The following is a 55,100-nucleotide window of genomic DNA, read 5'->3' as shown; positions in this document are numbered from 1 at the left end:
CACAAGGAGAGGCTATGTCGGAACCAAAGGAAGGGCTACTGACTTTTCGCGCGGAAGGCAATAATTTCAGAGGAAGTCGTTATTATTCCAGAGTTATTCACTGGCCTGGCCATGCCTCAGCTTGTCAGGGGGATGCGTCGGGCGTGACGATTGGACGCGGATTCGATATGGGCAGCAGAACCACGGCGGAATCCCGTAGTTATTTGATAAAAGCCGGGATAGCGGCGGAAAAAGCAGAAAAGATTTCAACAGGCAGCCGGCTTAAATTTTGTGAGGCTGAAAAATTCGTCAGACAGCATAAAAATGAAATTGGTGAGATAACGGAATTACAGCAGCTGATGCTGTTTGAAGCTGTTTACCCTGAATATGTCAATAAAGCTAAGCGTTTTTATAATAAATATAAGGGCGCTAATGCGGTAGCCTGGCGGGAGCTACATCCGGTTTTAAAAGAGGTATTTATTGATATGCGCTATCAGGGGGCGATGACAATTGGTTATGTATCCTCTTTTAAGCGTAACGAGATTGGCAGTGCTTTAAAATTAATTGAATCGATTGGAAGTTTATATGGTAAGGACAGATATATAAGAAGAAGGGAGGCGTTAAAAAATGCTTTATAAAAAAATAAGGTTGATGATTATTATCATGGTGAGTATTGTGCCGCTGCCACTATTTTCTCAGGCGTCTACAGTAGAAGAGAGTACCCTGGCATTCTGCCTTAATGAAGGCCCTGTTAGCGCTATAGCGGGCTGTTTTACGGCGCTGGAGTTAAAACGTAATGCGGATTACAATCGCACTTACCAAACGTTTATTAATGAAATAATAAAAAATAAAAATAATTTTTTGAATTACAATGGGTTTATTCAGAAAACAAAAAAAGCTAAAGGCTATTTTGATAAATATATGCAAAGTGAATGTCAGGCCTGGGCCGATCAGGTCATAATAGATTCGCCAGCATGGCATACGCTTTATAGTCAGTGCATGGTACGATTTTATGAACAACGCATAAATTTTTATAACAAATATGACTTTCAATAAATCACAGGTTTTATTTCAGTGATGTTTGTGAACGGTCAAGTTCGTCACGAAAAAATTGTCGAATACGATTGGTCGATAATTATTATAGGGTGTAATTAGATTTGTGTACTACCCTGCTTTTCTATTCTCTTATTAACTACAAAGGCAGGCAAGTTATGGATAAAAATCAACGCAAATTTCTTATATTAAATCTGGTCAAAATCCTTAACACCCAAGTGATATCAATCATTTTTCTGGAATGTTGACGAATATAACTAACGACTCTTAATACTGAACTGATCGAAAATTTATTGCGGATATGCACGAAGCAGGTGTATGATTTTTGTTCAGATTTGAATGGCGAATAAGCACAAGGAGAGGCTATGTCGGAACCAAAGGAAGGGCTACTGACTTTTCGCGCGGAAGGCAATAATTTCAGAGGAAGTCGTTATTATTCAGAGTTATTCACTGGCCTGGCCTGGCCATGCCTCAGCTTGTCAGGGGGATGCGTCGGGCGTGACGATTGGACGCGGATTCGATATGGGCAGCAGAACCACGGCGGGATCCCGTGGTTATTTGCTAAAAGCCGGGATAGCGGCGGAAAAAGCAGAAAAGATTTCAACAGGCAGCCGGCTTAAATTTTGTGAGGCTGAAAAATTCGTCAGACAGCATAAAAATGAAATTGGTGAGATAACAGAAGCGCAGCAACTGAAGCTGTTTGAAGCAGTCTGTGATGAATATATCATTGATACAAAAAGATTTTACAACAAGTACCGCAAGCCTGCCTCGAACTCATGGTTGGATTTAGACCAAAGAATTAAAGATGTCTTTATTGATATGAAGTACCAGGGCGTGCTTCGTACTGGCATGGTCAGGTTTTTTTCAAATAATGACAAGAATGATGTTGTCAGGCTGATAAAAACGCACTCCCGACTGAAAAAAGATGATGAAAATCGGCAAAGGATAAAATATTTATTGGAAAATATAAAATGAAAATAAAGTTGATTTTTATAATTCTGTTGGCACTGTTTTATACCTTTCCTTGCACTGTAAACGCCCAGGTTGAGTTTGAACAGGTGAAATTTATCGGAGGTGATTATAATATATATATATCAACGATAGTGACTGCCAGGTTTTGACTGATTGCAAAAAAGTTAAAGCTGAAATAGTTGATAAGGGTAAAAAGGAAAAGTATAGCGTCTTTGGGGAGACTATTACGACAGGATTCGGGCGTAATCTAAGAGGATATAATTTTTATCGAGGAAACTATAAGTATGAAATATATCGCCCAGAGACAAGATTAAACAATCAGTCAGGACTGAGTAAATGGGTTTTAACCATTTATAAAAAAATGGTCGTGAGGGTTTTAACAAAATTTTTAGCGAGGAAGGCGAGATGAATATTTGATACTTCCTCAATCAAACCGCGCAGAAAAATTTCATGCTGTGCTTAGTTGTATTTGTAACGATAACCTGTTATCGCTGTTATCGCTGTTATCGCTGTTATCGCTGTTATCGCTGTTATCGCTGTTATCGCTGTTATCGCTGTTATCGCCGTTATCGTCGCTACCTCCGTCTTCTCTCCGTCACCAGCCCGTCATCCGGCTGTCATACCATTGTTATCTTTCCGTCATTTTTGCATGTCATTTTACCTGCCGAAGCGTTACAGGGCGCGGCTTTGCGCGTAACAACACCGGGTACAGGAAACCGACATGCCATTGTTCTTCCGACATACCATATGTATTGCACTGGGGCTGGCCTTTAGCGCACAGGCGCTGGCTGTCACCGAGATCCCTTTCTGGCACTCGATGGAGGGCGAACTGGGCGTAGAGGTCAATTCGCTGGCGCAGCGCTTTAACCAATCGCACCCTGATTACAAAATCGTGCCGACCTATAAAGGTAACTACGAGCAAAGCCTGGCCGCAGGGATCGCCGCCGTGCGTTCCGACCGCGCGCCCGCCATTCTTCAGGTTTATGAAGTCGGCACCGCCACGATGATGGCTTCACGGGCAATTGTGCCGGTGTACGAGGTTTTTAAAAATGCGGGTATTGCCTTCGATGAAAAGCAGTTTGTGCCGACGGTAGCGGGCTATTACAGCGATGCCAAAACCGGCCATCTGATCTCCCAGCCTTTCAACAGTTCTACGCCGGTGCTCTATTACAACAAGGACGCTTTCAAAAAAGCGGGTCTGGATCCGGAGCAGCCGCCGAAAACCTGGCAGGCGCTGGCTAAAGATGCCGAAGCGCTGCGTAAAGCAGGCATGAGCTGCGGCTATGCCAGCGGCTGGCAGGGCTGGATCCAGATCGAGAACTTCAGCGCCTGGCACGGCCTGCCGGTCGCTACAAAGAACAACGGCTTTGACGGCACCGATGCAGCGCTGGAATTTAATAAGCCGACCCAGGTACGCCATATTCAGCAGCTCGCAGAGATGAATGAAAAAGGCGACTTTACCTATTTTGGCCGCAAAGATGAATCGACCGCCAAATTCTATAACGGCGACTGTGGTATCACCACGGCCTCCTCCGGCTCGCTGGCCGATATCCGTCACTATGCCAAATTTAACTATGGTGTCGGCATGATGCCGTACGATGAAACGGTGCCGAACGCCCCGCAAAACGCCATTATCGGCGGCGCCAGCCTGTGGGTAATGAAAGGCAAAGATGACGCGACCTACAAAGGCGTGGCGGCGTTTATGCAGTTCCTGGCGCAGCCAGAAATCGCCGCCGAATGGCACCAGAAAACCGGCTATCTGCCGATCACCACGGCGGCCTACGAGCTGACCCGTCAGCAGGGCTTCTACGAGAAAAATCCGGGCGCCGATATCGCTACGCGTCAGATGCTGAACAAGCCGCCGCTGCCGTTCACTAAAGGGATGCGACTGGGCAATATGCCGCAGATCCGCACTATCGTGGATGAGGAGCTGGAAGGCGTCTGGACCGGCAAAAAAACGGCGCAGGCCGCGCTGGATAACGCAGTGAAGCGTGGCAATCTTCTGCTCCGGCGCTTTGAGCAAACCGTTAAGCCATAATTTATAGCGCTGCCGTGCTATACAGCGTACGGCAGCGCCTCGCTAAAACCCTCGCGCCGCACCGTTATCGAGCTTTATATGTCCTCTTCACGCCCTGTTTTTCGTTCACGCTGGCTGCCTTATTTATTAATGCTGCCGCAGCTGTTGATTACGCTGATTTTTTTCCTGTGGCCCGCTGGCGAAGCCTTATGGTATTCGGTGCAGCGCGTCGATCCTTTTGGTCTTTCCAGCACGTTTGTCGGCATGGAAAATTTCACCAGGCTGCTGGACGATGAGTACTATCTCGATTCCTTTAAAACCACGCTGATTTTTAGCGGCCTGGTTACGGCCATCGGCCTGATCGTTTCGCTGTTTTTTGCCGCGTTGACCGATCATGTCCTGCGCATGAAGCGCTTTTACCAGACGCTGTTTCTGCTGCCTTATGCAGTAGCGCCTGCGGTGGCGGCAGTGCTGTGGATGTTCCTGTTCAGTCCGGGGCAGGGCCTGATTACGCATTTTCTGGCGCAGCTGGGCTATAGCTGGAACCATGCGCAAAACAGCGGCCAGGCGATGACGCTGGTCGTGCTGGCTTCCGTCTGGCAGCAAATGAGCTATAACTTCCTGTTCTTTTTTGCGGCGCTTCAGTCCATTCCCAAATCGCTGATCGAAGCGGCGGCTATCGACGGCGCAGGCCCGGTACGTCGTTTTTTTTACCTCTCGCTGCCGCTGATTACGCCGGTGGGCTTCTTTCTGGTGGTGGTCAATCTGGTTTACGCCTTCTTTGACACTTTCCCGGTGATCGACGCCGCCACGGGCGGCGGGCCGGTGCAGTCCACCACCACGCTTATCTACAAAATCTATCGCGAAGGCTTTGCCGGTCTGGATCTCTCCTCTTCTTCCGCACAGTCGGTGGTGCTGATGGTACTGGTCATCGCGCTGACGGTGATCCAGTTCCGTTTTATTGAGAAAAAGGTGCGCTACCAATGATTGAAAACCGACGCGGGCTGGCCCTTTTCAGTCAGATCATGCTGGGCCTGGGCGCGCTTACCGTGCTGTTTCCGCTCTATGTCGCTTTTGTGGCCGCTACGCTGAACGACAGCGAGGTGTTCCGGGTACCGATGTCGCTGATCCCCGGCCATTCGCTGTGGCACAACGTGAGCTTTATCTGGCAGCACGGCGTGGGGCAGAACAGCGCGCCTTTCGGCAGGATGCTGTTTAACAGCATGCTGATGGCGCTGGCGATAACCACAGGGAAGATTGCGGTTTCCATCCTCTCTGCTTTTGCGCTGGTCTGGTTCCGCTTTCCGCTGCGCGGCCTGTTTTTCTGGATGATTTTTATCACGCTGATGCTGCCGGTCGAGGTGCGCATTTTCCCGACGGTAGAAGTGATTGCAGACCTGAAGATGCTGGATAGCTATAGCGGGCTGACGCTGCCGCTGATGGCCTCCGCCACCGCTACCTTCCTGTTTCGTCAGTTTTTTATGACGCTGCCTGACGAGCTGGTCGAAGCGGCGCGCATCGACGGCGCCGGGCCAATGCGCTTCTTTTGGGACATTGTGCTGCCGCTGTCGAAAACCAATCTGGCCGCGCTGTTTGTTATCACCTTTATCTATGGCTGGAACCAATATCTCTGGCCGCTGCTGATTATTAATGATGTTGATTTGGGCACCGCCGTGGCGGGCATTCGCAGCATGATCGGCACCGGCGACGGTACGCCCACGCAGTGGAATCTGGTAATGGCGGCAATGCTGCTGACCATGATCCCGCCGGTAGTGATTGTTTTAGTGATGCAGCGCGCTTTCGTTCGCGGGCTGGTAGAGAGCGAGAAATAATATGGCAGGGGTAAAATTTCAGGCCGTTACCAAAACGTACGACGGCAAAAACCAGATTATTCAGCCGCTTGACGTCGATATTCGCGACGGTGAGTTTATGGTGATGGTCGGCCCTTCCGGCTGCGGCAAATCGACGCTGTTACGCATGCTCGCCGGGCTGGAAAGGGTCAGCAGCGGCGATATCTATATCGACAGCGAACGCGTCACCGAGCGGGAGCCGAAAGATCGCGGCATCGCGATGGTTTTCCAGAACTATGCGCTTTATCCCCATATGAGCGTGGAAGAAAACATGGCATGGGGCCTGAAAATTCGCGGCATGGGCAAAGCGCATATCCGCCAGCGCGTGCTGGAAACGGCGAAAAGCCTGGAGCTGGAAGCGCTGCTGCACCGTCGTCCGCGCGAGCTTTCCGGCGGTCAGCGGCAGCGGGTGGCGATGGGGCGCGCTATCGTTCGCGAACCGGCGGTTTTCCTGTTTGATGAGCCGTTATCGAATCTGGACGCGCGGCTGCGGGTGCAGATGCGGCTGGAGCTACAGCAGCTGCATCGTCGCCTGCAGACTACCAGCCTGTACGTGACGCACGATCAGGTGGAGGCGATGACGCTGGCGCAGCGGGTGATGGTGATGAACAAAGGCGTGCTGGAGCAGCTGGGCACGCCGGTAGAGATTTATGAGCGTCCGGCCACGCGCTTCGTTGCCAGCTTTATTGGCGCGCCTGCGATGAACCTGCTGGAAGGCGAGATCGATCCGACCGGCACGCGGCTGCTGCTGGCCGACAGCGCCGTGCCGCTACCTCAGGCCAGGCCGCAGTGGGCCGGACGTCGGTTGACGTTGGGGATCCGCCCGGAGCATATTAAGCTGGCCGATCGGCAAAGCGGGCTGGCGCTGACGGTGGATACGCTGGAAATGCTGGGCGCGGACAACCTGGCGCATGGGCGCTGGGGCGGCCACAATATGGTGGTGCGGCTACCGCACATCGAGCGCCCGGCTATCGGCAGCCTGCTGTGGCTACAGCTGCCGGCTGATTCGCTACACCTCTTTGATACTGACAACGGACATCGGCTCGAATGACTGCTAAAGCCTGGCCTTACCCGACCATCGTCGCGCATCGCGGCGGCGGCAAGCTGGCCCCGGAAAACACTCTCGCCGGTATTGATACCGGCGCGCGGCTGGGGCACAGGATGATTGAGTTCGACGTCAAGCTCTCGCTGGACGGCGAAATTTTTTTGCTGCATGACGACACGCTCGACAGAACCAGCAACGGCTGGGGCATCGCCGGACAGCTGCCGTGGGAAAAACTGATCCAGCTGGACGCGGGCGGCTGGTTTGGCAAAGATTTCACCGGCGAACGTCTGCCGCTGCTGTCTCAGGTGGCGCAGCGCTGCGCCTCTTACGGCATGATGGCAAATATTGAAATCAAGCCCACAACCGGTCTGGAGGCGGAAACCGGACGCGTGGTGGCGCTGGCTGCGCGCGAGCTGTGGCATCGGCAGACCGCGCCGCTGCTCTCCTCGTTCTCTTTTGAAGCGCTGGAAGCCGCCATGCAGGCCGCGCCGGAGCTGCCGCGCGGGTTGCTGCTGCACGAATGGCATGACGACTGGCGGCAGCTGGCGCAGCAGCTGGATTGCGTCTCGATACATTTCAATCATAAAGTGCTGGACAGGGAGAGAGTGGCGGCGCTCAAAACGGCGGAGCTGCGGATTCTGGTTTATACAGTTAATCAACCCGAAAGGGCTAAAGAGCTGCTGGACTGGGGCGTTGACGCCATCTGTACCGACCGCATCGATCTGATAGGCGCCGATTTCACCTGAAGACGCTGATACAGCCGGCCCGCCTTACTCAACGCGCGTCGGCTGCTGGCCTGACCTTAATTTGCGTTCTGCTGTACTGACGGCTGGGGGGGCTACCCGGCTGTGATTGATAGCGCCGGATCGTCCAACAGGGGCGATCCGGCTGCCGGCCTGACCTTAATTTGTGTTCTGCTGCACCGACGGCTGGGTGGAGCTGCCGGGCTGCGTCTGCAATACCCGCTGGGAAGCGCTGTTGCGCTGATCCTGCACCTTTCGCTGTAGCTGCTGGCTTTGCTGCTGCTGATCCTGCTGCAGTTTCCGCTGTTGCTGAACCTGCTGCGTCTGCATCTGCTGCTGCATTCGCTGCGAGCTGGGGTTATAGCCTGGCTGGCCAGGCTGATTGTTATTTAGCATATTGGCCATGCCGCTTAACGGCAGCAGCGCGGCACACACGATTAACCATTTCATTAAATACCTCCCTAAGCTGTCTATCCATTGTATGTCAGCCGCGCTGTTCTGGCCTGAGCGCCAGTCTGAATTTGAAGGTTTTCTCGCCTTTTCGCTTGTTTTGTGCATAGTTAGAGACGGTAAACAAACGTAAATAATTCTAATAAGAGGTGAATATGGGGCAGGGCAGAGTGACGCTGGCGGCATCGCTGATAGCAGGACTGGTTTTCTGGCAGGGCGCGACGGCAGCGCCTACCGCGCCGCCAGTCTCGTACGGCGTGGACGCCGATACTTTCCATCCGGTAAAAGAGCAGCACGGTATGGTCGCCTCGGTAGATGCGCTCGCCACCCAGGCAGGCGTGGACGTGCTGAAACGCGGCGGCAATGCGGTAGATGCCGCCATCGCCGTCGGCTATGCGCTGGCCGTCACGCATCCGCAGGCCGGTAACCTTGGCGGCGGCGGTTTTATGCTAATCCGCACCGCTTCCGGTCACGCTACCGCCATCGATTTTCGTGAAATGGCACCAATTAAAGCCAGTCGCGATATGTTTTTAGACGCCCAGGGCAACGCCGACGGTAAAAAGTCGCTGATCTCCCATCTGGCTTCCGGCGTGCCGGGCACCGTGGCTGGTTTCGCGCTGGCGAACAAAGAATACGGCACGTTACCGCTGGCGCAGCTGATCGCACCGGCCATCAGGCTGGCGGAAAAAGGCATCGTGGTTAACGAGGCGCTGGCTGATGATTTGAAAGTATACGGCAAAGAAGTGCTGGTTACGCACCCCAACAGTAAAGCCGTTTTTTATAAAGCAGACGGCCAACCTTACGCGCGTGGCGAGAAGCTGGTACAGCGTAATCTTGCCCGTAGCCTGCGGCTGATTGCGACGCAGGGCCCGGACGCCTTCTATAAAGGGGAGATTGCCTCGGAAATCGCCGCGGAAATGGCGGCGAACGGCGGCCTGATCGGCAAAGCGGATCTGGCCAATTACAAAGCGGTCGAGCGTAAGCCCATCAGCGGCACCTATCGCTGTTATGAAGTCTTTTCTATGCCGCCGCCTTCTTCCGGCGGGATCCATATTGTGGAAATCCTCAATATCCTGGAAAACTTCGATCTGGCGAAAATGGGCTTTGGCAGCGCCGACGCCATGCAGGTGATGGCGGAAGCGGAAAAACATGCCTATGCCGATCGTTCTGAGTATCTGGGCGATCCTGATTTTGTGAAGGTGCCGTGGCAGGCGCTGACCAGCAAAGCCTATGCGAAATCGCTGGCGCAGCAGATTGACGTGAACAAAGCGCTGCCTTCGACAGAAATTAAACCCGGCAAGCTGGCGCCTTATGAGAGCAATCAGACCACGCATTTCTCCGTGGTGGACAAGCAGGGCAATGCGGTCGCGGTGACCTATACGCTGAACACCTATTTTGGCAGTGGGATCGTGGCGGGCAAAAGCGGCATTCTGCTCAACAATGAAATGGACGATTTTTCCGCCAAGCCGGGCACGCCGAATATTTATGGTCTGGTCGGCGGCGAAGCGAATGCGGTGCAGCCTTACAAAAGGCCGCTCTCTTCCATGTCGCCGACCATCGTCGCCAAAGACGGCAAAACCTGGCTGGTGACGGGCAGTCCGGGCGGCAGCCGCATTATTACGACCGTGCTGCAAATGGTCGTGAACAGCATCGATTTCGGTATGAACGTGGCGGAGGCGACCAACGCGCCGCGCTTTCATCATCAGTGGCTGCCGGATCAACTGCGCGTGGAAAAAGGCTTCAGCCCGGATACGCTGAGGCTGCTGGAGGCGAAAGGGCAGCATGTTAAGGTACTGCCTGCGATGGGCAGCACGCAGAGCATTATGATCGGCCCGGACGGCACCTTGTATGGCGCTTCCGATCCTCGCTCTGTTGACGATCTGACGGCGGGGTATTAACGCGAAGGGGCGATATTTTATCGCCCCTGTTTTTTAAGCGGCGCGCAAACGCGCCATATAGAGCGCATCCACCTGCTTGCCGTTGCGTACGGCATAGCGTCGCGCCACGCCTTCCGTTTCAAAACCAAACCGCTGATACAACCTTATCGCCGTGTCGTTGTCGGCGAATACCGTTAACTCAATGCGCTCGACGCTCAGCCAGCTATCGCACAGGCTGACCATCTCCTGCATCAATGCGGATGCCACGCCGCGACCACGGTAGTGATAATCGACGCAGAGTCCGAAAGTCGCGGTATGCCGCCGACGCGCGCGGCCGTTGACCTCCAGATATAGGTCGCCGACAACCTGTTCGTCAACGCAGGCGACCAGCCGCTGCATGCCGGGCTGAAGTTTCTGTAGACGTTCCTGAACAAGCTGAAGCGAGGGGTGAGGAAGCTGCAGCGTGTCGGTATAGGTTTCCGGCTGGCTGACAATACGATACAGCGCGGCGGCGTCTTCAACGACGGCGTGTCTTATCACTATCTCACTCATCCTCTGGCTCCTTTTGGTTATTTCCTGCTTAAAATCAGGGGATTCTGGCGCAAAAGCAAGCGAAAAAAATGGAGCGAAGCCTTTACAAGTGCGAATGATAATGATTATTATTGTCATGCGTTTTCGATTTGGGCTTCACGGACCGGTCGGGAAGGCACGACATTGCTCACATTGCTTCCAATATTATTTAGCCAGCTCGGGTGCTGGCTTTTTTTTTGCCTGCCCGCCGGCAACCTCCGCTCTCTCCCTTCTTATTTGCCTGCGCAAACGATCTGAAGGACGCCTGTTGATTGCATCGAATAATTTGAACAGAGGAGACAATTTTCTCCGCTATCTTCGCGGTCAACACAGGTCCAGACTATGTGAAAACGTTGAGGAGGATTGAATATGATTTACTTACGCAAGGCACAAGAGCGCGGTCACGCTAACCACGGCTGGCTGGACAGCTGGCACACGTTCTCTTTCGCTAACTACTATGACGCTAACTTTATGGGCTTTTCGGCGCTGCGAGTGATTAACGAAGATGTTATCGACGGCGGCCAGGGCTTCGGCACCCATCCCCATAAAGATATGGAGATCCTGACTTACGTGCTTTCCGGCACCGTCGAGCATGAAGACAGCATGGGCAATAAGGAGCAGATCCCGGCGGGCGAGTTCCAGATTATGAGCGCCGGTACCGGCGTGCGTCACTCTGAGTACAACGCCAGCAAAGACGTGCCGCTGCATCTGTATCAGATCTGGATTATTCCGGAAAGAACGGGCATCACGCCACGTTACGATCAGCGTCGTTTCGCGGATGTTAAGGGGCGCCAGCTGGTGCTGTCGCCGGACGCGCGTGAAGGCTCGCTGAAAGTTTACCAGGATATGACGCTTTCCCGCTGGGCGCTGCAGCAGGGCGAGCAGGATACCGTGCAGGTTGAGCCGAACCGCCGTATCTGGATCCAGGTGGTAAAAGGCGACGTCACGGTTAACGGCGAAAAAGCGGGTACCAGCGATGCCTTCGCTATCTGGGATGAAGCTTCGCTGAGCCTTGAAGCCGCCAGCGACGCCGAAATCCTGCTGTTCGATCTGCCGCCGGTTTAAGATCACACTTTGGGCGCGGCCTGCCGCGCCCTTCACCGTTTTCCCGCCAATTTTGTTACACTCAAGCGATCCACCCTCTGACCCCTGAAAATAATGAAGAAGAAAAGACCGGTGCTACAGGACGTTGCCGATCGTGTGGGCATCACCAAGATGACCGTCAGCCGCTATCTGCGCAATCCCGATCAGGTTTCCGTTGCCTTGCAAAGCCGTATTGCCGCCGCGCTTGATGAGCTGGGCTATATCCCTAACCGCGCGCCCGATATTTTATCTAACGCCACCAGCCGGGCGATCGGCGTGCTGTTGCCTTCTCTTACTAACCAGGTTTTCGCTGACGTGCTGCGCGGCATCGAAGCCGTAACCGACGCGGCAGGTTATCAGACCATGCTGGGCCATTTCGGCTACAGTGCCGAAAAAGAAGAGCTACAGGTGCGCTCGCTGCTGGGCTGGAATATCGACGGGCTAATCCTGACCGAACGCACCCACACGCCAGCCAGCCTGCGTATGATCGAAACCGCAGGGATCCCGGTGCTGGAGATGATGGACAGCGTTTCGCCTTGCCTGGATTTGGCGGTAGGGTTTGATAACGTCGAGGCGGCGCGGCAGATGACGCACGCTATCCTGCGCAAGGGGCATCGCCGCACGGTTTATCTGGGGGCGAGGCTGGACGAACGTACTTTGCTGAAGCATCAGGGTTATGAACAGGCGATGCGCGAAGCGAACCTGGAACCACGCAGCATCATGATGGAAGAAGCCTCTTCTTTTTCGATGGGTGGAACGCTGATGCTGGCGGCGCAGCAGCGCTATCCTGATACGGACAGTCTGTTTTGCACCAATGATGATTTAGCGATAGGCGCCATGTTTGAATGCCAGCGGCAGGGGCTGCGCGTGCCGCAGGATATTGCTATCGCGGGCTTTCATGGCCACGACATTACCCAGGTGGTTACGCCAGAGCTGGCCACCGTGCTGACGCCGCGTGAAAAAATGGGACAGGTTTCCGCCTCGCTCCTGCTGGCGCGCATTCGCGGCGAGCAAACCGGATCGCAGCAGATCGACGTCGGCTTTACGATTTCCGAAGGCGGCAGTATTTGATCCTGTAGCGTCGGGCCGGTCGGCGCTGTTTGTCCCCCAGAGCCGATTCGCCCGGCTCTTTGTCCCTTTGTGCCACAGCCACTCCTAATCTGTCATTTTTTTGAACCAACTCACATTTACCAGCTTTTTCCGCTCTGGCTGTTGCCATACTTCACGGGCGTCCAGACAATGTTACCGATAACAACATAACGCTAACAATAACGGGCTGGTCCCTGACATCTTCGCCGGAGTAAAACAATGAACAACTCTTTTCCGTCCAATCATGTGTTTGTGCTGATGGGCGTATCCGGCAGCGGCAAATCGGCCGTTGCCAATGCCGTCGCTTATCATCTGAAAGCGGCCTTCCTGGATGGCGATTTTCTGCATCCTCGCAGCAATATTCAAAAGATGGCGGACGGTCATCCCCTGAACGACGACGACCGCCGTCCCTGGCTGAAGGCGATTAACGATGCCGCGTTTGCTATGCAGCGTACCAATCAGGTTTCGCTGATCGTTTGTTCCTCGCTGAAAAAGAGCTACCGCGAAATTCTGCGCGAGGGCAATGACAACCTGTCGTTCATCTATATGAAGGGCGATTTCGATACCATCGAGGGCCGGCTGCGCGCGCGTAAAGGGCACTTCTTCAAGCCACAGATGCTGGTCACGCAGTTTGAAACGCTGGAGGAGCCGGGCAGCGACGAGCGCGACGTGCTGGTCGTGGATATCAACCAGACGCTGGATGAAGTTGTGGCTACCACTATCGCCACCATCGAAGGTGCGATAAATAAGTAGGGTGTCATGGCAACTGCAACACTGGTATTAACCGCGGCAGGCTCTGTCCTGCTGCTGCTGTTCCTCGTGATGAAAGCGCGGATGCACGCCTTTCTGGCGCTGATGCTGGTTTCTGTCGGTGCCGGGATCTTCTCCGGGATGCCGCTGGACGATATTGCCGCCACCATGCAGAAAGGCATGGGCGGCACGCTGGGCTTCCTGGCCGTGGTCGTCGCGCTGGGTGCGATGTTCGGTAAAATTCTGCACGAAACCGGCGCGGTCGATCAGATAGCGATCAAGATGCTGAAAACGTTTGGAGAAAGCCGCGCGCACTACGCGATGGGCATCGCCGGGCTGATCTGCGCGCTGCCGCTGTTCTTTGAGGTGGCGGTGGTGCTGCTGATCAGCATCGCTTTCGCCGTGGCGCGCCGTACCGGCGACAACCTGGTCAAGCTGGTTATCCCGCTGTTTGCTGGCGTGGCCGCCGCCGCCGCGTTTTTGCTGCCCGGCCCGGCGCCGATGCTGCTGGCCTCGCAAATGCACGTCGATTTCGGCTGGATGATCCTGCTCGGCGTCTGCGCGGCGATCCCCAGCATGCTGATCGCCGGCCCGCTGTTCGGCAACTTTATCAGCCGACACGTGGAATTTACGCTGCCGACAGAGGACAACCATCCTGAGTTTGATGAGAGCAAGCTGCCCTCGTTCGGCTTCAGCCTGTCGCTGATCCTGTTTCCGCTGGTGCTGGTCGGGCTGAAAACCATCGGCGCGCGCTTTGCGACCGAAGGCACTTCGCTCTATGAGTGGCTGGAATTTATCGGCCATCCGTTTATCGCCATTCTGCTCGCCTGTTTGCTGGCTATTTATGGCCTGGCGTATCGTCAGGGGATGGATAAAGAGCGGGTGATGCAGATTTGCGGCAGCGCGCTGCAGCCTGCGGGTATCATCCTGCTGGTGATTGGCGCGGGCGGCGTCTTTAAGCAGGTGCTGGTGGATTCCGGCGTCGGCCCGGCGTTGGGCCATGCGCTGACCGGCGCAGGCTTACCGGTGGCGCTGGCCTGCTTTATCCTGGCAGGCGCGGTGCGCATCATTCAGGGCTCCGCAACGGTCGCCTGCCTGACGGCGGTAGGACTGATTATGCCGGTGATTGAACCGCTGCATTATTCCGGCGCGCAGATGGCGGCATTATCCATCTGTATCGCGGGCGGTTCGATCATCTTCAGCCACGTTAATGACGCGGGCTTCTGGCTGTTCGGCCGGTTCACCGGCGCAACCGAAGGCCAGACGCTGAAGACCTGGACGATGATGGAAACCATCCTCGGCACTACCGGCGCTATTGTGGGTATGATCGCCTTTGCGCTGCTTTCTTAATGTATTGAGCGGCGGGCGGCTTAGCGCCGCTCGCCTTTTTCTTTTGCTGAAGGAGGAAAAATCAGGAAAGGGAACAGCAGGTAGGGAGCAATAATTAATAAGGCAACTACTCCACGAGAATAGCCGGCGTCGTTGGCTCTGCGGATGCCACAGGAGAAAGTTGGCAGGATAAAAAGCAGTAATGCAATAATGCTAATCTCGTTGTCTGACCCGGTGAAATTTTGCAGATAGATGCAGAACCAAAGCAGCTGAAAAAAAGGAAGACTAAATAATCTTTTCTCGTTTCCCGCCCTTCATAATCAAAGATTTTTAGCAGGCATTCTTTAATTATCCGTAGCCATTTTCTCATTGCCATTTTTTCCTGACGCCAGCGAAAATTAATAGTGTAAGGATGGCGGGGATAATATAAACCAAAAAGAGGAATTGATTATTTACGTGTACAAGCTGGACCTGGTTCAAGGCAGTGTTGTAATAATATGATGAAATTTTAGCAACTCCTGTTAATATAAGATAGTTTGCTGCAAGGAAGATAATATTGAAAAATAAATATTTAGCAAAACTTGCCAGAGAAAACCTTCTGAAAAAATAAGTGGAGAAAAGGTAAATCAACAGCCAAAAAAAAGCAGCGATTAAGGGAGCAATAAAATAGCTATGCATATCACCAACGATGCCTTGCCTGTCGCTAAGGTAATATTGCATTACCTTACTCCAGGAGTGGTAGCCAGCGAACAAATACAAGAGACAGAAAGCGACTTTTACCATCTTATTTTTCATCGTAGTTTTCTCTTCATCCGTAAAAGCTGCATTAACCGTGGCAGCTCCCGAACGGGTTCGACCAACACAAGCTGTCTGGTTTTTTATCATGTTTAGCAGCGGCGACAGGGTGATCTTTGCCGCTGTTTGGCATAATAAAGCGAGCTTCCTGACGGCCATATATATTAACATCAGACAAAGGGTCGCGCCCCAGCGCCATAACATCACCACCAGGCAATTTATATTCTCTGGTCAGAAAAGCAGGTTTTTTTGAGCTGACACCTGAAACTGGCGTAGCCATAAAACGCGAGCCTGCATAATAAAGGGAAAAACAGGTTTCCTGATTGGCAGTGCTGCGTCGCACAAGATACGCGCCAGACAAAATTTTCAGACGTTGCCATAAGGTGACCGTGTCAGGTGTGATTTTTTGCCCTTCCAAATAGATATCTTGTCTTTGGTATAACTGATAAACCATTTTATGAACCTGTACTATTGAAGCACCGAGCCCGTGCCAGTCAGGGCCGCCTCTGCTGTACAACCGTTCAGTTATTATATAAAGACCCGTTCCTTTGTAATTCGTCACCTTAGTTTTCATATGCTCTCCTTGTTGGTCAATTTTATATAAATTTTCCTGGAGTTAACAAGGCGCTATGCAGAGGCTAAGGCTCTTTTTTTAGCCTTAGCACAGGGTACATAAGAGGAAGATCAGAGCTTCAGATAGGCGCGGATCCCGTCCAGGAACATCTGTGTGGCCAGCATAATCAGGATCAGGCCCATCAGACGCTCCAGCGCGTTAACGCCTTTTTCGCCCAGCAGCCGTAAAAACAGCCCCGAAAAGAGCAGGATCGCCACCGTAGCGCCCCAGGCGATCAGCAGCGAGCCCGCCAGGTAGCCGATGTTGTTGGGATACTGATGCGACAGCAGCATCAGCGTCGCCAGCAGCGAAGGGCCAGCGACCAGCGGAATGGCCAGCGGCACCAGAAAAGGTTCTTCGCCTGCGGGCAGGCCACTGCTGTTGCTTTCGTGCGAGGGGAAAATCATCTTGATAGCGATCAGAAACAGGATAATGCCGCCGGAAATCGAGACGGTCTCCGTTCGCAGGTTCAGAAACGCGAGAATTTTTTCACCGGCAAAGAGGAACAGCAGCATAATCGCCAGCGCGATCAGCATTTCCCTAATCAGCACCGTCCGACGACGTTTCGGCTCCAGATGCTTTAAAACCGACATAAAAATCGGCAAATTGCCCAGCGGATCCATAATAAGCAGCAATAATATGGTCACCGAAATCATCTCTGTCATGGGTTTCTCCTTCTTTCCACCGGGGCTGGTCTTCCGTTATAAGCAGCTCTGCTAAAAAAGCCGCGCTAATCGAATTAATTCACTTGCCACTTTTGCTGCATTTTGTAAGGTGATAGCCATATTTCTTTCTTATCACTTACTCTAACAGGTCAGGCGTTTTTGTCGCAGACAGTTTGCCTTTCGCCAGCGGGCGGCTCAAGGCTACTCGCAGACGGGCAAATCAGCCTGAAACAGGTGCAATATGAAATCAGTAGGCTTAATTGGTTGGCGCGGCATGGTCGGTTCCGTGCTGATGCAGCGGATGACGGAAGAGCGCGACTTTGACGTCATCCGCCCGGTATTTTTCTCCACTTCTCAGCATGGCCAGGCCGCGCCGCAGTTTGGCGGTCAGTCTCCGGGCCTGCTGCAAAATGCGTACGATCTGGACGCATTGAAGGCGCTGGATATCATTATCACCTGTCAGGGCGGCGACTACACCACCGAGATTTATCCAAAGCTGCGCGCGGCGGGCTGGCAGGGTTACTGGATTGACGCGGCCTCCACGCTGCGTATGCAGGACGACGCGCTGATTATCCTGGATCCGGTCAACCATCACGTTATTCGTCAGGGGCTGGACAAAGGCATTAAAACGTTTGCGGGCGGCAACTGCACCGTCAGCCTGATGCTGATGTCGCTGGGCGGCCTGTTCGCCCAGGATCTGGTGGAGTGGGCGTCCGTGGCGACCTATCAGGCGGCTTCCGGCGGCGGCGCGCGGCATATGCGTGAGCTGCTGGCGCAGATGGGAATGCTGCACGACGGCGTGGCGCAAGAGCTGCAAAATCCGGCCTCTGCCATCCTGGATATCGAACGCAAGGTCACCGAGATGAGCCGCAGCGGCGTGCTGCCAACCGATAACTTTGGCGTACCGCTGGCGGGTAGCCTGATCCCGTGGATCGACAAACAGCTGGAAAACGGCCAGAGCCGCGAAGAGTGGAAAGGCCAGGCGGAAACCAACAAGATCCTGCAGCCAGCACGCACTGTTCCAGTTGACGGCCTGTGCGTGCGCGTTGGCGCGCTGCGCTGCCACAGCCAGGCATTTACGCTGAAGCTGAAAAAAGATGTGCCGCTGGCGGAAATCGAACAGCTGCTGGCCGCCCATAACGAATGGGCTACCGTGGTGCCAAATGACCGTGAGCTGACCATGCGCGAGCTGACGCCGGCGGCGGTGACCGGCACGCTGAAAACGCCTGTGGGCCGCCTGCGCAAGCTGAATATGGGGCCGGAATATCTTTCTGCCTTTACCGTCGGCGACCAGCTGCTGTGGGGCGCCGCCGAGCCGCTGCGCCGGATGCTACGACTGCTGGTGGATTAAGATGGCCTTGCCCTGCCAGAACGGCAGGGCGCTTTGCTCTGCACGCGGTCATAGCTGACGTGCCGCGAAGGTTCCTTTTCATTTTTAATTTCCATATCTTTCCCAATATCAACGATAACAGTTGCGCTGTTTAAACATTCACCAACGGTTGGCACGTCGCGATCGGTGAAAGCGGTTAACCGCGCGCCTTAGCTGCTTTTGTTCCCGGAGGTGAATTTTATCGCTCCGGCTTCCCTGCTTTTCCCTGCCGCTTGCTAATCTGTGAAAGTTTGATCTGAAAGCAATATTTTTTCTTCATTCGACCCTGGCTTTACTGGCGCCCTGGCTATGCTTAGCTGTATCGCCCGATCGCAAGATGTTTGGCGCTGTCTGCCACGTCCGATCTCGTTTTGAGTATTCAACAGAAGTTGTCGCACGCTGCGGCGGTTTTTTGCACAGGATGTCAGGCCGTACCCGCCAGCGTGCTTTTGGCTCAATGAAGAGCAGCGCATTCGTTTTTTTCTGAAAAAGGATCGCCTGCCATACATTACAGGTACAGTCATGTCAGAGCTTACGGATCGCCGGTTAATTAATGCGTTAATTTCCGGCCATTATGCTGACCCCTTTTCGCTACTCGGCATGCATCAAACCCCAAAGGGGTTGACGGTGCGCGCCCTGTTGCCGGACGCCACCGAAGTTTGGGTAATCGAAACCAATACCGGCCGGAAATGTGCCCAGCTGGAATGTATTGATTCACGAGGTTTTTTCGAAGGCGTGATCCCACGCCGCAAAAATATGTTCCGCTACCAGCTGGCCGTCACCTGGCATGGTCAGCAAAACCTGGTGGATGATGCCTATCGCTTCGGGCCGTTGCTGAAAGAGCTGGACAGCTGGCTGCTGGCGGAAGGCACCCACTTACGTCCCTATGAGAGCATGGGCGCGCACTCGGACGTGATTGATGGCGTTATCGGCACCCGCTTTTCCGTATGGGCGCCTAATGCCCGTCGTGTCTCCGTGGTCGGCGATTTTAACTTCTGGGATGGCCGTCGCCATCCTATGCGGCTGCGTCAGGAAAGTGGCGTCTGGGAGCTGTTTGTGCCCGGTGCCGTACAGGGGCAGCTTTATAAATATGAAATCATCGATAAAAACGGACAGCTGCGGCTGAAATCCGACCCTTATGCTTTTGAAGCACAGATGCGGCCGGACAGCGCCTCGATGATTTGCGGCATTCCGCCTAAAACCACCATGTCGGAAGCGCGCCAGCGGGCCAACGATTTTGACGCGCCGATCTCTATTTATGAGGTGCATCTCGGCTCCTGGCGTCGCCATACGGACAACAACTACTGGCTGAGCTACAAAGAGCTGGCCGAGCAGCTGGTGCCCTACGCCAAAGAGATGGGCTTTACCCATCTTGAGCTGATGCCGATTAATGAGCATCCGTTTGACGGTAGCTGGGGCTATCAGCCTACCGGCATGTATGCCCCAACGCGCCGTTTCGGCACGCGCGACGAGTTCCGTAACTTTATTGCGGTCGCCCATCAGGCAGGGCTGAACGTACTGCTGGACTGGGTGCCGGGACATTTTCCCTCCGATGATTTTGGCCTCGCTAAATTCGACGGCACCGAGCTGTATGAGCACGGCGACCCGCGCGAAGGCTTTCATCAGGACTGGAACACGTTGATTTATAACTTTGGCCGTCGTGAAGTCAGCAACTATCTGACCGGCAACGCGCTTTACTGGATCGAACGTTTTGGCATCGACGGCCTGCGCGTGGATGCCGTTGCCTCCATGATCTATCGCGACTACAGCCGGGCGGAAGGGGAATGGATCCCTAACCATTTTGGCGGCCGGGAAAATCTGGAAGCTATCGCTTTCCTGCGCTACACCAACCGCACGCTGGGTAATGCCGCGCCCGGCACCGTGACCGTGGCGGAAGAATCCACTGATTTTCCGGGCGTCACGCGTCCGTCCGAAACGGGCGGCCTGGGCTTCTGGTACAAGTGGAACCTGGGCTGGATGCACGACACCCTGGACTACATGCAGGTGGATCCGCTCTACCGCAAGCATCACCACAACAATCTGACCTTCGGAATGCTTTACAACTCTACCGAAAACTTCGTGCTGCCCCTGTCACACGATGAAGTGGTGCACGGCAAGCGTTCTATCCTGGATCGGATGCCCGGCGACGTCTGGCAGAAGTTCGCCAATCTGCGCGCCTACTACGGTTGGATGTACGGCTTCCCCGGTAAAAAGCTGCTGTTTATGGGCAATGAGTTCGCGCAGGGCAAAGAGTGGAATCACGATATCAGCCTGGACTGGCATCTGCTGGAGGGCGAGGACAACTGGCACAACGGCGTACAGCGCCTGGTGCGCGATCTGAACCATACCTACCGCGAGCATCCGCCGCTGTATCAGCTTGATTTCGACCAGATGGGCTTTGAGTGGCTGGTCGTGGATGATTTTGATAACTCGGTGTTTGTTTTTGTACGCCGCGATCGTGAAGGCAACGAACTGATTGTTGTCAGCAACTTTACGCCTGTTACGCGCTACGACTACCGTTTCGGCGTTACGCAATCGGGAAGCTGGCAGGAAGTGTTGAATACCGATTCCGCACATTATCACGGTAGCAATGTCGGTAATCTGGGATCGATTAGCAGCGAAGCTATTCCGAGCCATAACCGTGAACACTCAATCAGTATGACCTTGCCGCCGCTTGCTACGGTATGGCTGGTCAGGGAGGCCTCATGAGTCAATTGCAGCCCGGTAAATCCACGCCGACAGGCGCGACCTATGACGGCAAGGGCGTTAATTTTACGCTGTTTTCGCAATACGCCGAGCGGGTTGAGCTTTGCCTGTTTGACGAGCGGGGCCGTGAAACGCGAATGACGCTGCCCGCCCGCACCGGCGATATCTGGCACGGCTATCTGCCAGCTGCCAAACCGGGCCAGCTTTATGGCTACCGCGTTCACGGGCCCTGGCAGCCCGAAGCCGGGCATCGCTTTAACCCACACAAGCTGCTGATTGACCCCTGCGCGCGCGAAGTGATCGGTGAAGTCACTGACGATCCTCGTTTTCAGTGCGGCCCACAGGTTTTGGATACCAGAGACAGCGCGGCAGTTGCGCCGCGTAGCGTGGTTGTGACCGATGATTTCGACTGGGAAGATGATAAATCACCGCGCGTGCCGTGGGGCTCCACCGTCATTTACGAGGCTCACGTACGCGGCCTGACCAAACGCCATCCCGGTATCCCGAAAGAAATCCAGGGCACCTATGCCGCGCTGGGCCATCCGGTGATGATCGACTACTTCAGGCGGCTGGGTATTACCACGCTGGAACTGCTGCCGGTCGCCTTCTTCGCGCACGAGCCGCGTCTGCTGCGGCTTGGGTTGACCAACTACTGGGGCTATAACCCGCTGGCGCCTTATGCGCTGGATTCCCGTTACGCTTCCGGCGTGAACGGCGTGCATCCGCGTGATGAATTCCAGCAGGCGGTGAAAGCGCTGCATGCGGCGGGCATTGAAGTGGTGCTGGACGTAGTGTTTAACCATACGGCCGAGCTGGATGAAACCGGGCCGATGCTGTCGAAGCGCGGCGTGGATAACAAAAGCTTCTACTGGCTGGACGAGCAGGGCAAGTATGAAAACTGGACCGGCTGCGGCAACACGCTCAACATCAGCCATCCTAACGTGCTGGACTGGACGCTGGAGTGCCTGCGCTACTGGGTTGAGGTTTGCCACGTCGACGGCTTCCGCTTTGACCTGGCGACGGTGCTGGGTCGCACGCCGGAATACCATCCGCACGCCTCTATTTTTGAAGCGATGCAGGAAGATCCGCTGCTCTCCCGGTGCAAGCTGATTGCAGAACCCTGGGATATCGGCCCGGACGGCTATCAGGTCGGCAACTTTCCGCCGCCGTTTGCCGAATGGAACGACCAGTACCGCGACACGATGCGGCGCTTCTGGCTGAAAGGCGACAGCAGCAACGCTGAGTTCGCCAAACGTTTCGCCGGCTCCAGCGATATCTTTAACCAGCAAGGGCGGCTGCCTTCGGCCAGCATCAACCTGATCACCGCGCACGACGGTTTTACCCTGACCGACCTGGTCTGCTTCAACGAAAAACACAACGAGGCCAACGGTGAAGATAACCGCGACGGCCACAACGGCAACTATAGTTATAACCACGGCGTGGAAGGGCTGAACGCGCCGCTGCTGGTGGCCGAGCACCGTTTGCGCAGCGTACACGGTTTGTTGACTACGCTGCTGCTTTCGCAGGGCACGCCGATGCTGCTGGCCGGCGACGAACACGGCCACACTCAGCACGGCAACAATAACGCTTACTGTCAGGATAACGAGCTGACCTGGCTGGACTGGGAAAACAACAACAGCGGACTGTTCACTTTTACTGCTGCCCTGATCCACTTGCGCAAACGCATTCCTGCGCTTCAGGCCGATCGCTGGTGGCAGATTGACGACGGCAATGTGGAATGGCTTGGGCCGGACGCTCAGCCGATGTCCGCCGACGCCTGGCACCACGGCGAACGCAGGATGCAGATCCGGCTGTCGCAGCATTGGCTGATCGTGATGAACGCCACCGAAGAAGTGTGCGACATCACGCTGCCACCAGGGCGCTGGCACGCCATTCCGCCCTTCGCCGGGGATAACAACCCCGTTCTGTTAACTGTCTGGCATGGAGCCGCGCACGGTGTGTGCGTGTTCCAGGAACAACCATAACAGGAGTCAGGCATGGCCACTTTAGATAAGAACGACCCTCTGATGTTGGCAAGACAATTGCCGTCGCAAACTGTAGCCCTGATCCTGGCGGGCGGACGCGGCACGCGCCTGAAAGACCTTACCGCTAACCGCGCCAAGCCTGCCGTCCATTTCGGCGGCAAGTTCCGCATTATCGATTTTGCCCTGTCAAACTGCCTGAACTCCGGGATCCGACGGATCGCGGTGATCACCCAGTACCAGTCGCACACGCTGGTGCAGCATATCCAGCGAGGCTGGTCGCTTTTTAACGAGGAGATGAACGAGTTCGTCGACCTGCTCCCTGCTCAGCAGCGCCAGACTACCGAGCACTGGTATCGCGGCACGGCGGATGCCGTGACGCAGAATCTGGATATTATTCGGCGCTATGAGGCGAAATATATCGTGATCCTGGCCGGCGACCATATCTACAAAATGGACTACTCGCGCATGCTGCTGGATCACGTGGAGAACGGCGCGAAATGCACCATCGCCTGCCTGCCGGTGCCGATTGAAGAGGCCAGCGCCTTCGGCGTGATGGCGGTCAACGATCGGAATAAAGTCGTCGATTTCCTGGAGAAACCGGCCGATCCGCCGTCGATGCCGGGCAACGATACCCTGGCGCTGGCGAGCATGGGCATCTATACCTTTAACGCCGACTATCTTTATCAGCTGCTGGAAGACGACCTGAAAATTCCCGAATCGAACCATGACTTCGGCAAAGATATCCTGCCGAAGATCGTAGCGACCGGCGAAGCGCTGGCGCACTCCTTCAGCCTTTCCTGCGTGCAAAGCGATAAAGACGCGCCGCCTTACTGGCGTGATGTCGGCACGCTGGAAGCTTACTGGAAAGCCAACCTCGATCTGGCGTCGGTGACGCCGGAGCTGGATATGTACGACCGTGAATGGCCTATCCGCACCCATATGGAGCCGCTGCCGCCGGCGAAATTTGTGCAGGACAGGTCAGGCAGTCATGGAATGACGATGAATTCACTGGTATCGGGTGGCTGCATCATTTCCGGCTCGGTAGTAGTGAATTCCGTTTTGTTTTCACGCGTAAGAATCAATTCTTTCTGCAATATCGAATCCTCTGTGCTGTCGCCGGATGTGGTAGTGGGGCGCTCCTGTCGCCTGCGCCGCTGCGTTATAGATCGTGCGTGCGTGCTGCCCGAAGGAACGGTAATCGGTGAGAATCCGGATGATGACGCGCGCCGTTTTTACCGCTCGGAAGAAGGCATTGTGCTGGTGACGCGTTCCATGCTGGCGAAGCTGGGCTGGCGCAGTTGACCGCATAAAGTACAAAAATAAAGCACAGGTATTTGATGCGGAGGAACGCGTCAGAACAAAGTAAAGGAGCCGATAATGCAGGTTTTACATGTCTGTTCAGAAATTTTCCCGCTGCTAAAAACGGGCGGGCTTGCTGATGTTGTGGGAGCATTACCGGCGGCGCAAATTGCACAGGGGATTGATACTCGCGTATTGATCCCGGCGTTTCCGGACTTGAAAAAAGGGATACCGGATACTGAAGTGGTCGCCCGACTGCATACTTTTGCCGGCTATGTCGAGCTGCTTTATGGACAGTACGACGGCGTAGGCATCTATCTGATCGACGCGCCGGGGTTGTACGATCGCCCTGGCAGCCCGTATCACGATGAGTCGCAGTTTGCCTATACGGATAACTATCTCCGTTTTGCGCTGTTGGGCTGGATGGGCTGCGAAATTGCCTGCGGGCTGGACACCTTCTGGCGACCGGAAGTGGTTCACGCGCACGACTGGCACGCCGGTCTGACCTGCGCCTATCTGGCCGCCAGAGGCCGTCCGGCAAAATCCGTGTTTACCGTACATAACCTGGCGTATCAGGGGCTGTTTTACGCGCATCATCTGGATGAAATCCAGCTGCCGTGGTCTTTCTTCAATATGCACGGCCTGGAGTTTTATGGGCAGATCTCTTACCTCAAAGCGGGTCTGTTCTATGCCGATCATATTACGGCGGTCAGCCCGACCTATGCGCGCGAGATCACCCAGCCGGAATTTGGTTACGGCATGGAAGATCTGCTGAAGCAGCGGCAGATGGAAGGGCGGCTGACCGGCATCCTGAACGGCGTGGATCCGCTAATCTGGGATCCGGAGCAGGATCTGCTGCTGACCACGCGCTATAACCGCGACGTGTTAGACGCCAAGCAGGAGAATAAGCGCCAGTTGCAAATTGCGATGGGGCTGAAAATTGACGAAAAAGCACCGGTGTTTGCCGTGGTCAGCCGCCTGACGAAGCAGAAAGGGCTGGATCTGGTGCTGGAGGCGCTGCCTGGACTGCTGGAACAGGGCGGTCAGCTGGTGCTGCTGGGCGCGGGCGATGCGGTGCTGCAACAGGGCTTCCTGGCGGCGGCGGCGGAATATCCGGGTCAGGTCGGCGTGCAGATTGGCTACCACGAAGCCTTTTCGCACCGCATCATGGGCGGCGCCGACGTGATTATGGTGCCGAGCCGCTTTGAGCCCTGCGGGCTGACGCAGCTTTACGGCCTGAAGTACGGCACGCTGCCGCTGGTGCGGCGTACCGGCGGCCTGGCCGATACGGTCAACGACAGCTCGCTGGAGAATCTGGCCGACGGCATCGCCAGCGGTTTCGTCTTTGAAGACAGTAATGCCTGGTCGTTGCTCCGTGCCATCCGCCGCGCCTTTGTGCTCTGGTCGCGCCCTTCGCTGTGGCGTTACGTACAGCGTCAGGCAATGGCAATGGATTTTAGCTGGCAGGTGGCCGCCGTGGCCTACCGCGATCTCTATCAACGTCTGCTGTAAAGAACCCAGGAAAATTGATATGAACGCACCTTTCATCTATACCGCCCCAACGCTCAGCGTCGAGGCACTGAAGCACTCCATCGCCTATAAATTGATGTTCACTATCGGCAAGGATCCTTCCGTTGCCAACAAACACGAATGGCTAAACGCCACGCTGCTGGCGGTGCGGGATCGGATGGTGGAACGCTGGCTGCGTTTTAACCGGGCGCAGCTGTCCCAGGATGTGCGTCAGGTCTATTATCTGTCGATGGAATTTCTGGTAGGCCGCACGCTTTCTAATGCGCTGCTGGCAATGGGTATTTACGAAGACGCTCGCGCCGCGCTGGAAGAGATGGGCTTCGATCTGGAGGATCTGATCGGCGAGGAGAGCGATCCGGGGCTGGGCAACGGCGGTCTGGGTCGCCTGGCCGCCTGCTTCCTGGACTCGCTCGCCACGCTGGGCCTGCCTGGACGCGGCTACGGCATCCGCTACGACTACGGCATGTTTAAGCAGAATATCGTCGACGGCCGCCAGGCGGAATCGCCGGATTATTGGCTGGAGTACGGCAACCCGTGGGAGTTCCAGCGCTTCAACACCCGCTACAAAGTCCGCTTCGGCGGACGTATTCAGGTTGAAGGCAGCCGTTCTCGCTGGCTGGAAACCGAAGAAGTGCTGGCGACGGCCTATGATCAGATCATTCCGGGCTTTGACACTGATGCCACCAATACGCTGCGCCTGTGGGGCGCGCAGGCAAGTAACGAAATCAACCTGGGGAAATTTAATCAGGGTGATTACTTTGCGGCGGTGGAAGATAAAAACCACTCGGAAAACGTCTCGCGCGTGCTTTACCCGGATGATTCGACCTACTCGGGGCGCGAGCTGCGTTTACGCCAGGAGTATTTTTTGGTGTCGGCCACGGTGCAGGATATTCTTAACCGGCATTGGGTGATGCATCAGACGTTCGATAACCTGGCGGATAAGATTGCCATCCACCTGAACGATACCCACCCGGTGCTGGCTATCCCGGAGCTGATGCGCCTGCTGATCGACGAGCATAAGTTCAGCTGGGACGACGCGTTTGAAGTGACCTGTCAGGTCTTCTCCTACACTAACCATACGCTGATGCAGGAAGCGCTGGAAACCTGGCCGGTAGATATGATCGGCAGGATCCTGCCGCGCCATCTGCAAATTATTTTCGATATTAACGACTACTTCCTGAAAACGATTCAGGACTACTATCCCGATGACTGGGATCTACAGTCGCGCATCTCGATCATTGATGAGAACAACGGTCGTCAGGTACGGATGGCCTGGCTGGCGGTCGTGGTCAGCCACAAGGTTAACGGCGTCTCCGAACTGCACTCTAACCTGATGGTACAGTCGCTGTTCGCCGACTTTGCCGCGCTGTTTCCTGGCCGCTTCTGCAATAAAACCAACGGCGTGACGCCACGCCGTTGGGTGGCGCTGGCCAATCCTTCGCTTTCAGAAGTCGTGGACGATACCATTGGCCGCCACTGGCGTACCGACTTAAGCCAGCTTGACGAGCTGAAGCAGCATATTGACTATCCCGGCTTTTTGAAAAGGATCAGCGATTCCAAGCTGACCAATAAAAAGCGGCTGGCGGCGCATATCGCCCAGAAAATGGATATCGTTATCGATCCTCACGCACTGTTCGACGTGCAGATCAAGCGTATCCATGAGTACAAACGTCAGCTGCTGAACGTGCTGCATGTGATCACCCGCTACAACCGGATCAAGGCCGATCCGGATGCCAACTGGGTGCCGCGCGTCAATATTTTTGCCGGTAAGGCCGCGTCGGCCTACTACATGGCAAAACATATTATTCATTTGATTAACGATGTCGCGCAGGTGATCAACAACGATCCGCAGGTGAAAAATAAGCTGAAGGTCGTGTTTATTCCCAACTACAGCGTCAGCCTGGCCCAGGTCATTATTCCGGCGGCCGATCTTTCCGAGCAGATTTCTCTGGCGGGCACGGAAGCGTCCGGCACCAGCAACATGAAATTTGCCCTGAACGGCGCGCTGACTATTGGGACACTGGACGGCGCTAACGTCGAGATGCTGGAGCACGTCGGCGAAGAGAATATCTTTATCTTCGGCAACACCACGCCGCAGGTCGAGGAGTTGCGCGCCCGGGGCTATAACGCACGTAAATACTACGAACAGGACGCCGAGCTGCATCAGGCGCTGACGCAGATCGCCACCGGCACCTTCAGCCCACAGGAGCCCGGCCGCTATCGCAATATTTATGATTCGCTGGTGAATCTGGGCGACCACTATCAGCTGCTGGCAGACTACCGCAGCTACGTGGATACGCAGGACAAGGTGGACGAGCTTTACCGCCATCCGGAAGAATGGACGCGTAAAACGCTGCTGAACATCGCCAATATGGGCTACTTCTCGTCGGATCGCACCATTCAGGAATACGCCGATGAGATTTGGGGCATCAAGCCAATCCGTCTCTAAGCTCTGCCGTGATTAAACGCTTTACCTGAAGACTCGCTGTGCTGTATTTTTATACAGCATGGCGAGAGTTGCCCTGAAGAAGTTTCTCCCCGTTCTGTCGGAATTCCCTCTGGATCTTCATTTTTCTGACTCCCGCTATGTCTGTAACACGCATCGTAGAGGGTTGAGCTAAATTAGCTTAAAGGCTATTATTTCTCAGGGAGTGAGAGCATGTTTACCGTTATCTGGCATGATAAAGCGGAAGCGGAACTGAAAGCGCTACCGATAACCGTCAGGGTAAAACTGGACAGGTTAATCAAAAAGCTGGAAGAGAACCCTCGTCTGTTACGTGAACCTGATACCAGGCCCCTCGGAAAAGGTTTGTACGAGGTCAGAACAATGGGCAGCGACATTGCTCGTGGGCTATGGGTATATCAGGCAGGGAGCAAAATTTATCTGTTGCGCATTTTTATTAAGAAAACGCAAAAAACACCGCGTGCGGAAACAGACTTAGCCTGGCAGCGTCTGGAGGAGATGAAACGTGAAATATAAAACGCATTCACAGATCCATGAAGAGATGATGGGCGATCCTGAGTACCGTGCGGCCTGGGAAGCGGCGGAAAGAAAAGAGCGCTTACAGGCATTGTTGCTTGAATGGCGTTCCAGGGCAGGGCTAACCAGCGCGCAGGTCGCTGAACGCATGGGAATAAAGCCGCCCACCGTTTCCAGGATGGAAAAAAATATCACTTCAGCCAGCCTGGAGACGCTTGCGCGCTACGCCAGAGCCTGCGGTATCGATAACGCCACGCTTTACTTCTGATAGCGGCCTGAGCCTGATGACAAAAAGGGCGGAAATCAATTCCGCCCTCTGTGTTACCGCTTTAGCCGTCGGCCCTTATGAGGCCAGCGATAAAACCGGTTTTTTACCGTGCCGGGCCAGCCATTCACCGACGCGTGCGCGCTCCTGCTCGTTCAGGAACATGCCCATTTTGGTACGGCGCCACAGCGCATCGTCCTGCTCGCGCACCCATTCCTTCTCGACCAGATAACGCAGCTCCGCTTCGTAGAAGTGGTGGCCAAAGCGTTCGCCCAGATCGTCCAGGCTTTTCGCCGGTTTCAGGAACAGCTCGGTATTGCTGCCGTAGGTACGGGCGTAGTGGCGAGCCATCGCTTCAGTGATAAACGGATAGCGGCGACGCAGGCTGGCGGCGTAATCCTCACGCGTACCGGCGATATCGCCGCCGGGCAGCACGCAGCTGCGCGTCCAGGCCGGGCCCGCCTTCGGATAGTATTTCGACAGCTTCTCCATCGCATGCTCGGCCAGCTTGCGGTAGGTGGTCAGCTTGCCGCCGAAGACCGACAGCAGCGGCGCCTTACCGTTATCGTCACGCACGTCCAGCGTATAGTCGCGGGTGATGGCCTGCGGCGAATCGGATTCGTCATCGCACAGCGGGCGCACGCCAGAATAAGACCAGACGATATCTTCCTTGCTCAGCGTCTTTTTAAAGTGGTTGTTAAACACTTTCAGCAGGTATTCGGTCTCTTTCTCGTCGATATGCACATTTTTCGGATCGCCTTTGTACTCCACGTCGGTGGTGCCGATGATGGAAAACTCATCCATCCACGGGATCACAAAAACGATACGGTTGTCTTCGTTTTGCAGGATATAAGCCTGCTTTTGCGTATGCACGCGCGGCACCACGATATGGCTGCCTTTGATCAGGCGAATACCGTAAGGCGATTTCAGCTGGAGGCCGTCGTCGAACAGCTGCTTCACCCAGGGGCCCGCCGCGTTGACCAGGCCTTTAGCCTGCCAGGTGTAGGTTTCCCCCGTGTCGATATCTTCCGCTTCTACAGTCCACATGTCATTCTCACGCCGGGCGCGAGTAACGCGGGTACGGGTACGTACTTCGCCGCCGCGCTTTTCCACTTCCTGCGCATTGAGCACGACCAGGCGCGCATCGTCCACCCAGCAGTCGGAATATTCGAAACCGCGCGTAATTTCCGGCTTCAGCACCGAGTCTGATTCAAAACGCAACCCCTTGCTGCCCGGCAGGCTGGTGCGTTTTCCCAGATGATCGTACATAAACAGACCGACGCGGATCATCCATGCCGGACGCAGGTGTGGGCGGTGCGGCAGGCGGAAGCGCATCGGGAAAGCGATATGCGGCGCCATTTTCAGCAGCACTTCACGCTCGGCCAGCGCTTCGCTGACCAGGCGGAATTCGTAGTGTTCCAGGTAGCGCAAGCCGCCGTGGATCAGTTTAGAGCTGGCGGAAGAGGTGGCGCAGGCCAAATCTTGCGCTTCCAGCATCAGCACAGACAGGCCGCGTCCTGCAGCGTCTGCTGCAATACCAGCGCCGTTGATACCGCCGCCGATTACGATCAGGTCTTTGGTTTCCACGTCATCTCCTCCGATGTTCGGAATAGTTCTTAAATGTTCGTTTTCGAGCATTATAATAATCGCAAAGCGACATTGATGCCAGCGTTAACCGAATAAAAACATTTATGCGTGATGCAGGTAACAGAATTGTTCACGAAAAAGCCGTATAGCCCTGCGTTTCGTTGGGTTATTGTCGGCTTTGTTCGCGATACAATAGCGGCCGCTTGTCTTTATTCGAGAATCGATCATGGAACAATTTGAGTGCATCAACGTGCAGCAGGCGCAGGCTTTGCTGACCCAGGATAACGCCCTGCTGGTCGATATCCGCGATCCGCAAAGCTACGCTATCGGCCACGCCAGCGGCGCTTTCCACCTGACCAACACCACGCTCAGCACCTTTATCCAACAGAGCGATCTCTCTGTACCGGTACTGGTGATGTGCTACCACGGCAACAGCAGCAAGGGCGCGGCGCAGTATCTGCTGACGCAGGGCTTCAAAGCGGCCTACAGTATTGATGGCGGTTTCGACGCCTGGCGCGCCGCTTTTCCACAGCAGGTTGATTCCGCCGCGGAATAACCGCAGACAGGAAACCTTTTTTCAGCAACAGGGACTTTACCGGCGATGATGCGCATTACCGATTTTGCCAGCCTGCGCATGGCGCAGGCTTTTGTGGATTACATGGCGACGCGCGGCGTCACGCTGCGGATTGAGCAGGACAGCCGCTACACGCTGTGGCTGGATAACGATGCCCAGCTGGAGCTGGTCGAAAACGAACTTAATCAGTTTATCCGCGAACCGAATCATCCGCGTTATCAGATGGCAAGCTGGCACTCTGGCAGCACCAACAGCGGCATTACCTATAGCCATTCCTCGCTGATGGCTAACCTTCGTGAACGCGCCGGTCCGCTGACGCTGACCGTGATGGCGGCCTGTATCATGGTCTTTATCCTGATGCAGATTGTCGGCGACGGCACCGTGCTGAGCTGGCTTTCCTGGCCGGATGTCGACCAGCATTTTCAGCTGTGGCGCTGGTTCAGCCACGCGCTGCTGCATTTTTCACTGGTGCATATTCTCTTTAACCTGCTCTGGTGGTGGTATCTGGGCGGCGCCATTGAAAAACGGCTGGGCAGCGGCAAGCTGTTTGTGATTATGCTAATCTCCGCGCTGCTTAGCGGCTGGATGCAGGCGAAGTTCAGCGGCGTGCTGTTTGGCGGCCTTTCCGGCGTGGTTTACGCGCTGATGGGCTACGCCTGGCTGCGGGGAGAACGCGATCCTGCCAGCGGTATCTTCCTTGAACGCGGCCTGATGGCGTTTTCCATCGTCTGGCTGGTGATTGGCTATATGGGCTGGTTTGGCCTGTCGATCGCCAACGCCGCTCACGTTACCGGGCTGCTGACGGGCCTGGCAATGGCCTTTGTAGACACCCGAAAAAAATAACGGGCAACAGGAGAGCTTTGTGAAGCAGACGCAACGACACGACGCCATTATCGATTTGGTTCGTCGTCAGGGCTATGTCAGTACCGAGGAGCTGGTGGATCACTTTACCGTCAGTCCGCAAACCATCCGCCGCGACCTGAACGAGCTGGCGGAGCAGAATAAGATCCAGCGTCATCATGGCGGCGCGGCGCTGCCCTCCAGTTCGGAAAACACCGCCTGGCAGGATCGTAAAATGATGTGGTCGGCGGAAAAAGCACGTATCGCGCAGCGCGTGGCCAGCCAGATCCCGGACGGCGCTTCGTTATTTATTGATATCGGCACCACGCCGGAAGCCGTTGCGCACGCGCTGCTGAACCATAACAACCTGCGCATCGTCACCAACAATCTTAACGTGGCGATGCTGCTGATGAGCAAGCCCGACTTCAGCCTGATTGTGGCGGGCGGTGAAGTCCGCACCCGTGATGGCGGGATCATGGGTGAGGCGACGCTGGATTATATTTCTCAGTTTCGCCTGGACTACGGCATTCTGGGCATCAGCGGTATTGATATGGACGGCTCGCTGCTGGACTTCGACTATCACGAGGTGCGTACCAAGCGGGCGATTATCGAAAACTCGCGCTGCGTCATGCTGGTGGCCGACCATTCAAAATTTGGCCGTAACGCGATGGTTAATCTGGGCAATATGAGCCTGATCGACTATCTCTTTACCGATGAGACACCGCCGCCCGGCGTGTTGAAAACCATTGAGCAGCACGAGGTTCATCTGGAAATTTGCTGACGCCTTACGCGACAGAAAATACGAAAGCGAATTGAGGGAGTGCAAACAGACATGAAGGTAAAAATGCATTTCGGCGTAATGTTGATCCCGGTGTTACTTATTGGATTCGCCGCCGGCTATTTTTACCTTCCCCGGCAGCTGAAAGAGATAAAAAGCAACCCGCAAATCGTCTGGTATAGCGAAAGGCCCGACCTGACCTGGCAAGTTTTTAGCCAGTGTAAACAGCATGTAGAGGATGCAGACACCTGCTATCAGGCTTACAGCGCCGCAGTGGCGCTGGCAGAGTCGGACCGGTGTGATACGCAAGGCCTTAAATTGAAATACCGCTTTAAGCTCCTGACGCAGCACGCCAGCCCGGCTGAAATTGAGAAAGAGATCGACAAGGAGTGTCGGCAACGCTAGTGATACCGACCCGTGGTAAAAGTCCGGCGGCGTGATGCTGGCTCTTCCTTCACGGCTTAAAACCGCTTCCGCAAAACTGCATATTACCCCCGCTAACCTGGCCCTTTGAAATCATGAGAAAAAGCGTTTCGACTTTTTCACGTGTCTGCATGAGCATTTTTTTCTGTTCAGGTCTTAACTGTATGTGTCCCGCCTGTTCTTCTCTTACCATTTCAAAAGGAAGCGGTATGTCGCAGCAGAAATTTACTCAGTCTCGTTTCGAGGCGGCGCTGGCCCGCCAGTGGCAGCGCGCCAGCCTTTCTTCAGCCGATGAAATGACGTCTCACCAGTGGTGGCAGGCGCTCAGCGGCGCGCTGGCCGAGATGCTGGCCGCCGCCGCGCCCGCAAAGCCGGCAAAGCAGCAGCGCCACGTAAACTATATTTCCATGGAATTTCTGATTGGCAGGCTGACCGGCAACACGCTGCTGAACCTGGGATGGTATGACGAAGTAAAAGCGGCGCTGGCCGCCCACCGGTGCAGCCTGAGCGAGCTGCTGGAGGAGGAGGTCGATCCGGCGCTGGGCAACGGCGGGCTGGGACGGCTGGCCGCCTGTTATCTGGATTCGATGGCGACGGTCGGGCAGCCCGCCACCGGCTACGGGCTGAACTACCAGTACGGCCTGTTTCGCCAGTCCTTTGAAGATGGCCGCCAGATGGAGGCGCCGGACGACTGGCACCGCGAGCGCTATCCGTGGTTTCGCCATAATAGCGCGCTGGACGTTACCGTCGGTTTCGGCGGAAAAGTCACCAAAAATCAGGAGGGCGGCGTCGACTGGCAGCCCGCTTTTATGCTGCGCGGCGAGGCCTGGGATCTGCCGGTGGTCGGCTATCGCAATGGCGTAACGCAGCCGCTGCGGCTCTGGCAGGCCAGCCACGCGCAGCCTTTCGATTTGACGCTGTTTAACGACGGCAAATTTCTTCAGGCGGAGCAGCAGGGCGTCGAGGCGGCAAAGCTGACTAAGGTGCTTTATCCCAACGACAACCATCAGGAAGGCAAGCGCCTGCGTCTGATGCAGCAATATTTTCAGTGCGCCTGCTCGGTAGCGGATATTCTGCGTCGCCATCATCTTGCCGGACGCCATATTACCGGGCTGCCCGATTACGAAGTGATCCAGCTTAACGATACCCATCCCACCATCGCCATTCCGGAGATGCTGCGCGTGCTGCTGGACGAGCACCAGCTGACGTGGGACGACGCCTGGGCCATCGTCAGTAAAACGTTCGCCTATACCAACCACACGCTGATGCCGGAAGCGCTGGAATGTTGGGATCAGCGGCTGGTGCGCTCGCTGCTGCCGCGCCACTTTATGATTATTAAAGAGATCGACAGGCGTTTTAAAAAGCAGGTCGATAAGGTGTGGCCGGGCGACGAGGCGGTTTGGGCAAAGCTGGCGCTGCTGCATGACAACCAGCTGCGTATGGCGAACCTGTGCGTGGTCAGCTGTTTTGCGGTGAACGGCGTGGCGGCGCTGCATTCGGCGCTGGTGGTTAAAGATCTCTTCCCGGAATACCACCGGCTGTGGCCAACCAAATTCCATAATGTCACCAACGGCATTACGCCGCGCCGCTGGCTTAAGCAATGCAATCCACAGCTGGCGACGCTGCTCGACGACACGCTGAAAGTGGAGTGGGTAAACCATCTGGAGGCGTTGCAGGGGCTGGAGGCGTTCGCCGACGATGCGGCTTTTCGCCAGCGCTATCGCCAGATCAAATATGATAACAAGGTGCGACTGGCGGACTATATTCACCGCGTGACCGGGATCAAAGTCAGTCCCGAAGCGCTGTTCGATGTGCAAATCAAGCGGCTGCACGAATACAAGCGTCAACATCTTGGCCTGCTGCACATTCTCTCCTGCTACAAAAGGCTGCGTGAAAATCCCGATATGGCGTGGGTGCCGCGTGTCTTTCTGTTCGGTGCTAAAGCCGCGCCGGGCTATTACCTGGCAAAAAATATCATTTACGCCATCAATAAAGTGGCGGAGAAAATCAATAACGACCCGCTTATCGGCGACAAAATGAAGGTGGTGTTTATCCCGGACTATCGCATTACCGCTGCGGAACTAATGATCCCGGCCGCGGATATTTCAGAGCAGATTTCTACGGCGGGCTATGAGGCTTCCGGCACCGGCAATATGAAGCTGGCGCTGAACGGCGCGCTGACCGTCGGCACGCTGGACGGTGCCAACGTGGAAATCGCAGAGCAGGTGGGCGAAGAGAACATTTTTATTTTCGGCCATACGGTGGACGAAGTGAAAGCGCTGCGGAAAAAAGGCTATGCGCCGCTGAAGCTGCGCAAAAAAGATAAGCATCTTAATGCCATACTGAAAGAGCTGGAGAACGGCTTCTTCAGCAATGGCGATAAACAAGCCTTTGCGCCGCTGCTTGGCAGCCTGGGCGAGGGCGGCGACTACTGGCTGGCGCTGGCCGACTTCGCCAGCTATTGCGAAGCGCAAAAGCGCGCCGAACAGCACTATCTTGACCAGGAAGCCTGGACAAGGATGACCATCCTTAATACCGCGCGTTGCGGCATGTTCAGCTCCGACCGTTCTATTCATGACTATCAGCAGCGTATCTGGCAGGCTAAACGTACAGGGAGCAGCAATGGATAAAAAGAAATTTGAGCAGGCAGCAGCAGCGGCAGGTATCGCCGCCCAATACATCAACGCCAAAGGCGAGCAGGAAGAGATTTCCCCCGACATTCGTCAGCGCCTGCTGGCAGCGATGTCGACCAACCGTAGCAAACCCGGCCCCGTCCCGCCGTGCAAGGTTTTCCTGCGTCAGCGGACAATGGCGCTGGAAATCGGCGGCAAGGGCAGCTATCAGTGGCAGCTGACCACCGAAAAAGGCCGTGCCTGTCAGGGCGAGATCAACGCCGGAGAAGCCATCGCGCTGCCTTCTTCGCTGGCCTATGGCTATCACACGCTGTCGCTGCGGCAGGGGAAAAAGAGCTGGACGTGTCGGATTATTATTGCGCCAAAACGCTGCTACGAGCCGGAGCCGCTGCGCCAGGGCGCAAAGCTGTGGGGTGCCTGCGTCCAGCTTTATACGCTGCGCTCCGAACAAAACTGGGGAATTGGTGATTTTGGCGATCTGAAACAAATGCTGACCGAAATCGCCGGGCGCGGCGGGTCGTTTATCGGCCTCAATCCTGTCCACTCGCTTTATCCTGCCAGCCCGGCAAATGCCAGCCCGTACAGCCCCTCTTCACGGCGCTGGCTCAACGTTCTCTATATTGACGTTAATGCCGTTCCGGAATTTAAGGAAAGCAAGGAAGGCCAGCGCTGGCTACGCGGTAAGACCGTCCAGCGTCGCCTGCAGCAGGCCAGAGAAGCCGAGTGGGTAGATTATGACACGGTAGGGGAGCTGAAAATGACGGCCCTGCGCTATGCCTGGCAGCGGTTCAGCCAGCGTCAGCAGGATGATGCCAGCCAGGCGCATTTTAACGCCTTTATTGAAAAGGGCGGTGAAAGCCTTTACTGGCAGGCCGCTTTCGACGCGTTGCACGGCGCCATGCGGCGCGAAAACGAAGACGCCTGGGGCTGGCCGGTGTGGCCGGAAAATCTGCGGGAAGCGCATGGCGAAGCCGTACAGCAATTCTGCCGAGACAACGAGGACGAAGTGCGTTTCTGGCTGTGGCTGCAGTGGCTGGCAAACCGGCAGTTTGAAGAGTGCTGGCAGGTCAGCCAGCAGCACGCCATGCCGATTGGACTTTATCGCGATTTAGCGGTGGGCGTGGCGGAAGGCGGCGCGGAAACCTGGTGCGATCGCGAACTGTACTGTATGGACGCATCGGTAGGCGCGCCGCCGGATATTCTTGGCCCGCTGGGACAGAACTGGGGACTGCCGCCGATGGATCCGCATATCATGACCGCGCGCGGCTACCAGCCTTTTATCGACCTGCTCAGAGCGAACATGATGAGCTGCGGCGCGCTGCGTATCGACCATGTGATGTCGCTGCTGCGCCTGTGGTGGATCCCCCATGGTGAAACCGCCAATTACGGCGCTTATGTCTACTATCCCGTTGACGATCTGATGGCGATCCTGGCGCTGGAAAGCCAGCGCAACGAATGTATGGTGATTGGGGAAGATTTGGGAACGGTGCCCGTCGAGATTGTCTCAAAGCTGCGGCAAAGCGGCATCTATTCCTGGAAAGTACTCTATTTCGAGCAGGAGAAACCCGATCGCTATCGCGCGCCGGACAAGTGGGCGCGTCAGGCTATGGCGAGTGCCACCACGCACGATCTGCCGACGCTGCGCGGCTTCTGGAACGCCGTCGATCTGGAGATGGGCGAGAAGCTGGGGCTGTATCCCGATAAGGTGGTGCTGCGCGGTCTTTATGAGGACAGGGCGCGGCAGAAACAGGCGCTGCTGGAGGCGCTGCATCGCTACGGCTGCGTGCCGAAAGACAGCGGTAAAAAGGCCGCTCTGGTGAAAATGACGCCGCAGCTGAGCCGGGGAATACACCGTTTTCTTGCCGACACCGACAGCACGCTGCTGGGGCTTCAGCCGGAAGACCTGCTGGATATGGACAAGCCGGTTAACGTGCCGGGCACCACGGATCAGTATCCCAACTGGCGTCGCAAGCTCAGTAAAACGGTGACAGAAACTTTCGCCGACAAGCAGGTCAATCTGCTGCTGAAGGATGTGGACCGGCGGCGCAGGGCCGGGAAGAAGGCGTAAAAGCAGGGACGCGCTGAACCAGCGGCAGAGGGACGGGAAGCAAGCATAGAAGGAAGAAGGCGCTGCGCTGAACCGGCAACGGAGGGCCGGGAAGCAGGTGCAGAGAGCGGAGAGCGCTTCGCGCGCTGGCACGGATGCCGTCCGATCGGCCTGTGCCAGCGCCAGCATCCTTAAACCCGCAGGGTACGGCTGCCCAATTCGCCGGGCATTACGATTAGCAGGCTGAGTTTTCCGCCCATAGCCTCGATATAACGCTTGATAGTAATCAGGCGCCGATCGGCTCCGCTTTGTTCAATCTGTGTGATACGCGGTTGTTTCACGCCCATAGCTTCAGCGACGATTTTTTGAGACAGCGCCAGTTCTTCCCGCAGTAGCTGCAGGCCGGTTTCCAGAATCAGCTCGTCAGCCATCCGTTCAATCTCTGTGCGCTCGGCCTCTGAAAATTCAGCTTTCAGGAAATCATTCAAATTAGTCATTTTTCTTTCCTCTCCATTTCGGCCAGGTGTCGGCTGAACGCCTCAATAATTTAGTTCATCAAAGAATGTTGCTGCTTTGGCATATTCCTCTGCCAGACACAGGTTTTCAGCGGCTATTTCTGCATCGCTGTTTCTGGATGCGGATGTCAGTAACCGACATTTCTTTTTGATTGTCTCTTCCCACGATTTTTTCAGCGCCGTTATACTGGCGCTCTGCTCTGGAAAGTGCGCTATTGTTTTTTCTGTCGTCGCGCCAAGAGCCGCTTTCGCTCGTTCTTTTTTTACCACCGAGCTTTTATTTATCTCTTCAAGCTGTTTTATTTCTGCTTCGGTAAAAGCAGCATTTACATTGAAAGAAAAAACAGAGAGAAACAGGATTGCGTTAGTTATTTTCATAGAAGCTGACCCTTCTGTTGAATCTGTCTTTAGGGACATTATGCCAAAGGGTTTCGTCTGCAATGACGCGCCCGAAGCCTTTCATATCGCCTGTATACGCCAGCCGTTGTAGATGCTTTCTGGTTTTCAGGTTATAGTCCCCACGGTAACGTAAATCTATAAGAATATCTTTTATCTTTTCCGGGATCCTGCTCCATGCCAACGTGGGTGATATACCAGGATCTGGATGATATTTAGTAATAGTAAACCTGTCCTTACAAATCCGCTCAACATCTCTTTTCAATTCTTCATAAGTATTTTTAAAAAGTTCTACCTGCTGTTTTTCTGTTATATCGCTAATTGCACTTCTGTTTTTTATCACGAAATTGTAAGCTGAACAGCCTTTTAAACCAGCGCCTTTTGAGATTGCTTCTGCCTTTTCCCTTTCGATACCTGCTTTTTGCAGGCTGATGGATACTTCAATTTTGGTTTTGTCACCCATATCGTAGCCACGGCCAATCGTTACGCCAGAGTTATTGTTGCTACAGGATGATGATAGACCAGGCCAGTGTATTTTTCGTGAGTAAAAATTGCTTGATTTTAAATTATCACCTTCGGCTCGGAAGGTTAATATACCTTTTTTCGGTTCTGACATGTTATTCAATCCTTTGAGTTGTGTTCTTTCTCTCTTTGCTTTCAGCATGGCCTTGTCAGGCTATCATTCCGGACAAATGATATCTCTTGCGTTCTCCTTTAATCAAGGGTGATTATTTTTCCGGCGCCTTTAAAGTAAGTAATAGTAAAGAAGGTTAATTGACCCTGTAACGTAATAAATAACTGGAAAATAAAAGATGAGGTGCCTGAAATATTATAAATACTGACGGAAGAAGCAGAAGCAGAAGCAGAAGAGTTGGGCCTGTGCAGCCATTTAACCAATCGGTATCAGAATTTATGTCCTGATTTTTTAAGGCATGAAAGAGGCTGTATAAAAAAACCGGGTGGCCCATGGCTCACCCGGTTCATTGCGGTAGTTTGGCGCACTCAGTAGAAAGAGTGTTCGCCGCGCTGGTGCTCGGTCAGATCGCGCACGCCTTTCAGCTCGGGGAAGGTCGCCAGCAGCTCTTTCTCGATACCTTCTTTCAGCGTCACATCAACCATTGAACAGCCGTTACAGCCGCCGCCGAACTGCAGGATAGCGAAGCCGTCATCGGTGATTTCCATCAGCGATACCTTGCCGCCGTGGCTCGCCAGCTGTGGGTTAATGGTGGCCTGAAGCTGATATTCCACACGCTCGATCAGCGGCGCGTCGTCGCTCACCTTACGCATTTTGGCGTTTGGTGCCTTCAGCGTCAGCTGGGAACCCAGGTTATCGGTGACAAAATCAATCTCGGCGTCTTCCAGGTAGGGCGCGCTCAGTTCATCAACGTAGGCGGAGAGCTTCTCGAACTTCAGCTCGGTGTCGGTGGCTTCTACCGCATCGGGTGGGCAGTAAGAGACGCCGCATTCCGCACCGGGCGTGCCCGGATTGATAACGAATACGCGAATCTGGGTGCCCTCTTCCTGTTTTGACAGCAGTTTTGCGAAGTGCTCTTGCGCAGAATCAGTAATTCGGATCATGGCGATTGCTCAATAGTTGACTAAATTAGTGGGTTTATTTTACGCTCATCGCCGACGCTCTACAAGGTGCGGCAAAGGCACAGGACCTGTACGCTGGCCGCACCCGCACGCAGCAGGAGCCGGGCGATTTCTTCCACGGTACTGCCGGTGGTGACGACGTCGTCCAGTAAAGCGATATGCCGTCCTTTCACCTCGATTTCAACCTTAAAGGCGCCCCGCAGATTACGTCGTCTGGCGCGGGCCGATAAAAAGTGCTGGATCCGCGTCCTTTTTTTCCGGCTCAGGCCGCCCGGCGCGTAGGGAACCGCAAGCCAGTGCGCCAGATAGCGGGCCATATCGTCCAGCTGATTATAACCCCGCCGCCAGACGCGGCTGCGGTGCAGCGGAACGCAGAGCAGCAGATCGGGGCGCCGGAGCCTGCCTTCACGACGGGCCGTTAACCAGGTTAGCAAAATCAGGCGCGCCAGCATCACCGATAGTGCTGTTTGCTGCGAAAACTTCAGTTTCCTGACCAAATCTTTTAGCGGCGGCTGCCAGTCGGCGACAAAAACCAGCCGCCGCCATGAGGGCGGATGACGCTGGCAGCGGCCGCACTCCTCATTGGGATAAAAGGTCGATAAGCCGCAGCGCGGACAGCAACAGGGTGGTTTCAGGGCGCGCTGACAGTAACTGCATATACCGTGATGGGCCAGCGCCAGCGGCATCCGGCATAGCCAACAGGCGGCGGGCATTGTTAGCATAGCGTCCTCCATGACAAAAACAGGATAGTAATAGATGGCTCAGCTTTACTGGCAGACAATCGGTACGGGAGATCGCGATCTTGTGATGCTCCACGGATGGGGACTGAACGCAGGCGTCTGGCAGAACATCATTGCGCGGCTCAGCCCGCATTTTCGTCTGCACCTGGTGGATCTGCCCGGCTATGGCCGCAGCGAAGGATTTCCGGCGATGGGCGTGGAGAAGATGGTGGCAAACCTGCTGCCCTTTGCGCCTGCCCGCGCCGTCTGGCTGGGCTGGTCGTTAGGCGGCCTGGTCGCCAGCTCGCTGGCGTTACAGCATCCGCAACGCGTCAGCGGGCTGGTCAGCGTGGCTTCCTCACCCTGTTTTACCGCGCAGGACGACTGGCCGGGCATCAAGCCCGAGACGCTAAGCAATTTTCAGCAGCAGCTGAGTGAGGATTTCCAGCGTACCGTCGAGCGCTTCCTGGCGCTGCAAACGCTGGGCACGGAAACGGCCAGGCAGGATGCGCGCCAGCTCAAAAGCGTGGTGCTCTCGTTGCCTGCTCCTGAAGTCAGCGTGCTGCAGGGCGGGCTGGAAATCCTGCGCACCGTTGATTTGCGCGAGCCGATGCAGGCATTACAGGTGCCGCTGCTGCGTATTTACGGCGCGCTGGATGGCCTGGTGCCGCGTAAAATCGCGCCGCTGCTGGATGCGCGCTGGCCTGACAGCGAAACGGTCATCATCGACAAGGCCGCGCACGCGCCTTTTATTTCCCATGCCGAAGCGTTCTGCGAGCAACTGATTGATTTTGGATTGAAATTGCCGCGTTAATTTTGTTCAGAAAACTGGCGAATTGCGGGTTACCGATAATAATTATCAGGGGCTGCTGACCGCTTTACCTCTGAGTGGGCAGGCTGAATTCCTGCCCAGCATTCTCATCCGGCAGCCGACGACAATAACATTAACCGGGAGTGTCTCTGATGAAGTTAAAAACGATGGCCGTCGCCTTTCTGGCGCTGTCCCTGCCTTTTGCCGCGCTGGCGGCGAAAGAGGTGACTAAAGAAGAAGTCAAAACCATGAACCTGGAAAAAATCGGCACGGTGCACACCACGGCGGAAACCACTTCGCCAATGGATGCCAAAGCGGTGCTGTCGAAGCTGGCGGATGAGAAGGGCGGTAAATACTATCTGATTATCGCCGGCCGCGAACACGGTAAATTCAGCGCGACCGCAGACGTTTATAAGTAAAGCTTTCGGCAGGCAGAATTCATTCTGCCTGCTGTTTCTCTCCCGCGTTTTTCAGCCACAGAAAATGCCACGGCGGCAGCGTCAGCGGATGATTACTGTTGAAAATGCTGTTACCGGCAATATTGCGGTAGAGCCGATTGTCCGGCAGCGTCCAGCTGACTTCTTTACCGCTCAGATTATAAATACAGAGCATTTCTTCATGCGTCTGCGCCGATCGACGTCGCAAAATAAACAGTGAGTTATCGCTTTCCAGCACTTCGGCAGGGTTATCAGGATGAAAAGCGGGCTGGCGCGTTCTTAACTGAATCAGCTGGCTCAGCCCGTGGTACACCTTATGGCGCAACGAGCGGGTATCGCTGAGCGCGGCTTCAATCTCGCCGATAGCGTATTTTTCACGGTTAATGGCCCGGTTGTGGCCTGCTACTTTTACCCCTTCCATATCGTTACGTGAACCCAAAATGCTCTGAATATACACCGCCGGCACGCCGGGAAAAGCCAGCAGCACCGCGTGCGCCAGCATAAAGCGCTGGAAGCGCACCTCGTCGCTGTCCTCTTTTTTATTCAGCGCGTCCATATAGGTGACGTTGATTTCATAGGGGCTGCTGGTGCCGTCAGGATTGTTTTTATAGGAGATCAGCGCGCCCTCAAGCGCCAGATCCCTGACCAGCGACACAATTTCGGTTTCCGGCAGGATACCGCGCAGCGGATTCAGGCCGATGCCGTCGTGCGAGGCCAGAAAATTAAACCAGGTGGTCGTGCCGCTGCCGACACCCAGCGAGGCTGCCCACTGCTTGAGCGCGCGTGAGGAACCATAATGAATAGCGTGCAGCAACAGCGGCGGCAGCGAGAACTGATAGACCATCTGCGCTTCATCACGCCCGTTACCGAAGTAGCTGATATTGTCTTTATGCGGCACATTGGTTTCGGTAATGATCACCGTGCCGGGCGCGACTTCCTCCGCGATAGCGCGGAACAGCTTTACCAGCAGGTGAGTTTTTTCCAGATGGATGCACGAGGTGCCGGGCATTTTCCACATATAGCCCACCGCATCCAGCCGCACGTAGTCCGCGCCCTTCGCCAGATAGTCGAGCAGCACCTTGACCATACTCAGCAGCACCTCTGGCCTGGCGAAATTCAGGTCGATCTGATCCGCGCTGAAGGTGGTCCAGATAAAGCGGGTTTCGCCGTTCGCCAGCGTAAAAGGCGTCAGCAGCGGTGAGGTTCTGGGCCGCGTTACCGCGCTGAGATCCGTGCCGGGCGGCATACTGATAAAAAAATTGTCCCAGCCGGGATCCTGGGCCAGATAGTGCTTAAACCAGGCGCTGTGGGCAGAAATATGGTTACACACAAAATCAAACATCAGCCGCGTATGCTGATGCAGTTCCGCTACGTCCGACCAGTCGCCGCAGATGGTGTTGACCCGATGATAGTCAATGACCGAAAAGCCATCGTCGGAGGAGTAGGGGAAAAAAGGCAGGAGATGAACCAGGGTGAAGCACTTGAGATGCTGCTGATAGAAGCGTGAAAAGGTACGCAGCGTGGGCGCTTCGCGCTCGCGGAACTGATCGGCGTAGGCGATCAGCACCACGTCTTTTTCGTCCCAGTGCGCTTTACGCTGGTAGCCGAGTCTGTTTTGCGTCTGCCTGATGGCGTCCGTCAGCTGGTTCAGCGTATCGGCGGGAAAAGCGCCCTCATAGATCTTATCGATTAAGTTATTGATAATTTCCATTTTTATAAAGTGAGCCACCGCATTGGTTTACAGCCACGTAATGTTCACTGTAGACCCTGGAAGCGAAATCGCAACTTCCTGCGGCGGCTGACGCTTTAGTGGCAGCTGCCTTTTTTACTGCATCCCATGCAGCCATTGGCATCAAGGGTTCTGACCGACAGCCGGGCTGGCGGCAGCCTGATATTTTTCATCACCGCCAGCAGAAGCAGATTAAACAGGGCGACAGCGACCAGGATTATCGCGCTTGACTGCGGATGGCTGCTAAAGGTGGCAAGCTGATAAAACGTTGCCGCCAGGCTGTAGGCCAGGCTCAGCCCCCAAAAGTTTGAGAACAGCATCCAGCCGGTGCTGCTTTCGCGCGCCACCGCGCCCATCACCGACACGCAAGGCACGTAGAGCAGCACGAAAATCAGATAGCTATAGGCGGCGGTATCGCTGGCGAATTTGCTGTGCATCATGCCCATCGCGCCGCTTGCCATATCGGCGTCGCCTTTGCTGGCATCAAGCGGGTGCAGCAGCACGCTCAGACTGAATGTTTCCTTCACGCTTTGCCAGGTTTCCGTTACCGCTTCTTTCAGCTCTGCCAGCAGGCTATAGCTCTGCGGATCGAAGGTTTCTTCGTGCAGCGCCTCGGCGGTATAAAGCGTATTCAGCGTGCCGATAACCACTTCTTTCGCCATTGCGCCGGTAAGCAGCCCGACCGTGGCCTGCCAGTTGTCGCTGCTGACGCCAATTGGAGCGAGCAGCGGGGTAAGCTGACGGCTTACCGTCGCCAGCGCCGAATCGTTGATGCTGGAAACGGGCTGGCCGCTGAACGAAAAGCTGTTCAGGCCGCCGATAATCATGCTTACGATCACGATGACTTTGCCGGCGCGCAGCACAAAGCTTCTCAGCCGCTGCCAGGTTTGCAGGCACAGGCTTTTCAGATGCGGCACATGCCAGGCAGGCATTTCCATCATAAAAGGCGTCGCCTCGCCGCGCAGCAGCGTGTGCTTCAGCACCAGGCCAGTGACGATTGCGGCCAGGATCCCCAGCAGATAGAGGCTGAACACTACCAGCGCACCGTGCTGGCCGAAGAAAGCCGAGGCGAAAATGGCAAAGATAGCCAGCCGCGCGCCGCATGACATAAAGGGTGCCATCAGCAGCGTAATCAGCCGTTCGCGCGGGGCATCAAGCGTACGGGTGCCCATCACCGCAGGCACGTTGCAGCCGAAGCCGACGATCAGCGGCACAAAAGATTTGCCGGGCAGCCCCAGCGCCTGCATCAGCCGATCCACGACGAAAGCCGCGCGGGCCATATAGCCGGAATCCTCCATAAAAGAGAGAAACAGATACATCAGGCCAATCTGTGGGATCAGCGGCATCACCGTATTGATGCCGCCGCCGATGCCCTGCGCCAGGAACAGCGTCAGCATGCCAGGGAAGTGCAGTGTTGCGCCCAGCCACTGCACGCCATCGACAAAGATGGCCGCGCTACCCTGTTCAAACAGCGGTTGCAGCGCGCCGCCCAGGTTGATGGCGAGAAAGAACATCAGATAAATCACCGCCAGGAAAATGGGGATACCCAGCCAGCGATGCAGCACCAGCGCGTCAAGCAGCCCGAAGAGACGAGGCGGAATGGCCGTCTGCCTTCCCCTGGCGTGCCGGCACAGCTTTTCAATCGCGGCATAGCGAGCCTGGCTGATGGCAAGCGGCGCTTCCGGGCCGATTTGCGCCGCCAGCGCTGCGGCGCGCTCACCGGCCTGAATACGGCACCAGACGTCGCCTTCCAGCATTTGCAGGGCCAGCCAGCGCCGATGCGAAAGCGGCAGCTGAACCGGCATAGCGGCCTGGAGCGTAGCGACGTGGCGCTCCGTTTCTGGGGGATAATCGACGGCCAATACCCCGGCCCGATCGACAAAGTCGTCAATCGCCGCCTTCAGCCGATCGATGCCCGTGCCGCGCGTGGACACCAGCGGCAGCACCGGACAGCCCAGCGCTTTCTCCAGCTGCGCCACATCGATATGGATATGCTGACTTGCCGCAATATCCAGCATGTTCAGCGCGACGATGCAGGGCACGCCCAGCTCGCGCAGCTGTAGCGTCAGGTACAGGTTGCGGGCCAGGTTGCTGGCGTCAACCACGTTGATCAGCAGATCCGCCTCGCCGCTCAGAATATAGCTACAGGCGATCTGCTCATCCAGCGAACCTGACTCCGACATGGTGGTCAGTGAATAGGTGCCTGGCAGATCCACCAGCCGCACCTTGTGCTGCGCGGTGGAAAAGGAACCTTCTTTGCGCTCCACGGTGACACCAGCCCAGTTGCCGACGCGCTGGCGGGCGCCGGTCAGCTGGTTAAACAGGGTCGTTTTCCCGGCATTGGGGTTGCCGATAAGGCCGATCGTCGTGGTTTTCATAGATTCGCTCGCTTTCAGTTCAGGCAGTCAAGCTGGATAAGGGAAAGATCCTTGCGGCGCAGCGCCAGGCTGGCATAGCCGTTTTCAATTTTGACGGGGCCGCCGAACGGCGCCACGGCCTTAACCTGAAAGCGAGAGCCGGGACAAAGCCCCTGTAACAGCAGTTTTTGCCGGAAGCCCGGACTGATAGCGGGAGAGAAGCCTTTGATTGTGTAATAGCGATTGGCAAGAAATTTCATAGCACCACCCTGGCAGGCTACGCTGCCGTGATAATTGACGGGGGTGATTATATTGAGAATGATTCTTAATTCAGTTGATGTAGGACAAATTTACGCCGAAGGAAGTTACCTGGAAAGTAGACGGGAAACAAAAAAAGCGAATAGCGCACAAAAAATTGGCTATTAAGCGTGCGGCTCGGGCGAACCGCACGCTTTTTGCAGAACGGGCGCGTTAGCGCCCGCGATCAGGACTTCTTGCCGAAGGCGGCGGCCAGCGCGTCACCCATCGCGCTATTGCCCGCAGGCTGCGCGGCAGGACGCGGACGCGCTTTATTCTGCGCAGGGCGAGCGTCACGACCGGCGCTGCGGCGAGCGTTGGTTTCGCCCGGCTGCTCGTCAAGACGCATGGTCAACGCGATGCGCTTGCGCTGTAAATCGACCTCCATCACTTTGACTTTGACGATATCGCCCGCTTTCACCACCTTATGCGGATCGTCGACGAACTTGTCGGCCAGCGAAGAGATATGCACCAGGCCATCCTGATGCACGCCGATATCGACAAAAGCGCCGAAGTTGGTGACGTTGGTGACGGCGCCTTCCAGCACCATGCCCGGCAGCAGGTCGTTCATGGTTTCCACACCTTCCGCAAACTGGGCGGTTTTGAACTCGGGACGCGGATCGCGGCCTGGTTTCTCCAGCTCTTTGAGGATGTCGCTGACCGTCGGCACGCCAAACTTCTCGTCGGTGAAATCCACGGCGCGCAGGTCGCGTAGCGCGGTTGAGTTGCCCATCAAATCGCTCAGCGCCTGCTCGGTAGCGGCCAGGATGCGCTCGACGACCGGATAGGTTTCCGGGTGAACGGTTGAGGCATCCAGCGGGTTATCGCCCTGGCTGATACGCAGGAAGCCCGCGCACTGCTCAAAGGCCTTTGGCCCCAGGCGGGCGACCTTTAGCAGCTGCTGGCGATTGCGGAAGCGGCCGTTCTCGTCGCGCCAGTTAACGATATTCTGCGCAATCATCTTGCTCAGGCCAGCGACGCGCGTCAGCAGCGGTACGGAAGCGGTGTTCAGATCCACGCCCACGCCGTTAACGCAGTCTTCTACCACCGCATCCAGCTTTTTCGCCAGCTGGCTTTGGCTGACGTCGTGCTGATACTGGCCAACGCCGATCGATTTCGGATCGATTTTCACCAGCTCGGACAGTGGATCCTGCAGGCGGCGGGCAATGGAAACGGCGCCGCGCAGTGAAACGTCCAGATCCGGGAACTCCAGCGCGGCCAGCTCGGAAGCGGAATAGACGGAGGCGCCCGCTTCGCTGACGATGACCTTCTGGCCCTTAACCTGTGGGAACTGCTTTTGCACATCCAGATAGAAACGTTCGGTTTCGCGCGAGGCGGTGCCGTTGCCGATCGCCACCAGCTCAACCTGATGCCTGGTGCAAAGCGCGGCGACCGCAGCGGCGGCTTTGGCGGCCTGGCCGGTATGCGGATAAACCGTATCCGTGGCGACCAGCTTGCCGGTGGCGTCCACCACCGCGACCTTCACGCCGGTGCGCAGGCCCGGATCCAGGCCCATCGTGGCGCGCATACCCGCAGGGGCGGCCATCAGCAGATCGTGCAGATTACGGGCGAACACGTTAATCGCCTCGTCTTCCGCGCGTTCGCGTACCGTGCCCATCAGCTCGGTTTCAAGATGCAGCATCACCTTAATGCGCCACGTCCAGCTCACCACCGCTTTGCGCCAGCTGTCCGCCGGGGCATTATTCAGGCGCAGGTTGAGATGACTGGCGATGATCTGTTCGCCCTGGCTTTCGCGCGGCGGCTCGTCAAACTGCGGATCGGCGTTCAGCGCTAGCTGGAGCACGCCCTCATTGCGGCCACGGAACATGGCCAGCGCGCGATGCGAAGGCACGGTAGACAGCGGTTCGTGATGATCGAAATAGTCGCGGAACTTGGCGCCTTCTTCCTGCTTGCCTTCCACCACTCGCGATACCAGATGGGCGTTTTTCCACAGGTAGTCACGCACTTTCGCCAGCAGCGCGGCATCTTCCGCAAAGCGTTCCATCAGGATGTAGCGCGCGCCGTCCAGCGCGGCTTTGGTGTCGGCCACGCCTTTATCGGCATCGACAAAGCCTGCGGCAAACTGCTCCGGGTCGTGGGAGGGATCCTGCCACAGGACGTCGGCCAGCGGCTCCAGGCCTGCTTCGATAGCAATCTGTCCACGGGTGCGGCGTTTCGGCTTGTAGGGCAGGTAAAGGTCTTCCAGCTCGGTTTTGCTCAGCGTACTGCCGATAGCCTCGGCCAGCTCGTCGGTCAGCTTGCCCTGGTCGCCAATGGATTTCAGGATCGACTGACGGCGTTCTTCCAGCTCGCGCAGGTAGCCCAGGCGCGCTTCCAGCTGGCGCAGCTGGGTATCATCCAGGCCGCCGGTCGCTTCCTTACGGTAGCGTGCGATAAACGGCACGGTGTTTCCTTCATCCAGCAGACGGACAGCGGCGTCAACCTGTTCTGCCCGCGCCTGCAGCTCACTTGCAATTATGCGGCTCAGCGAATCTTTCATTGTCGGTTACTTTATGGCTTGAGAAATTGCGGACAGTTATACGGATTGCCGACGGCAATTGCCAGCGTATGGCCTTAAGGAGGCCGCAGATCCGCAGGATTAGGATTGTTTAACGTAGGTGATATCGTTGACGTACCAGCCCGCCTCGCCAACGGGCGTCTGCACCACCGCCAGATCGCCCACCTCTTTTTTCAGCAGCGCACGCGCCATAGGCGAGTCGATAGAAATGTAGTCTTTGCGGCCAAAAATCTCGTCGTAGCCGACGATGCGAAAGCGCTTGATTTCCCCGTCGTCGTTTTCCACTTCGACCCAGGCGCCAAAGAACACTTTGCCTTCCTGCTGCGGCGAATAGTCGACGATCCGCAGCTGCTCCAGACACTTGGTCAGGTAGCGCACGCGACGGTCAATCTCACGCAGGCGTTTCTTGTTGTACTGGTAGTCGGCGTTTTCGCTGCGGTCGCCCAGGCTGGCGGCCCAGGTCACTTTTTTTGTCACTTCCGGCCGCTCTTCGCGCCAGAGATAGTCCAGCTCGGCTTTCAGCTTGTCGTAACCTTCGCGGGTAATCAGTTTGGTTTTCATTGTCGTCCTTCTCTTTCTCGGGAGAGCGCGCATTATTTTGTTGCGGGTCGGCCGGCGATGCAAATACCTTCACGTTTTTTCTGGCACGCCGTTACTGATTGTTTGTCCTGATCTTTCGGTGCAAAAGGAGGGGGGCTGAAGGGGTAGTTTCGCGGATAAATTAAAGATAAGCTGCTGTTTAATATGCTTTGTAACAATTTCGGCTAGAATATAAACCATTATTGACTGTTACATTCAGGCATCTTTTTTAAGAATACTGGCGCAGGCAATAGCGCCTTTGGAGTATCGAAATGCAAGAAAATTACAAAATCCTGGTGGTGGATGACGATATGCGTTTGCGCGCGCTGTTAGAACGTTATCTGACCGAGCAGGGTTTCCAGGTGCGTAGCGTCGCCAACGCTGAACAGATGGATCGTCTGCTGACCCGCGAATCCTTCCATCTGATGGTGCTGGACCTGATGCTGCCGGGCGAAGACGGTCTTTCTATCTGCCGCCGTCTGCGTAGCCAGAGCAACCCGATGCCGATCATTATGGTCACGGCGAAAGGGGAAGAGGTGGACCGTATCGTTGGGCTGGAAATCGGTGCCGACGACTATATTCCCAAACCGTTTAACCCACGCGAACTGCTGGCCCGTATCCGCGCCGTGCTGCGTCGTCAGGCCAACGAGCTGCCGGGCGCGCCTTCGCAGGAAGAAGCGGTTATCGCTTTCGGCAAGTTTAAGCTGAACCTGGGCACGCGCGAAATGTTCCGCGAAGACGAGCCGATGCCGCTGACCAGCGGAGAATTCGCCGTGCTGAAGGCGCTGGTAAGCCACCCGCGCGAGCCGCTTTCCCGCGACAAGCTGATGAACCTGGCGCGCGGTCGCGAATACAGCGCGATGGAGCGTTCTATCGACGTGCAGATTTCCCGGCTGCGCCGCATGGTGGAAGAAGATCCGGCCCATCCGCGCTATATCCAGACCGTGTGGGGTTTAGGCTACGTCTTCGTACCGGACGGCAGTAAAGCATGAGGCGACTCCGCTTCTCGCCCCGCAGTTCCTTTGCCCGCACGCTGCTGCTGATCGTCACCCTGCTGTTCGTCAGCCTGGTGACGACCTATCTGGTGGTGCTGAACTTCGCCATTCTGCCCAGCCTGCAGCAGTTTAATAAGGTGCTGGCGTATGAGGTGCGAATGCTGATGACCGACAGGCTGCAGCTGGAGGACGGCACGCAGCTTGAAGTGCCGCCAGCCTTTCGTCGGGAAATCTATCGCGAGCTGGGTATTTCGCTGTATACCAATGCGGCGGCGGAAGAGAGCGGATTACGCTGGGCGCAGCACTACGAGTTTCTCAGCCAGCAGATGGCGCAGCAGCTCGGCGGCCCAACCGACGTACGCGTCGAAGTAAACAAAAATTCGCCGGTCGTCTGGCTGAAAACCTGGCTTTCGCCCGATATCTGGGTGCGGGTGCCGCTGACCGAAATTCATCAGGGCGACTTCTCGCCGCTGTTCCGCTACACGCTGGCGATTATGCTACTGGCGATAGGCGGCGCCTGGCTGTTTATCCGTATTCAAAACCGACCGCTGGTGGAGCTGGAGCACGCCGCGCTTCAGGTTGGCAAGGGCATTATCCCGCCGCCGCTGCGTGAATACGGCGCGTCTGAAGTACGATCGGTTACGCGGGCGTTTAATCAGATGGCGGCAGGCGTGAAGCAGCTGGCCGACGACCGCACGCTGCTGATGGCGGGCGTCAGCCACGATTTACGCACGCCTTTGACGCGCATCCGCCTGGCCACGGAAATGATGTCGCAGGAAGACGGCTATCTGGCGGAATCGATCAACAAAGATATTGAAGAATGCAACGCCATTATCGAGCAGTTTATCGATTACCTGCGTACCGGACAGGAGATGCAGACCGAGCGTGCGGATCTTAATAGCGTGGTAGGCGAGGTCGTGGCGGCCGAAAGCGGCTACGAGCGGGAAATCGAGAACGCGGTAATGCCTACGGAACTGATGCTGGATATCAATCCGTTGTCGATCAAGCGCGCGGTCGCCAACCTGGTGGTCAATGCCGCCCGCTATGGCAACGGCTGGATCAAGGTCAGCAGCGGCAGCGAGCTACAGCGGGCCTGGTTCCAGGTAGAGGATGACGGGCCGGGGATTAAGCCCGAGCAGCTTAAGCATCTGCTTCAGCCTTTTGTACGCGGCGACAGCGCCCGCAGCACCAGCGGCACCGGGCTGGGGCTGGCGATCGTGCAGCGTATTATCGATGCGCATCAGGGATCGCTGGAAATTGGCGAAAGCGAGCGGGGCGGATTATGTATCCGCGCCTGGCTGCCTTTACCGCCCAGCGCCGTGCCCGCGGTCGTAACGGGATAAGCCGCAGCAATAAAAAAGGCCGGATGTCTGACATCCGGCCTTTTTATTACGCCCGGCCTACAGCTGCGGGCCGGCGGATACCAGCGCCGCGCCAGCGGCCGTATCGGTGTACTTATCAAAATTAGTGATAAACAGCTGCGCCAGGTCGTGCGCTTTCTCTTCCCACCGTGCGGCATCGGCGTAAGTATTGCGCGGGTCGAGGATCGTACTGTCCACGCCCGGCAGCGCAAGCGGCACCGTCAGGTTAAAGATCGGCAGCGTGATGGTTTCCGCCCCGGCAATCTCATCGCTGAGGATAGCGTTGATAATGGCACGAGTGTCCTTCAGCGAAATACGTTTGCCGCTGCCGTTCCAGCCGGTATTGACCAGATAAGCTTCCGCGCCCGCCGCCGCCATGCGTTTTACCAGTACCTCGGCGTATTGCGTCGGATGCAGCGTCAGAAACGCCGCGCCGAAGCAGGCGGAAAAGGTCGGCGTCGGTTCGGTGACACCACGCTCCGTACCGGCCAGCTTGGCGGTGAAGCCCGACAGAAAGTGATACTGCGTCTGATCCGGCGTCAGGCGCGACACCGGCGGCAGCACGCCGAAAGCGTCCGCCGTCAGGAAGATCACCTTACGGGCATGTCCCGCTTTCGACACGGGCTTCACGATGTTGTCGATATGATAAATCGGGTAGGAGACGCGGGTATTCTCAGTCTTGCTGCCGTCGTCATAGTCCACCGAACCGTCGGCGCGTACCACCACGTTTTCCAGCAGCGCATCGCGACGAATAGCGTGATAGATTTCCGGCTCCGCCTGTTCAGACAGCTTAATGGTTTTGGCGTAGCAGCCGCCTTCAAAGTTAAAGACGCCGTCGTCGTCCCAGCCGTGCTCATCATCGCCGATCAGCTGGCGGTTCGGATCGGTCGACAGCGTGGTCTTGCCGGTGCCGGAAAGACCGAAAAACACCGCCACGTCGCCTTTTTCGCCAACGTTGGCCGAACAGTGCATTGACGCGATACCCTTCAGCGGCAGCAGATAGTTCATGATGGCGAACAGCCCTTTCTTCATCTCGCCGCCGTACCAGGTGCCGCCAATCAGCTGGATGCGCTCGGTCAGGTTAAACGCGACAAAGTTTTCGGAATGCAGCCCCTGCCGTTGCCAGTCGGGGTTAGTGCACTTCGCGCCGTTCATCACCACAAAGTCAGGTTCGAAGCTGGCCAGCGCCGCCTCATCCGGCCGGATAAACATGTTCTTAACGAAATGCGCCTGCCAGGCCACTTCGGTAATAAAACGCACGCTGAGACGCGTATCCGGGTTAGCGCCGCACCAGGCATCCACGACGAAAAGCCGTTTGCCGGAGAGCTGTCTGGTGACTTTCGCTTTCAGATCCTGCCAGATTTCCTGCGAAAGCGGCTGGTTGTCATTTTTACCTTTGCCCTGATCGTTCCACCACAGCGTGTCGCGAGTGGTGTCGTCACGCACAATATATTTATCTTTAGGAGAACGGCCGGTAAAGATACCGGTATCGACAGCGATCGCGCCGGATTGCGTTTCGATGCCGCGTTCATATCCGCTCAGCTCGGGACGCGTTTCTTCCCTGTACAGCGTGTCGAAATCCGGATTGTAAAGGATCTCAACCACGTCCGTGATGCCATAATCGACGAGATCCTGCTGGGTCAGGTCACGCATGTTACTGCTCCTTTGTCGGGTCGGTTGTAGTTACAGATGAGGGGAAATCGCGTTCCATTAACCGTAGTGGTTATCAAATTCTTAATAAAGTGTAAATTGCGATCGCGCGCAGTTTACACGGCTAAAGGCAGAGGAAAAGCAACAGGAGGCAGAAATGAGAGGCGACACATGAAACGCTTATTATCGCCTCAGCGTATGCGTTTGCGTAAGGGTTTTGTGGAATCACTATGGTAAAAAGGCATAGCGTGGTCGGGAAGATGCGCCGCCTGGCGACGGCGCAGTATTATCAGTGTACGCGCTCGTCGCCGGCGGCGGAGTCGTTGCGGATCGCAGCGATATCTACAGCATCGTAAATATAGTGGCTGCCGCAGTAGTCGCAATGCATATCGATCTTGCCGTCTTCGGCCAGGATCTCATTCACTTCTTCTTCCGGCAGGCTGCGCAGAACTTCGCCGCAGCGTTCGTGCGAACAGGTGCAGCGGAAGATCACGTCCTGCGGATCGTAGAGCGTAACTTCTTCCTGATGATACAGCCGCCACAGCACTTCGTTGGCCGGCAGGCCCAGCAGCTCTTCCGTTTTAATGGTGTCGGTCAGCGTCGCCAGATGCTCGAAATCCTCTGTTTTTGCGTCCTGCGCAGGCAGAACCTGCAGCAGAATACCGCCTGCGCCAGCCTGGCCTTCCGCTTCGCCGGTACGAATAAACAGGCGGGTCGGCAGCTGCTCCGAACGCATAAAGTAGTCTTCCAGACACTCGGCCAGGGTTTCGCCTTCCAGCCCAACCACGCCCTGATAGCGTTCGCCTTTGGCCGGCGTGATGGTGATCACCAGATAGCCGTTGCCGATCATTTCTTTCAGGCTGCTGTCAGGCGCGATCTCACTGTTAACACGGGCCACGCCGCGCATTTCCTGACGATTGTTCCCGTTGATCACGGCCAGGTTCAGCGGGCCGTCGCCCTGAAGCTGCACGGTGATGTCGCCGTCGAACTTCAGCGTGGCGGTCAGCAGGCTGGTGGCGACCAGCAGCTCGCCCAGCACTTTCTGTACTGGCAGCGGGTAATCGTGACCGTTGATAATCTGCTGCCAGGTGTCGGAAACCGTCACCAGCTCACCGCGTACGGCGTAATTTTCAAACAGATAACGGTGCATTTGGTCTTGATGAGCCATAATTCTCTCTCGTTGTGGCAAGCTTATTCGTCGCCAGAATTTTTAAATTTCATCAGGTCCCGGCGCTCTTTTTTGT

General features: G+C 55.8%; 50 protein-coding genes (1 of these 50 running past the window's edge). 31 read left to right on the top strand and 19 right to left on the bottom strand.

The annotated features are described in order from the left end of the window. From EGK14_RS15140 to ugpQ, 8 genes are all read left to right on the top strand, one after another. A partial coding sequence (locus EGK14_RS15140; RefSeq protein WP_233598509.1) for a hypothetical protein occupies window positions 1–617 on the top strand: 617 nt, incomplete at its 5' end. Continuing rightward, window positions 607–1,035 (top strand): DUF1311 domain-containing protein, encoded by a 429-nt coding sequence (locus EGK14_RS15135; RefSeq protein ID WP_125289925.1) that lies wholly within the window; start codon window positions 607–609, stop codon window positions 1,033–1,035. The genes EGK14_RS15140 and EGK14_RS15135, both read left to right, overlap by 11 nt. A 519-nt stretch (window positions 1,036–1,554) precedes the next feature. Then, complete coding sequence (locus EGK14_RS15130) at window positions 1,555–2,007, top strand: hypothetical protein (protein WP_233598508.1); 453 nt, start codon at window positions 1,555–1,557, stop codon at window positions 2,005–2,007. 718 nt (window positions 2,008–2,725) lie between these two features. Further along, on the top strand, window positions 2,726–4,042 hold the full coding sequence (gene ugpB, locus EGK14_RS15120; protein WP_125289923.1) for a sn-glycerol-3-phosphate ABC transporter substrate-binding protein UgpB: 1,317 nt from the start codon (window positions 2,726–2,728) through the stop codon (window positions 4,040–4,042). Between the two features lie 78 nt (window positions 4,043–4,120). Then, complete coding sequence (gene ugpA, locus EGK14_RS15115; protein WP_125289922.1) at window positions 4,121–5,008, top strand: sn-glycerol-3-phosphate ABC transporter permease UgpA; 888 nt, start codon at window positions 4,121–4,123, stop codon at window positions 5,006–5,008. Continuing rightward, complete coding sequence (gene ugpE, locus EGK14_RS15110; protein WP_125289921.1) at window positions 5,005–5,853, top strand: sn-glycerol-3-phosphate ABC transporter permease UgpE; 849 nt, start codon at window positions 5,005–5,007, stop codon at window positions 5,851–5,853. Before ugpA ends, ugpE begins: the two co-directional genes overlap by 4 nt. 1 nt (window position 5,854) lies before the next feature. After that, window positions 5,855–6,922: a sn-glycerol-3-phosphate import ATP-binding protein UgpC gene (locus tag EGK14_RS15105; protein WP_125289920.1), complete on the top strand. Its 1,068-nt coding sequence runs from the start codon at window positions 5,855–5,857 to the stop codon at window positions 6,920–6,922. Continuing rightward, the gene (ugpQ, locus tag EGK14_RS15100) at window positions 6,919–7,662 is read left to right on the top strand and encodes a glycerophosphodiester phosphodiesterase (RefSeq protein WP_125289919.1); all 744 of its coding nucleotides are present in this window, start codon (window positions 6,919–6,921) and stop codon (window positions 7,660–7,662) included. The genes EGK14_RS15105 and ugpQ overlap by 4 nt, the downstream gene beginning before the upstream one ends. Window positions 7,663–7,818: 156 nt before the next feature. Here the strand turns inward: ugpQ and EGK14_RS15095 are convergent, their stop codons facing one another. After that, a complete protein-coding gene (locus tag EGK14_RS15095) occupies window positions 7,819–8,109 on the bottom strand; it encodes a DUF2756 domain-containing protein (protein WP_125289918.1) in 291 nt (96 codons plus the stop codon). Window positions 8,110–8,264: 155 nt separating this feature from the next. On the opposite strand from EGK14_RS15095, the gene ggt reads away from it, so the two are divergent. Beyond that, a complete protein-coding gene (gene ggt / locus EGK14_RS15090) occupies window positions 8,265–10,007 on the top strand; it encodes a gamma-glutamyltransferase (RefSeq protein WP_125289917.1) in 1,743 nt (580 codons plus the stop codon). 33 nt (window positions 10,008–10,040) lie between these two features. Here the strand turns inward: ggt and EGK14_RS15085 are convergent, their stop codons facing one another. Then, a complete protein-coding gene (locus tag EGK14_RS15085) occupies window positions 10,041–10,538 on the bottom strand; it encodes a GNAT family N-acetyltransferase (protein ID WP_125289916.1) in 498 nt (165 codons plus the stop codon). A 387-nt stretch (window positions 10,539–10,925) separates the two neighbouring features. Here EGK14_RS15085 and EGK14_RS15080 point away from each other — a divergent pair, with 387 nt between their 5' ends. The 4 genes from EGK14_RS15080 to gntU all read left to right on the top strand — a co-directional run bounded on the left by EGK14_RS15080 (window position 10,926) and on the right by gntU (window position 14,828). Then, window positions 10,926–11,621 carry a pirin family protein gene (locus EGK14_RS15080; RefSeq protein ID WP_125289915.1) on the top strand — a complete coding sequence of 232 codons (696 nt, stop codon included), beginning with the start codon at window positions 10,926–10,928 and terminating at the stop codon, window positions 11,619–11,621. A gap of 93 nt (window positions 11,622–11,714) precedes the next feature. Then, the gene (gene gntR, locus EGK14_RS15075) at window positions 11,715–12,710 is read left to right on the top strand and encodes a gluconate operon transcriptional repressor GntR (RefSeq protein WP_125289914.1); all 996 of its coding nucleotides are present in this window, start codon (window positions 11,715–11,717) and stop codon (window positions 12,708–12,710) included. Between the two features lie 237 nt (window positions 12,711–12,947). Further along, entirely contained in the window at window positions 12,948–13,481 is a 534-nt protein-coding gene (gntK, locus tag EGK14_RS15070) for a gluconokinase (protein WP_125289913.1), read from the top strand. Window positions 13,482–13,487: 6 nt separating this feature from the next. Beyond that, a complete protein-coding gene (gene gntU, locus EGK14_RS15065; protein ID WP_125289912.1) occupies window positions 13,488–14,828 on the top strand; it encodes a gluconate transporter in 1,341 nt (446 codons plus the stop codon). Between the two features lie 345 nt (window positions 14,829–15,173). On the opposite strand, the gene EGK14_RS15055 is transcribed toward gntU, so the two are convergent. The 3 genes from EGK14_RS15055 to EGK14_RS15045 form a co-directional block, all read right to left on the bottom strand. Beyond that, window positions 15,174–15,602 (bottom strand): hypothetical protein, encoded by a 429-nt coding sequence (locus EGK14_RS15055; protein ID WP_125289911.1) that lies wholly within the window; start codon window positions 15,600–15,602, stop codon window positions 15,174–15,176. Between the two features lie 31 nt (window positions 15,603–15,633). Continuing rightward, window positions 15,634–16,176 carry a hypothetical protein gene (locus EGK14_RS15050; RefSeq protein WP_233598507.1) on the bottom strand — a complete coding sequence of 181 codons (543 nt, stop codon included), beginning with the start codon at window positions 16,174–16,176 and terminating at the stop codon, window positions 15,634–15,636. 110 nt (window positions 16,177–16,286) lie between these two features. Continuing rightward, window positions 16,287–16,880: a YhgN family NAAT transporter gene (locus EGK14_RS15045; RefSeq protein ID WP_125289910.1), complete on the bottom strand. Its 594-nt coding sequence runs from the start codon at window positions 16,878–16,880 to the stop codon at window positions 16,287–16,289. A 241-nt stretch (window positions 16,881–17,121) separates the two neighbouring features. Between EGK14_RS15045 and asd the strand changes: the two genes are divergently transcribed. From asd to EGK14_RS15005, 8 genes are all read left to right on the top strand, one after another. Next, window positions 17,122–18,231, top strand: coding sequence for an aspartate-semialdehyde dehydrogenase (asd, locus tag EGK14_RS15040; RefSeq protein ID WP_125289909.1), 1,110 nt, complete (start codon window positions 17,122–17,124; stop codon window positions 18,229–18,231). A gap of 540 nt (window positions 18,232–18,771) precedes the next feature. Continuing rightward, the gene (glgB, locus tag EGK14_RS15035) at window positions 18,772–20,958 is read left to right on the top strand and encodes a 1,4-alpha-glucan branching enzyme (protein ID WP_125289908.1); all 2,187 of its coding nucleotides are present in this window, start codon (window positions 18,772–18,774) and stop codon (window positions 20,956–20,958) included. Then, window positions 20,955–22,940: a glycogen debranching protein GlgX gene (gene glgX / locus EGK14_RS15030; protein WP_125289907.1), complete on the top strand. Its 1,986-nt coding sequence runs from the start codon at window positions 20,955–20,957 to the stop codon at window positions 22,938–22,940. The genes glgB and glgX overlap by 4 nt, the downstream gene beginning before the upstream one ends. 12 nt (window positions 22,941–22,952) lie before the next feature. Further along, the gene (glgC, locus tag EGK14_RS15025) at window positions 22,953–24,242 is read left to right on the top strand and encodes a glucose-1-phosphate adenylyltransferase (RefSeq protein WP_125289906.1); all 1,290 of its coding nucleotides are present in this window, start codon (window positions 22,953–22,955) and stop codon (window positions 24,240–24,242) included. A gap of 75 nt (window positions 24,243–24,317) precedes the next feature. Next, on the top strand, window positions 24,318–25,751 hold the full coding sequence (gene glgA, locus EGK14_RS15020) for a glycogen synthase GlgA (RefSeq protein WP_125289905.1): 1,434 nt from the start codon (window positions 24,318–24,320) through the stop codon (window positions 25,749–25,751). A gap of 19 nt (window positions 25,752–25,770) precedes the next feature. Further along, window positions 25,771–28,218, top strand: a complete 2,448-nt coding sequence (gene glgP / locus EGK14_RS15015; RefSeq protein ID WP_125289904.1) for a glycogen phosphorylase — start codon at window positions 25,771–25,773, stop codon at window positions 28,216–28,218. 210 nt (window positions 28,219–28,428) lie between these two features. Beyond that, entirely contained in the window at window positions 28,429–28,749 is a 321-nt protein-coding gene (locus EGK14_RS15010) for a type II toxin-antitoxin system RelE/ParE family toxin (RefSeq protein WP_125289903.1), read from the top strand. Then, window positions 28,739–29,017 (top strand): helix-turn-helix transcriptional regulator, encoded by a 279-nt coding sequence (locus EGK14_RS15005; protein WP_125289902.1) that lies wholly within the window; start codon window positions 28,739–28,741, stop codon window positions 29,015–29,017. Before EGK14_RS15010 ends, EGK14_RS15005 begins: the two co-directional genes overlap by 11 nt. A gap of 75 nt (window positions 29,018–29,092) precedes the next feature. On the opposite strand, the gene glpD is transcribed toward EGK14_RS15005, so the two are convergent. Then, window positions 29,093–30,601 (bottom strand): glycerol-3-phosphate dehydrogenase, encoded by a 1,509-nt coding sequence (gene glpD / locus EGK14_RS15000; RefSeq protein ID WP_125289901.1) that lies wholly within the window; start codon window positions 30,599–30,601, stop codon window positions 29,093–29,095. Between the two features lie 226 nt (window positions 30,602–30,827). On the opposite strand from glpD, the gene glpE reads away from it, so the two are divergent. The 6 genes from glpE to malQ all read left to right on the top strand — a co-directional run bounded on the left by glpE (window position 30,828) and on the right by malQ (window position 37,917). Beyond that, a complete protein-coding gene (gene glpE / locus EGK14_RS14995; RefSeq protein ID WP_125289900.1) occupies window positions 30,828–31,157 on the top strand; it encodes a thiosulfate sulfurtransferase GlpE in 330 nt (109 codons plus the stop codon). Between the two features lie 48 nt (window positions 31,158–31,205). Next, window positions 31,206–32,018, top strand: coding sequence for a rhomboid family intramembrane serine protease GlpG (glpG, locus tag EGK14_RS14990; RefSeq protein ID WP_125289996.1), 813 nt, complete (start codon window positions 31,206–31,208; stop codon window positions 32,016–32,018). A 19-nt stretch (window positions 32,019–32,037) separates the two neighbouring features. Then, the gene (locus tag EGK14_RS14985) at window positions 32,038–32,796 is read left to right on the top strand and encodes a DeoR/GlpR family transcriptional regulator (protein ID WP_125289899.1); all 759 of its coding nucleotides are present in this window, start codon (window positions 32,038–32,040) and stop codon (window positions 32,794–32,796) included. 51 nt (window positions 32,797–32,847) lie between these two features. Beyond that, window positions 32,848–33,198 carry a hypothetical protein gene (locus tag EGK14_RS14980; protein ID WP_125289898.1) on the top strand — a complete coding sequence of 117 codons (351 nt, stop codon included), beginning with the start codon at window positions 32,848–32,850 and terminating at the stop codon, window positions 33,196–33,198. Between the two features lie 227 nt (window positions 33,199–33,425). After that, a complete protein-coding gene (gene malP / locus EGK14_RS14975; RefSeq protein ID WP_125289897.1) occupies window positions 33,426–35,846 on the top strand; it encodes a maltodextrin phosphorylase in 2,421 nt (806 codons plus the stop codon). Continuing rightward, window positions 35,839–37,917 (top strand): 4-alpha-glucanotransferase, encoded by a 2,079-nt coding sequence (gene malQ / locus EGK14_RS14970; protein ID WP_125289896.1) that lies wholly within the window; start codon window positions 35,839–35,841, stop codon window positions 37,915–37,917. Before malP ends, malQ begins: the two co-directional genes overlap by 8 nt. Before the next feature lie 170 nt (window positions 37,918–38,087). On the opposite strand, the gene EGK14_RS14965 is transcribed toward malQ, so the two are convergent. The 5 genes from EGK14_RS14965 to gntX all read right to left on the bottom strand — a co-directional run bounded on the left by EGK14_RS14965 (window position 38,088) and on the right by gntX (window position 41,125). Continuing rightward, on the bottom strand, window positions 38,088–38,393 hold the full coding sequence (locus EGK14_RS14965) for a helix-turn-helix domain-containing protein (RefSeq protein ID WP_125289895.1): 306 nt from the start codon (window positions 38,391–38,393) through the stop codon (window positions 38,088–38,090). A gap of 42 nt (window positions 38,394–38,435) precedes the next feature. Further along, the gene (locus tag EGK14_RS14960; protein WP_125289894.1) at window positions 38,436–38,789 is read right to left on the bottom strand and encodes a hypothetical protein; all 354 of its coding nucleotides are present in this window, start codon (window positions 38,787–38,789) and stop codon (window positions 38,436–38,438) included. Beyond that, window positions 38,776–39,423, bottom strand: coding sequence for a pesticin C-terminus-like muramidase (locus EGK14_RS14955; protein ID WP_125289893.1), 648 nt, complete (start codon window positions 39,421–39,423; stop codon window positions 38,776–38,778). Before EGK14_RS14955 ends, EGK14_RS14960 begins: the two co-directional genes overlap by 14 nt. Window positions 39,424–39,809: 386 nt before the next feature. Beyond that, on the bottom strand, window positions 39,810–40,385 hold the full coding sequence (nfuA, locus tag EGK14_RS14950) for a Fe-S biogenesis protein NfuA (RefSeq protein WP_125289892.1): 576 nt from the start codon (window positions 40,383–40,385) through the stop codon (window positions 39,810–39,812). 59 nt (window positions 40,386–40,444) lie between these two features. Beyond that, the gene (gene gntX, locus EGK14_RS14945) at window positions 40,445–41,125 is read right to left on the bottom strand and encodes a DNA utilization protein GntX (RefSeq protein WP_125289891.1); all 681 of its coding nucleotides are present in this window, start codon (window positions 41,123–41,125) and stop codon (window positions 40,445–40,447) included. A gap of 34 nt (window positions 41,126–41,159) precedes the next feature. Between gntX and bioH the strand changes: the two genes are divergently transcribed. Together bioH and EGK14_RS14935 are read left to right on the top strand one after the other, a co-directional pair. Then, window positions 41,160–41,936, top strand: a complete 777-nt coding sequence (gene bioH, locus EGK14_RS14940; protein ID WP_125289890.1) for a pimeloyl-ACP methyl ester esterase BioH — start codon at window positions 41,160–41,162, stop codon at window positions 41,934–41,936. Window positions 41,937–42,082: 146 nt separating this feature from the next. Next, complete coding sequence (locus tag EGK14_RS14935) at window positions 42,083–42,352, top strand: DUF1471 domain-containing protein (protein ID WP_199746445.1); 270 nt, start codon at window positions 42,083–42,085, stop codon at window positions 42,350–42,352. Between the two features lie 19 nt (window positions 42,353–42,371). Here EGK14_RS14935 and EGK14_RS14930 read toward each other — a convergent pair whose 3' ends face one another. The 5 genes from EGK14_RS14930 to greB form a co-directional block, all read right to left on the bottom strand. Further along, window positions 42,372–44,081 (bottom strand): alpha-amylase family glycosyl hydrolase, encoded by a 1,710-nt coding sequence (locus EGK14_RS14930; protein ID WP_125289888.1) that lies wholly within the window; start codon window positions 44,079–44,081, stop codon window positions 42,372–42,374. A gap of 95 nt (window positions 44,082–44,176) precedes the next feature. Continuing rightward, the gene (gene feoB, locus EGK14_RS14925; RefSeq protein WP_125289887.1) at window positions 44,177–46,477 is read right to left on the bottom strand and encodes a Fe(2+) transporter permease subunit FeoB; all 2,301 of its coding nucleotides are present in this window, start codon (window positions 46,475–46,477) and stop codon (window positions 44,177–44,179) included. Between the two features lie 14 nt (window positions 46,478–46,491). After that, a complete protein-coding gene (locus EGK14_RS14920) occupies window positions 46,492–46,716 on the bottom strand; it encodes a FeoA domain-containing protein (RefSeq protein ID WP_125289886.1) in 225 nt (74 codons plus the stop codon). Window positions 46,717–46,940: 224 nt separating this feature from the next. Further along, complete coding sequence (locus EGK14_RS14915; protein ID WP_125289885.1) at window positions 46,941–49,253, bottom strand: Tex family protein; 2,313 nt, start codon at window positions 49,251–49,253, stop codon at window positions 46,941–46,943. A 99-nt stretch (window positions 49,254–49,352) separates the two neighbouring features. Next, window positions 49,353–49,832, bottom strand: a complete 480-nt coding sequence (gene greB / locus EGK14_RS14910) for a transcription elongation factor GreB (RefSeq protein ID WP_125289884.1) — start codon at window positions 49,830–49,832, stop codon at window positions 49,353–49,355. 290 nt (window positions 49,833–50,122) lie between these two features. Here greB and ompR point away from each other — a divergent pair, with 290 nt between their 5' ends. Continuing rightward, entirely contained in the window at window positions 50,123–50,842 is a 720-nt protein-coding gene (ompR, locus tag EGK14_RS14905) for a two-component system response regulator OmpR (RefSeq protein WP_001157751.1), read from the top strand. Beyond that, window positions 50,839–52,188, top strand: coding sequence for a two-component system sensor histidine kinase EnvZ (gene envZ / locus EGK14_RS14900; RefSeq protein WP_125289883.1), 1,350 nt, complete (start codon window positions 50,839–50,841; stop codon window positions 52,186–52,188). The genes ompR and envZ overlap by 4 nt, the downstream gene beginning before the upstream one ends. Before the next feature lie 57 nt (window positions 52,189–52,245). On the opposite strand, the gene pckA is transcribed toward envZ, so the two are convergent. From pckA to hslR, 3 genes are all read right to left on the bottom strand, one after another. Continuing rightward, on the bottom strand, window positions 52,246–53,859 hold the full coding sequence (gene pckA, locus EGK14_RS14895) for a phosphoenolpyruvate carboxykinase (ATP) (protein ID WP_125289882.1): 1,614 nt from the start codon (window positions 53,857–53,859) through the stop codon (window positions 52,246–52,248). A gap of 286 nt (window positions 53,860–54,145) precedes the next feature. Then, window positions 54,146–55,024 carry an Hsp33 family molecular chaperone HslO gene (hslO, locus tag EGK14_RS14890; RefSeq protein ID WP_125289881.1) on the bottom strand — a complete coding sequence of 293 codons (879 nt, stop codon included), beginning with the start codon at window positions 55,022–55,024 and terminating at the stop codon, window positions 54,146–54,148. Between the two features lie 23 nt (window positions 55,025–55,047). Next, window positions 55,048–55,100: the end of a ribosome-associated heat shock protein Hsp15 gene (gene hslR / locus EGK14_RS14885; RefSeq protein ID WP_125289880.1), read on the bottom strand. 349 nt of this gene lie beyond the right edge of the window; only the last 53 of its 402 coding nucleotides appear in the window; the start codon falls outside the window, past its right edge — the gene reads right to left on this strand; its stop codon occupies window positions 55,048–55,050.

It is taken from the genome of Erwinia sp. 198 (genome assembly GCF_003937915.1).
In the GTDB taxonomy this organism is placed as follows: domain Bacteria; phylum Pseudomonadota; class Gammaproteobacteria; order Enterobacterales; family Enterobacteriaceae; genus Erwinia; species Erwinia aeris.
The sequence above is the reverse complement of the archived record's forward strand: the minus strand, read 5'-3'. Positions and strand labels throughout refer to the sequence as shown.

Excerpts from the sequence above, each read along its gene's own strand:
- EGK14_RS15135 (WP_125289925.1), top strand. The coding sequence starts at position 607 with ATGCTTTATAAAAAAATAAGGTTGATGATTATTATCATGGTGAGTATT.
- EGK14_RS15130 (WP_233598508.1), top strand. The coding sequence starts at position 1,555 with ATGGGCAGCAGAACCACGGCGGGATCCCGTGGTTATTTGCTAAAAGCC.
- ugpB (WP_125289923.1), top strand. The coding sequence starts at position 2,726 with ATGCCATTGTTCTTCCGACATACCATATGTATTGCACTGGGGCTGGCC.
- ugpA (WP_125289922.1), top strand. The coding sequence starts at position 4,121 with ATGTCCTCTTCACGCCCTGTTTTTCGTTCACGCTGGCTGCCTTATTTA.
- ugpE (WP_125289921.1), top strand. The coding sequence starts at position 5,005 with ATGATTGAAAACCGACGCGGGCTGGCCCTTTTCAGTCAGATCATGCTG.
- EGK14_RS15105 (WP_125289920.1), top strand. The coding sequence starts at position 5,855 with ATGGCAGGGGTAAAATTTCAGGCCGTTACCAAAACGTACGACGGCAAA.
- ugpQ (WP_125289919.1), top strand. The coding sequence starts at position 6,919 with ATGACTGCTAAAGCCTGGCCTTACCCGACCATCGTCGCGCATCGCGGC.
- EGK14_RS15095 (WP_125289918.1), bottom strand. The coding sequence starts at position 8,109 with ATGAAATGGTTAATCGTGTGTGCCGCGCTGCTGCCGTTAAGCGGCATG.
- ggt (WP_125289917.1), top strand. The coding sequence starts at position 8,265 with ATGGGGCAGGGCAGAGTGACGCTGGCGGCATCGCTGATAGCAGGACTG.
- EGK14_RS15085 (WP_125289916.1), bottom strand. The coding sequence starts at position 10,538 with ATGAGTGAGATAGTGATAAGACACGCCGTCGTTGAAGACGCCGCCGCG.
- EGK14_RS15080 (WP_125289915.1), top strand. The coding sequence starts at position 10,926 with ATGATTTACTTACGCAAGGCACAAGAGCGCGGTCACGCTAACCACGGC.
- gntR (WP_125289914.1), top strand. The coding sequence starts at position 11,715 with ATGAAGAAGAAAAGACCGGTGCTACAGGACGTTGCCGATCGTGTGGGC.
- gntK (WP_125289913.1), top strand. The coding sequence starts at position 12,948 with ATGAACAACTCTTTTCCGTCCAATCATGTGTTTGTGCTGATGGGCGTA.
- gntU (WP_125289912.1), top strand. The coding sequence starts at position 13,488 with ATGGCAACTGCAACACTGGTATTAACCGCGGCAGGCTCTGTCCTGCTG.
- EGK14_RS15055 (WP_125289911.1), bottom strand. The coding sequence starts at position 15,602 with ATGAAAAATAAGATGGTAAAAGTCGCTTTCTGTCTCTTGTATTTGTTC.
- EGK14_RS15050 (WP_233598507.1), bottom strand. The coding sequence starts at position 16,176 with ATGAAAACTAAGGTGACGAATTACAAAGGAACGGGTCTTTATATAATA.
- EGK14_RS15045 (WP_125289910.1), bottom strand. The coding sequence starts at position 16,880 with ATGACAGAGATGATTTCGGTGACCATATTATTGCTGCTTATTATGGAT.
- asd (WP_125289909.1), top strand. The coding sequence starts at position 17,122 with ATGAAATCAGTAGGCTTAATTGGTTGGCGCGGCATGGTCGGTTCCGTG.
- glgB (WP_125289908.1), top strand. The coding sequence starts at position 18,772 with ATGTCAGAGCTTACGGATCGCCGGTTAATTAATGCGTTAATTTCCGGC.
- glgX (WP_125289907.1), top strand. The coding sequence starts at position 20,955 with ATGAGTCAATTGCAGCCCGGTAAATCCACGCCGACAGGCGCGACCTAT.
- glgC (WP_125289906.1), top strand. The coding sequence starts at position 22,953 with ATGGCCACTTTAGATAAGAACGACCCTCTGATGTTGGCAAGACAATTG.
- glgA (WP_125289905.1), top strand. The coding sequence starts at position 24,318 with ATGCAGGTTTTACATGTCTGTTCAGAAATTTTCCCGCTGCTAAAAACG.
- glgP (WP_125289904.1), top strand. The coding sequence starts at position 25,771 with ATGAACGCACCTTTCATCTATACCGCCCCAACGCTCAGCGTCGAGGCA.
- EGK14_RS15010 (WP_125289903.1), top strand. The coding sequence starts at position 28,429 with ATGTTTACCGTTATCTGGCATGATAAAGCGGAAGCGGAACTGAAAGCG.
- glpE (WP_125289900.1), top strand. The coding sequence starts at position 30,828 with ATGGAACAATTTGAGTGCATCAACGTGCAGCAGGCGCAGGCTTTGCTG.
- glpG (WP_125289996.1), top strand. The coding sequence starts at position 31,206 with ATGCGCATTACCGATTTTGCCAGCCTGCGCATGGCGCAGGCTTTTGTG.
- EGK14_RS14980 (WP_125289898.1), top strand. The coding sequence starts at position 32,848 with ATGAAGGTAAAAATGCATTTCGGCGTAATGTTGATCCCGGTGTTACTT.
- malP (WP_125289897.1), top strand. The coding sequence starts at position 33,426 with ATGTCGCAGCAGAAATTTACTCAGTCTCGTTTCGAGGCGGCGCTGGCC.
- malQ (WP_125289896.1), top strand. The coding sequence starts at position 35,839 with ATGGATAAAAAGAAATTTGAGCAGGCAGCAGCAGCGGCAGGTATCGCC.
- EGK14_RS14965 (WP_125289895.1), bottom strand. The coding sequence starts at position 38,393 with ATGACTAATTTGAATGATTTCCTGAAAGCTGAATTTTCAGAGGCCGAG.
- EGK14_RS14960 (WP_125289894.1), bottom strand. The coding sequence starts at position 38,789 with ATGAAAATAACTAACGCAATCCTGTTTCTCTCTGTTTTTTCTTTCAAT.
- EGK14_RS14955 (WP_125289893.1), bottom strand. The coding sequence starts at position 39,423 with ATGTCAGAACCGAAAAAAGGTATATTAACCTTCCGAGCCGAAGGTGAT.
- nfuA (WP_125289892.1), bottom strand. The coding sequence starts at position 40,385 with ATGATCCGAATTACTGATTCTGCGCAAGAGCACTTCGCAAAACTGCTG.
- gntX (WP_125289891.1), bottom strand. The coding sequence starts at position 41,125 with ATGCTAACAATGCCCGCCGCCTGTTGGCTATGCCGGATGCCGCTGGCG.
- bioH (WP_125289890.1), top strand. The coding sequence starts at position 41,160 with ATGGCTCAGCTTTACTGGCAGACAATCGGTACGGGAGATCGCGATCTT.
- EGK14_RS14930 (WP_125289888.1), bottom strand. The coding sequence starts at position 44,081 with ATGGAAATTATCAATAACTTAATCGATAAGATCTATGAGGGCGCTTTT.
- feoB (WP_125289887.1), bottom strand. The coding sequence starts at position 46,477 with ATGAAAACCACGACGATCGGCCTTATCGGCAACCCCAATGCCGGGAAA.
- EGK14_RS14920 (WP_125289886.1), bottom strand. The coding sequence starts at position 46,716 with ATGAAATTTCTTGCCAATCGCTATTACACAATCAAAGGCTTCTCTCCC.
- EGK14_RS14915 (WP_125289885.1), bottom strand. The coding sequence starts at position 49,253 with ATGAAAGATTCGCTGAGCCGCATAATTGCAAGTGAGCTGCAGGCGCGG.
- greB (WP_125289884.1), bottom strand. The coding sequence starts at position 49,832 with ATGAAAACCAAACTGATTACCCGCGAAGGTTACGACAAGCTGAAAGCC.
- ompR (WP_001157751.1), top strand. The coding sequence starts at position 50,123 with ATGCAAGAAAATTACAAAATCCTGGTGGTGGATGACGATATGCGTTTG.
- envZ (WP_125289883.1), top strand. The coding sequence starts at position 50,839 with ATGAGGCGACTCCGCTTCTCGCCCCGCAGTTCCTTTGCCCGCACGCTG.
- pckA (WP_125289882.1), bottom strand. The coding sequence starts at position 53,859 with ATGCGTGACCTGACCCAGCAGGATCTCGTCGATTATGGCATCACGGAC.
- hslO (WP_125289881.1), bottom strand. The coding sequence starts at position 55,024 with ATGGCTCATCAAGACCAAATGCACCGTTATCTGTTTGAAAATTACGCC.